This is a genomic window from Streptomyces sp. ISL-87, assembly GCF_018614095.1.
Lineage (GTDB): Bacteria > Actinomycetota > Actinomycetes > Streptomycetales > Streptomycetaceae > Streptomyces.
This window is the reverse complement of record NZ_JAGGOY010000037.1, coordinates 1-57062: the sequence shown is the minus strand read 5'-3', so window position 1 is coordinate 57062 and position 57062 is coordinate 1. Positions and strand designations below refer to the sequence as shown.

At 72.3% G+C, this 57062-nt stretch carries 55 protein-coding genes (1 of these 55 running past the window's edge); 43 read left to right on the top strand and 12 right to left on the bottom strand.

What is annotated here, in order from left to right; all coding sequences use genetic code 11:
- From J7I97_RS14580 to J7I97_RS14570, 3 genes are all read left to right on the top strand, one after another.
- A protein-coding gene (locus J7I97_RS14580; protein WP_214934844.1) for a condensation domain-containing protein crosses the window boundary here: on the top strand, positions 1-1054 show its 3' portion. 506 nt of this gene lie to the left of the window's left edge; the window shows 1054 of its 1560 coding nt (coding positions 507-1560); its start codon lies off the left edge, out of view; its stop codon occupies positions 1052-1054.
- Between the two features lie 35 nt (positions 1055-1089).
- Positions 1090-1230, top strand: coding sequence for a hypothetical protein (locus J7I97_RS14575; RefSeq protein WP_214934842.1), 141 nt, complete (start codon positions 1090-1092; stop codon positions 1228-1230).
- A 175-nt stretch (positions 1231-1405) separates the two neighbouring features.
- Complete coding sequence (locus tag J7I97_RS14570) at positions 1406-1825, top strand: pyridoxamine 5'-phosphate oxidase family protein (RefSeq protein ID WP_214934840.1); 420 nt, start codon at positions 1406-1408, stop codon at positions 1823-1825.
- A 161-nt stretch (positions 1826-1986) separates the two neighbouring features.
- On the opposite strand, the gene J7I97_RS14565 is transcribed toward J7I97_RS14570, so the two are convergent.
- Entirely contained in the window at positions 1987-2469 is a 483-nt protein-coding gene (locus J7I97_RS14565; protein WP_214934838.1) for a nuclear transport factor 2 family protein, read from the bottom strand.
- Positions 2470-2637: 168 nt separating this feature from the next.
- Here J7I97_RS14565 and J7I97_RS14560 point away from each other — a divergent pair, with 168 nt between their 5' ends.
- The 10 genes from J7I97_RS14560 (at position 2638) to J7I97_RS14515 (ending at position 13066) form a co-directional block, all read left to right on the top strand.
- Positions 2638-4110 carry an FAD-dependent monooxygenase gene (locus tag J7I97_RS14560; RefSeq protein WP_214934836.1) on the top strand — a complete coding sequence of 491 codons (1473 nt, stop codon included), beginning with the start codon at positions 2638-2640 and terminating at the stop codon, positions 4108-4110.
- Positions 4111-4158: 48 nt separating this feature from the next.
- The gene (locus J7I97_RS14555) at positions 4159-4854 is read left to right on the top strand and encodes an antibiotic biosynthesis monooxygenase family protein (RefSeq protein WP_214934834.1); all 696 of its coding nucleotides are present in this window, start codon (positions 4159-4161) and stop codon (positions 4852-4854) included.
- A 240-nt stretch (positions 4855-5094) separates the two neighbouring features.
- Positions 5095-5424, top strand: coding sequence for a TcmI family type II polyketide cyclase (locus tag J7I97_RS14550; protein ID WP_214934832.1), 330 nt, complete (start codon positions 5095-5097; stop codon positions 5422-5424).
- A complete protein-coding gene (locus J7I97_RS14545; RefSeq protein WP_214934830.1) occupies positions 5421-6692 on the top strand; it encodes a beta-ketoacyl synthase in 1272 nt (423 codons plus the stop codon). The genes J7I97_RS14550 and J7I97_RS14545 overlap by 4 nt, the downstream gene beginning before the upstream one ends.
- Positions 6689-7903 carry a ketosynthase chain-length factor gene (locus tag J7I97_RS14540; protein ID WP_214934828.1) on the top strand — a complete coding sequence of 405 codons (1215 nt, stop codon included), beginning with the start codon at positions 6689-6691 and terminating at the stop codon, positions 7901-7903. The genes J7I97_RS14545 and J7I97_RS14540 overlap by 4 nt, the downstream gene beginning before the upstream one ends.
- A gap of 46 nt (positions 7904-7949) precedes the next feature.
- Positions 7950-8219 (top strand): acyl carrier protein, encoded by a 270-nt coding sequence (locus J7I97_RS14535; RefSeq protein ID WP_214934826.1) that lies wholly within the window; start codon positions 7950-7952, stop codon positions 8217-8219.
- Between the two features lie 12 nt (positions 8220-8231).
- Positions 8232-9014 (top strand): SDR family NAD(P)-dependent oxidoreductase, encoded by a 783-nt coding sequence (locus J7I97_RS14530; RefSeq protein ID WP_214934824.1) that lies wholly within the window; start codon positions 8232-8234, stop codon positions 9012-9014.
- A gap of 43 nt (positions 9015-9057) precedes the next feature.
- Positions 9058-9999 carry an aromatase/cyclase gene (locus J7I97_RS14525; protein ID WP_214934822.1) on the top strand — a complete coding sequence of 314 codons (942 nt, stop codon included), beginning with the start codon at positions 9058-9060 and terminating at the stop codon, positions 9997-9999.
- Positions 10000-10001: 2 nt separating this feature from the next.
- Positions 10002-11471 carry an FAD-dependent oxidoreductase gene (locus J7I97_RS14520; protein WP_214934820.1) on the top strand — a complete coding sequence of 490 codons (1470 nt, stop codon included), beginning with the start codon at positions 10002-10004 and terminating at the stop codon, positions 11469-11471.
- Between the two features lie 59 nt (positions 11472-11530).
- Positions 11531-13066 carry an FAD-dependent monooxygenase gene (locus tag J7I97_RS14515; protein WP_251058812.1) on the top strand — a complete coding sequence of 512 codons (1536 nt, stop codon included), beginning with the start codon at positions 11531-11533 and terminating at the stop codon, positions 13064-13066.
- A gap of 221 nt (positions 13067-13287) precedes the next feature.
- On the opposite strand, the gene J7I97_RS14510 is transcribed toward J7I97_RS14515, so the two are convergent.
- The gene (locus J7I97_RS14510) at positions 13288-14322 is read right to left on the bottom strand and encodes an acetylserotonin O-methyltransferase (RefSeq protein WP_251058811.1); all 1035 of its coding nucleotides are present in this window, start codon (positions 14320-14322) and stop codon (positions 13288-13290) included.
- A 240-nt stretch (positions 14323-14562) separates the two neighbouring features.
- Between J7I97_RS14510 and J7I97_RS14505 the strand changes: the two genes are divergently transcribed.
- The 16 genes from J7I97_RS14505 (at position 14563) to J7I97_RS14430 (ending at position 32476) form a co-directional block, all read left to right on the top strand.
- Positions 14563-15654: a ScyD/ScyE family protein gene (locus J7I97_RS14505; protein ID WP_214934818.1), complete on the top strand. Its 1092-nt coding sequence runs from the start codon at positions 14563-14565 to the stop codon at positions 15652-15654.
- A 272-nt stretch (positions 15655-15926) separates the two neighbouring features.
- Complete coding sequence (locus J7I97_RS14500) at positions 15927-17057, top strand: inositol-3-phosphate synthase (RefSeq protein ID WP_308363496.1); 1131 nt, start codon at positions 15927-15929, stop codon at positions 17055-17057.
- On the top strand, positions 17054-18250 hold the full coding sequence (locus J7I97_RS14495) for an SCO3242 family prenyltransferase (protein WP_214934814.1): 1197 nt from the start codon (positions 17054-17056) through the stop codon (positions 18248-18250). Before J7I97_RS14500 ends, J7I97_RS14495 begins: the two co-directional genes overlap by 4 nt.
- On the top strand, positions 18247-19098 hold the full coding sequence (locus tag J7I97_RS14490) for a sugar phosphate isomerase/epimerase (RefSeq protein WP_214934812.1): 852 nt from the start codon (positions 18247-18249) through the stop codon (positions 19096-19098). Before J7I97_RS14495 ends, J7I97_RS14490 begins: the two co-directional genes overlap by 4 nt.
- Positions 19095-19691: an EboA domain-containing protein gene (locus J7I97_RS14485; protein WP_214934810.1), complete on the top strand. Its 597-nt coding sequence runs from the start codon at positions 19095-19097 to the stop codon at positions 19689-19691. The genes J7I97_RS14490 and J7I97_RS14485 overlap by 4 nt, the downstream gene beginning before the upstream one ends.
- 5 nt (positions 19692-19696) lie before the next feature.
- Complete coding sequence (locus J7I97_RS14480) at positions 19697-20647, top strand: TatD family hydrolase (RefSeq protein ID WP_214934808.1); 951 nt, start codon at positions 19697-19699, stop codon at positions 20645-20647.
- Between the two features lie 3 nt (positions 20648-20650).
- Positions 20651-21820: a metabolite traffic protein EboE gene (eboE, locus tag J7I97_RS14475; protein WP_214934806.1), complete on the top strand. Its 1170-nt coding sequence runs from the start codon at positions 20651-20653 to the stop codon at positions 21818-21820.
- Entirely contained in the window at positions 21817-23319 is a 1503-nt protein-coding gene (locus J7I97_RS14470; RefSeq protein WP_214934804.1) for a nucleotide pyrophosphatase/phosphodiesterase family protein, read from the top strand. The genes eboE and J7I97_RS14470 overlap by 4 nt, the downstream gene beginning before the upstream one ends.
- Positions 23320-23377: 58 nt before the next feature.
- Positions 23378-23704 carry a 4Fe-4S dicluster-binding protein gene (locus J7I97_RS14465; protein ID WP_214934802.1) on the top strand — a complete coding sequence of 109 codons (327 nt, stop codon included), beginning with the start codon at positions 23378-23380 and terminating at the stop codon, positions 23702-23704.
- On the top strand, positions 23701-25635 hold the full coding sequence (locus J7I97_RS14460; RefSeq protein WP_214934800.1) for a hypothetical protein: 1935 nt from the start codon (positions 23701-23703) through the stop codon (positions 25633-25635). The genes J7I97_RS14465 and J7I97_RS14460 overlap by 4 nt, the downstream gene beginning before the upstream one ends.
- A gap of 72 nt (positions 25636-25707) precedes the next feature.
- Positions 25708-27108: an amidase gene (locus J7I97_RS14455; RefSeq protein WP_214934798.1), complete on the top strand. Its 1401-nt coding sequence runs from the start codon at positions 25708-25710 to the stop codon at positions 27106-27108.
- Positions 27109-27128: 20 nt separating this feature from the next.
- Positions 27129-28646: a glutamine synthetase family protein gene (locus J7I97_RS14450; RefSeq protein ID WP_214934796.1), complete on the top strand. Its 1518-nt coding sequence runs from the start codon at positions 27129-27131 to the stop codon at positions 28644-28646.
- A complete protein-coding gene (purB, locus tag J7I97_RS14445; RefSeq protein WP_308378349.1) occupies positions 28613-30052 on the top strand; it encodes an adenylosuccinate lyase in 1440 nt (479 codons plus the stop codon). Before J7I97_RS14450 ends, purB begins: the two co-directional genes overlap by 34 nt.
- A complete protein-coding gene (locus tag J7I97_RS14440) occupies positions 30036-30440 on the top strand; it encodes a GNAT family N-acetyltransferase (protein ID WP_214934794.1) in 405 nt (134 codons plus the stop codon). Before purB ends, J7I97_RS14440 begins: the two co-directional genes overlap by 17 nt.
- Positions 30441-30540: 100 nt before the next feature.
- Positions 30541-31314 (top strand): response regulator transcription factor, encoded by a 774-nt coding sequence (locus J7I97_RS14435; protein WP_214934792.1) that lies wholly within the window; start codon positions 30541-30543, stop codon positions 31312-31314.
- 427 nt (positions 31315-31741) lie between these two features.
- Positions 31742-32476, top strand: coding sequence for an NUDIX domain-containing protein (locus J7I97_RS14430; protein WP_214934892.1), 735 nt, complete (start codon positions 31742-31744; stop codon positions 32474-32476).
- Between the two features lies 1 nt (position 32477).
- Here J7I97_RS14430 and J7I97_RS14425 read toward each other — a convergent pair whose 3' ends face one another.
- Positions 32478-32786: a hypothetical protein gene (locus tag J7I97_RS14425; RefSeq protein ID WP_251049643.1), complete on the bottom strand. Its 309-nt coding sequence runs from the start codon at positions 32784-32786 to the stop codon at positions 32478-32480.
- Between J7I97_RS14425 and J7I97_RS40295 the strand changes: the two genes are divergently transcribed.
- The gene (locus J7I97_RS40295; RefSeq protein WP_374103573.1) at positions 32786-33397 is read left to right on the top strand and encodes a site-specific integrase; all 612 of its coding nucleotides are present in this window, start codon (positions 32786-32788) and stop codon (positions 33395-33397) included. The two genes, J7I97_RS14425 and J7I97_RS40295, sit on opposite strands and share 1 nt — an antisense overlap.
- Here J7I97_RS40295 and J7I97_RS14420 read toward each other — a convergent pair.
- The gene (locus J7I97_RS14420; protein WP_214934790.1) at positions 33292-34374 is read right to left on the bottom strand and encodes a ParB N-terminal domain-containing protein; all 1083 of its coding nucleotides are present in this window, start codon (positions 34372-34374) and stop codon (positions 33292-33294) included. The two genes, J7I97_RS40295 and J7I97_RS14420, sit on opposite strands and share 106 nt — an antisense overlap.
- A 320-nt stretch (positions 34375-34694) precedes the next feature.
- Between J7I97_RS14420 and J7I97_RS14415 the strand changes: the two genes are divergently transcribed.
- The 7 genes from J7I97_RS14415 to J7I97_RS14385 all read left to right on the top strand — a co-directional run bounded on the left by J7I97_RS14415 (position 34695) and on the right by J7I97_RS14385 (position 43320).
- Positions 34695-36242 (top strand): MDR family MFS transporter, encoded by a 1548-nt coding sequence (locus J7I97_RS14415; protein WP_374103574.1) that lies wholly within the window; start codon positions 34695-34697, stop codon positions 36240-36242.
- 254 nt (positions 36243-36496) lie between these two features.
- Positions 36497-36907: an enediyne antibiotic chromoprotein gene (locus J7I97_RS14410; RefSeq protein ID WP_251058815.1), complete on the top strand. Its 411-nt coding sequence runs from the start codon at positions 36497-36499 to the stop codon at positions 36905-36907.
- Between the two features lie 496 nt (positions 36908-37403).
- Positions 37404-37604, top strand: a complete 201-nt coding sequence (locus J7I97_RS14405) for a hypothetical protein (protein ID WP_214934786.1) — start codon at positions 37404-37406, stop codon at positions 37602-37604.
- Positions 37601-39634 carry an FAD/NAD(P)-binding domain-containing protein gene (locus J7I97_RS14400; RefSeq protein ID WP_214934784.1) on the top strand — a complete coding sequence of 678 codons (2034 nt, stop codon included), beginning with the start codon at positions 37601-37603 and terminating at the stop codon, positions 39632-39634. The genes J7I97_RS14405 and J7I97_RS14400 overlap by 4 nt, the downstream gene beginning before the upstream one ends.
- Positions 39631-41055, top strand: coding sequence for a 3-carboxy-cis,cis-muconate cycloisomerase (pcaB, locus tag J7I97_RS14395; protein ID WP_214934782.1), 1425 nt, complete (start codon positions 39631-39633; stop codon positions 41053-41055). The genes J7I97_RS14400 and pcaB overlap by 4 nt, the downstream gene beginning before the upstream one ends.
- Before the next feature lie 17 nt (positions 41056-41072).
- Complete coding sequence (locus J7I97_RS14390; protein ID WP_214934780.1) at positions 41073-42590, top strand: FAD-dependent monooxygenase; 1518 nt, start codon at positions 41073-41075, stop codon at positions 42588-42590.
- Between the two features lies 1 nt (position 42591).
- Entirely contained in the window at positions 42592-43320 is a 729-nt protein-coding gene (locus tag J7I97_RS14385; protein WP_214934778.1) for an SDR family oxidoreductase, read from the top strand.
- Positions 43321-43529: 209 nt separating this feature from the next.
- Here J7I97_RS14385 and J7I97_RS14380 read toward each other — a convergent pair whose 3' ends face one another.
- Complete coding sequence (locus tag J7I97_RS14380) at positions 43530-44306, bottom strand: alpha/beta fold hydrolase (RefSeq protein WP_214934776.1); 777 nt, start codon at positions 44304-44306, stop codon at positions 43530-43532.
- Between the two features lie 298 nt (positions 44307-44604).
- On the opposite strand from J7I97_RS14380, the gene J7I97_RS14375 reads away from it, so the two are divergent.
- From J7I97_RS14375 to J7I97_RS14365, 3 genes are all read left to right on the top strand, one after another.
- Positions 44605-45780 (top strand): FAD-dependent monooxygenase, encoded by a 1176-nt coding sequence (locus J7I97_RS14375; protein WP_214934774.1) that lies wholly within the window; start codon positions 44605-44607, stop codon positions 45778-45780.
- A 209-nt stretch (positions 45781-45989) separates the two neighbouring features.
- Complete coding sequence (locus J7I97_RS14370) at positions 45990-47483, top strand: FAD-dependent monooxygenase (protein WP_214934772.1); 1494 nt, start codon at positions 45990-45992, stop codon at positions 47481-47483.
- A 65-nt stretch (positions 47484-47548) separates the two neighbouring features.
- Entirely contained in the window at positions 47549-48310 is a 762-nt protein-coding gene (locus J7I97_RS14365) for an SDR family oxidoreductase (RefSeq protein WP_214934770.1), read from the top strand.
- Between the two features lie 115 nt (positions 48311-48425).
- On the opposite strand, the gene J7I97_RS14360 is transcribed toward J7I97_RS14365, so the two are convergent.
- Positions 48426-48671, bottom strand: a complete 246-nt coding sequence (locus tag J7I97_RS14360; protein ID WP_308363584.1) for a DUF6059 family protein — start codon at positions 48669-48671, stop codon at positions 48426-48428.
- 201 nt (positions 48672-48872) lie between these two features.
- Here J7I97_RS14360 and J7I97_RS14355 point away from each other — a divergent pair, with 201 nt between their 5' ends.
- A complete protein-coding gene (locus J7I97_RS14355) occupies positions 48873-49475 on the top strand; it encodes a cupin domain-containing protein (protein WP_214934768.1) in 603 nt (200 codons plus the stop codon).
- Between the two features lie 82 nt (positions 49476-49557).
- On the opposite strand, the gene J7I97_RS14350 is transcribed toward J7I97_RS14355, so the two are convergent.
- Positions 49558-50874, bottom strand: coding sequence for an LCP family protein (locus J7I97_RS14350; RefSeq protein WP_214934766.1), 1317 nt, complete (start codon positions 50872-50874; stop codon positions 49558-49560).
- A gap of 73 nt (positions 50875-50947) precedes the next feature.
- Entirely contained in the window at positions 50948-52486 is a 1539-nt protein-coding gene (locus tag J7I97_RS14345) for a N,N-dimethylformamidase beta subunit family domain-containing protein (protein WP_308369134.1), read from the bottom strand.
- 283 nt (positions 52487-52769) lie between these two features.
- On the opposite strand from J7I97_RS14345, the gene J7I97_RS14340 reads away from it, so the two are divergent.
- Positions 52770-53174, top strand: a complete 405-nt coding sequence (locus J7I97_RS14340; RefSeq protein ID WP_214934764.1) for a hypothetical protein — start codon at positions 52770-52772, stop codon at positions 53172-53174.
- A gap of 75 nt (positions 53175-53249) precedes the next feature.
- Here J7I97_RS14340 and J7I97_RS14335 read toward each other — a convergent pair whose 3' ends face one another.
- Positions 53250-53450, bottom strand: a complete 201-nt coding sequence (locus J7I97_RS14335; RefSeq protein ID WP_214934762.1) for a hypothetical protein — start codon at positions 53448-53450, stop codon at positions 53250-53252.
- Between the two features lie 42 nt (positions 53451-53492).
- Complete coding sequence (locus tag J7I97_RS14330; protein WP_214934760.1) at positions 53493-53936, bottom strand: MarR family winged helix-turn-helix transcriptional regulator; 444 nt, start codon at positions 53934-53936, stop codon at positions 53493-53495.
- Positions 53937-54025: 89 nt separating this feature from the next.
- Between J7I97_RS14330 and J7I97_RS14325 the strand changes: the two genes are divergently transcribed.
- Entirely contained in the window at positions 54026-54949 is a 924-nt protein-coding gene (locus J7I97_RS14325) for a zinc-binding dehydrogenase (RefSeq protein WP_214934758.1), read from the top strand.
- A 302-nt stretch (positions 54950-55251) separates the two neighbouring features.
- Here J7I97_RS14325 and J7I97_RS14320 read toward each other — a convergent pair whose 3' ends face one another.
- A complete protein-coding gene (locus J7I97_RS14320; RefSeq protein WP_214934756.1) occupies positions 55252-55698 on the bottom strand; it encodes a winged helix DNA-binding protein in 447 nt (148 codons plus the stop codon).
- Complete coding sequence (locus J7I97_RS14315) at positions 55695-56177, bottom strand: MarR family winged helix-turn-helix transcriptional regulator (protein WP_214934754.1); 483 nt, start codon at positions 56175-56177, stop codon at positions 55695-55697. Before J7I97_RS14315 ends, J7I97_RS14320 begins: the two co-directional genes overlap by 4 nt.
- Positions 56178-57062: the final 885 nt, after the last annotated feature.

Below are 57062 nucleotides of genomic sequence, written 5' to 3'. Positions count from 1 at the left end.
GCTGCTCACCTTCCACCACGGACTCCTCGACGCCTGGAGCGTGTTCGTGCTCCTGGAGGAGTTCTGCCGGGCCTACCTCGCCGACGGCGTACTGCCCGGCGGCGAGCGCAGGCCCGACATCCGCGACTGGGCGCGCTGGCTGGAGCGCCAGGACGCCGCCCCGGCACGGGACTTCTGGACCCGGGCCGTGCCCGAGGGCGCGCCCGCCCTGCTGCCCGCCCAGCCCGGCCCCGACACCCGGGAGAGCGGGTGCGGCCGTGCCGAGGCATGGCTGAGCGGCGCCGAGGCCAACCGGCTGCACCGCTGGGCCGCCGCCAGGGCCCTGCCCGACTCCAGCGCGCTCCAGGCCGTCTGGGCGCTGCTGCTGTACCGCGCGGCCGGGGTGGACGGGCCCGCGCCGGTGGGCTTCGGCGTGACCGTCTCGGGCCGCGGCATCGCCCTGGACGCCGTCGAGCGGCTGCTGGGTCCGATGCGCAACTGCCTGCCGATGGCCGTCCTGGTCGACCCCGCGCACCGGATGGGCCGCCTGCTGACGGAACTGCGGGACCGGGCGCTGGACATGGCCGCCTACGAATGGGTCTCCACCGGGCAGATCCACGAGTGGACCGGCCGCGCGACGGGCGGGAAGCTGCTGGACAGCATGGTCGCCGTGGAGAGCACCCCGCGCCCGCCGGTGGACCTGCGGACCGATCTCGCCGGCACCGGTGTCCGCTTCGACGCCGTGCACGCGAGCGGCGCGCACACCGTGTTCCCCGTCGCCCTGCTCGCCCACCGCGGCGCCGACGGCTCGCTGACGCTGGCCGCCGTCCACGACCGGGCCCGGATCTCCGACGCCGACGCGGAGCTGCTGGTCGGCCAGTGCGCCCGGCTGCTGCGCCACCTGCCCGCCACCGGGGAGACCACGAGCGTGGCCGACGTACTGGCCGCCCTGGACGGGGACGAGCCGCCGCGCGTCGCGAAGCGGCGGTGCACCGCGGACGAGAACGCCTCCCGGCGCCGCCCGCATTCGATCGGCGGGCGACCCGTCGTCGACCGGGGCACGAGCGAATATTGACACCTTGGGGCGACCGACCACGAAGGAGGCGCCCCATGGACCACGGCAGGGAAGAGTTCCGGGAAATCGAAGCGGCCGTGTTCGGAATGGTTCCCGTGGGGGCCGCGCCGCCGCTGCGGCTGGCCGGTGCGGACGAGGACGACGCCGAATTCACCATCGTCCGCAGCATCGACTGAATCCGGCGGTGACCGGCGGTGACCGGCGGCCCGATGGGGCTCGACCGGTCGCCGAGTGCTTTTCCAGTGAGGGTCGAGCGCACTTTGCCACGCTGCGTGCCCCGGGCCCGGACAGTTTTTCCCTGGTCCCGGCGAAAGCCCCATGGCACCCAGCGGAAGTAAGGACTCACACACGATGTCGCTGTCGAAGCAGCGTCCGGCCGCCTTGACGGTGTCCCCCTCGGTCGAGGCGTTCCTGAACGACGCGCAGTACGTCGCCGCGTTCACCACGATCAGGCCCGACGGCACGCTCCACGTGGCGCCCGTACGGTTCACCTGGGACGTCGCGGCCGGCCTCGCCCGGGTCATGACGGTCGCCTCCTCGCGCAAGGCGAGGAACCTGCTGGCCGCCCCGGGCAGCCGGGTGGCGCTCTGCCAGGTGCAGGACTTCACCTGGGTCACGCTCGAAGGCACCGCCACGGTCGTGGAGGATCCCGCGCGGATCGTCCTGGGGGCGAAGCTGTACGCCAAGCGCTACTGGTCCGCTCCGCCCAACCCGCCCGGCCGGGTGGTCATCGAGATCGCCGTGGACAAGGTGCTCAGCCTCAACACCTGAGACAGCGAACCGTGAGCCACGAACCGTGAGCCACGAGCCACGAGCCACGAGCCACGAACCGTGAGCCACGAGCCACGAGCCACGACAACCGCGGACACGCGTGCGGCGGCGCCGGGAACCCCTCGGCGCCGCCGCACGCGTTGGTCTCCGGTATCGGGCGCTCACGCCGCCGGTGCCGGGCTGCCGTCCGCCCACAGCAGCCGGAAGGACAGCAGCGTCAGCCGCCACCCCCGCTCGGTGCGGCGGGCCTCGCCGTTGACGAACGTACCCGTGGCGAAGATCGGCGGCAGGTCCCCCTGGGGGCGCGCATGCCGTGCGTGGTGCACGTGCGTGGAGATCAGGTTGGCGCGCAGCGAGGCCCGGTCGCCGTCCAGCACGACCACGGCCGAGGAGCCGAGGTGCTGGGTGGCCGCGAACGCCGAGAGCGCCGTGCTGTGGTACTCGGGCATGCCCGCGATGCCCTCGTGCTGGTTCATCGGGAACGCGACGACCGCGTCCTTCGTGAACAGCTCTTCCGCCCAGGCGGCGTCGAGCTCCTCGTCGTCGAGCGAGAGGAGGTAGCGGTCGAGCAGGGCCGCGACCTGAGCGCGGGATTCCGCCGCAGATTCGGTCGCGGATTCATCGGAGATTTGGTTGAAGGTCATACCTGTGAGAATGCAGTCTCCGGCACCTCCCGCGGCAAGCCCGATTGTCAAAGATCTGACGTACCCGACGTTTTTCTGGCATTTATTGTCCAAGGCCTGCACTGATGCCTATTTACGGCCGTCGAGCGCCCTCGCAATACTGGCCGAACACCAGTGGGAAGAGGGCAAATGAACTCCTTTGATGTGGACGTCGTCGTAGTGGGGGCCGGTCCCACCGGACTTATGCTCGCGGGTGAATTGAGGCTCAATGGAGTCTCGGTGACCGTGCTTGACAAGCTCGCCGAGCCGATGCAGCAGTCGCGGGCCCTCGGATTCTCCGCACGGACCATCGAGGAATTCGACCAGCGCGGCCTCATCGCCCGTTTCGGCGAAGTGGGTGTCATCCCCTTCGGCCACTTCGGCGGCGTGCCCCTCGACTACCAGGTGCTCGAAGGCGGTTCGTACGGAGCCCGCGGCATCCCGCAGGCCCGCACCGAGGGCATCCTCGGCGGCTGGGCCCAGCAGCTGGGCGCCGAGGTGCGCCGCGGCGTCGAGGTCACCGGCCTGGAGTCCGACGACGAGGGTGTGACGGTCCTCGCCGAGGGCGCCGACGGCCCCGTCCGGCTGCGGGCCCGCCACGTCGTGGGCTGCGACGGAGCCCGCAGCATCGTGCGCAAGCTCGCCGGGATCGACTTCCCGGGCACCGAGCCGACGCTGGAGCTGCGCTTCGCGGACGTCGCCGGCATCCAGCTGCGCCCCCGCTTCAGCGGCGAGCGCGTGCCCGGCGGCATGGTCATGGTCATCCCGATGGGCCCGGACCGCAGCCGCATCATCTACTTCGACCGCGACGAGCCGCTGCGCACCAGCCCGGACCCGATCACCTTCGAGGAGGTCGCCGAGGCCTTCCAGCGGCTGTCGGGCGAGGACATCAGCGGCGCGACGCCGCTGTGGGTCAGCTCGACCACCGACGTCAGCCGCCAGGCCGCCGCGTACCGCAACGGCCGGATCTTCCTCGCCGGCGACGCCGCGCACATCCACCTGCCCATCGGCGCGCAGGGCATGAGCGCGGGCGTCCAGGACGCCGTCAACCTCGGCTGGAAGCTGGCGCTGGACATCAAGGGCCAGGCGCCCCAGGGCCTGCTCGACACGTACCACGCCGAGCGGCACCCGGTCGGCGCCCGCATCCTGACCAACACCCTCGCCCAGCGGATCCTCTACCTCGGCGGTGACGAGATCACCCCGATGCGCGAGGTCTTCGGCGAGCTGGTGGAGAACTACGACTCCGTCAAGCGCCACCTCGTCGGCATGGTCACCGGCCTGGACATCCGCCACGACCTCGGCGGCGTGGACCACCCGCTGGTCGGCCGGCGCCTGCCGGACCGCGACCTGGTCGTCGACGGCGAGAAGACCTCCGCCTTCACGCTGCTGAACGCCGGCCGCGCCGTGCTCCTGGAGCTCGGCGGCGACCACGGCCTGCGCGAGGCGGCCGCCGGCTGGGCCGACCGCGTCGACGTGGTCGCCGCCGACCAGATCGACTGCGACGCCCCCGTGGACGGCATCCTCGTGCGCCCCGACGGCTACGTCGCCTGGGTCGCGCCCTCCGGCGCCGGCTCCGAAGCCCTCACCGACACCCTCAACCGCTGGTTCGGTCCCGCGAACTGACGCGCGCTCCGTCCCGCACACCTGTCACCTCAAAGGAAGCGAAGGATCATGCCCACCATCTCCATCGAGGACAAGCACCTCACCGTTCTCAACCTCTTCACCACCGACGCGCCTGAGAAGCAGGACAGCCTGATCCAGGAGATGACGAAGATCGTCGACGCGGCGACCTACGAGGGCTGGATGTCCAGCACCGTTCACGCGGGCGTCGACAGCCCGGGCACCGCCAACTTCATCCAGTGGCGCAGCGGCGAGGACCTCGAGAAGCGCTACGCCGGCGAGGAGTTCAAGCACCGCACGCTCCCCGTCTTCGGCGAGATCACCACCTCGATCCGCCTGCTCCAGAACGAGGTCGCGCACGTCCTGACCCAGCCCTCGCAGGGCGGCGTCGTCGAGATCGGCCCGGACGTGGACGCCCACACGGCCATCGCGGTCTTCAGCGTCGCCGAGGAGAACCAGGCCGAGCTGATCGACGCCCTCGGCAACGGCCAGGCCGGCATCGTGGACGCCCCCGGCTTCCGCTCGCTCGTCATCCTCAAGGGCCTGCGCGCCCGCGGCCTCGAGGGCTCCTTCGTCGTCTCCTACTCGCAGTGGGACAGCAAGGAGGCGTACGACGCCCACCGCAACCTGCCCGAGGAGAAGCTGCCGGAGGGCCGCAAGAAGGCCGAGGCGCGCGTGAACGCCGTCGCCACCTCCGTGGACGGCAACACCTACCGGGTCGTGCACACCCGCTCCGCCGCGGCCTAGTAAGACCCCTGCCGCCGCCACGCGGCGCGCACGGCTCGCAACGCCACCGGGACGCCCGGCCCCCGAGCGGGGCCGGGCGTCCCGGGGCAAAGGCGCGGCTCCGGCGGGACTCCGGCAGCCCCCGTGCGGGGCGCTATCGCCGGGCCGCACCGTCGAGGGCGATGGCTCGTTTCAGGCCGCCGCGCAGACCCTGCCTGCTGCCCGACCCCTCCCACGCAACCGCTGAGGAGCTCAAACCGTATGCACAGCACGCTGATTGTCGCCCGGATGGCAGCAGCCTCGACTAACGACGTGGCCAAGCTGTTCTCCGCTTTCGACGAGACGGACATGCCCCACAGCATGGGAACGCGGCGCCGCCAGCTGTTCTCGTACCGGGGCCTCTACTTCCACCTCCAGGACTTCGACGAGGACAACGGCGGTGAGCTCATCGAGACCGCCAAGGCCGACCCGCGCTTCATCCAGATCAGCCAGGACCTGAAGCCGTTCATCGAGGCGTACGACCCGAAGACCTGGCGCTCGCCGGCCGACGCGATGGCCACGCGCTTCTACAACTGGGAGGCGTCCGCGTGACCCGGCGACGCGTTGTCATCACCGGAATCGAGGTGATCGCCCCCGGTGGTGTCGGCAAGGAGAACTTCTGGAACCTGCTGAGCGAAGGCCGCACGGCGACGCGCGGGATCACCTTCTTCGACCCCACGCAGTTCCGCTCGCGGGTCGCCGCCGAGGTCGACTTCGACCCGTACGCGCACGGCCTGACCCCCCAGGAGGTCCGCCGCCTGGACCGGGCCGCGCAGTTCGCCGTCGTCGCCTCGCGCGGCGCCGTCGCCGACAGCGGCATCGAGCTGGGCGGGATCGACCCCACCCGCATCGGCGTCACCGTCGGCAGCGCGGTCGGCGCGACCATGGGCCTCGACGAGGAGTACCGGGTCGTCAGCAACGGCGGCCGGCTGGACCTGGTCGACCACACCTACGCGGCCCCGCACCTCTACAACCACATGGTGCCCAGCTCCTTCGCGACCGAGGTCGCCTGGGCCGTCGGCGCCGAGGGCCCCAGCACCGTGGTCTCCACCGGCTGCACCTCCGGCATCGACTCGGTCGGCTACGCCGTCGAGCTGGTCCGCGAGGGCTCGGCGGACGTGGTGATCGCCGGCTCCTCGGACGCCCCGATCTCCCCGATCACCATGGCCTGCTTCGACGCCATCAAGGCCACCACCCCGCGCTACGACGACCCGGAGCACGCCTCGCGCCCGTTCGACGGCACGCGCAACGGCTTCGTGCTCGGCGAGGGCACCGCCTTCTTCGTCCTGGAGGAGCTGGAGAGCGCGAAGAAGCGCGGCGCGCACATCTACGCCGAGATCGCCGGCTACGCCACCCGCAGCAACGCGTACCACATGACGGGTCTGCGCCCCGACGGCCTGGAGATGGCCGAGGCGATCAACCTCGCCCTCGGCGAGGCCCGCCTGAACCCCGAGGCGATCGACTACATCAACGCGCACGGCTCGGGCACCAAGCAGAACGACCGGCACGAGACCGCCGCCTTCAAGCGCAGCCTCGGCGACCACGCGTACCGCACCCCGGTCAGCTCCATCAAGTCGATGGTCGGGCACTCGCTCGGCGCCATCGGCTCCATCGAGATCGCCGCGTCCGCACTGGCCATGGAGTACGACGTCGTACCCCCGACGGCCAACCTGCACACGCCGGACCCGGAGTGCGACCTCGACTACGTCCCCGTGACCGCCCGCGACCAGCTGGTCGACGCGGTCCTCACGGTCGGCAGCGGATTCGGCGGCTTCCAGAGCGCCATGGTGCTGGCCAGCCCCGAAAGGAGCCTCGTATGACCGCGTCGGTGGTGGTCACCGGCCTGGGCATCGCAGCCCCCAACGGGCTCGGTGCCGAGGACTACTGGGCGGCGACCCGCAGTGGGAAGAACGGCATCGGCCGCATCACCCACTTCGACCCGTCCAGCTACCCGGCCCGGCTGGCCGGCGAGGTTCCCGGCTTCCAGGCCGAGGAATACCTCCCCAGCCGCCTGCTGCCGCAGACCGACCGGGTCACCCGGCTCGCGCTCGTGGCGACCGACTGGGCCCTCGCCGACGCGGGCGTCCAGCCGGGCGAGCTGCCCGAGTTCGACATGGGCGTCATCACGGCGTCCGCCGCGGGCGGCTTCGAGTTCGGCCAGGGCGAGCTGCAGAACCTGTGGAGCCGGGGCAGCCAGTACGTCTCGGCGTACCAGTCCTTCGCCTGGTTCTACGCCGTCAACAGCGGCCAGATCTCGATCCGCAACGGCATGAAGGGCCCCGCCGGCGTCGTCGTCAGCGAGGGGGCCGGCGGCCTCGACGCCGTCGCCCACGCCCGGCGCCAGATCCGCAAGGGCACCTCGCTGATCGTCACCGGCGGCGTCGACGCCTCCATCTGCCCCTGGGGCTGGGTGGCGCAGCTGTCCACCGGCAAGCTGAGCACCAGCGACGAGCCGGCCCGGGCCTACCTGCCCTTCGACCGCGACGCGCGGGGCTTCGTACCCGGCGAGGGCGGCGCGATCCTCATCACCGAGGACGCCGAGGCGGCCCGCGCCCGCGGAGCCCACATCTACGGCGAGATCGCCGGCTACGGCTCGACGATCGACCCGAAGCCCGGCAGCGGACGCGAGCCGGGCCTGCGCAAGGCGATCCAGATCGCCCTCGCGGACGCCCAGGCCGTCCCCGCCGACATCGACGTGGTCTTCGCCGACGGCGCGGGCGACCCGGCCGGCGACCTCATCGAGGCCCAGGCGATCAGCTCCGTCTTCGGGGACCGCGCCGTACCGGTGACCGTGCCCAAGACGATGACCGGACGCCTCTACTCGGGCGCCGCGTCGCTGGACCTCGCGGCCGCGTTCCTCTCGATCCGCGACGGCGTCATCCCGCCCACCGTGCACGTCGAGCCGTGCCGGGACTACCCGATCGACCTGGTCCTCGGCCAGCCCCGGCAGGCCGAGGTGCGCACCGCGCTGGTCCTGGCCCGCGGCACCGGCGGCTTCAACTCCGCGATGGTCGTGCGCGCCGCCTCGTAGCGCCGTACGACGCCCCACCACACCACCGAAGAAAAGGACTCTCACCATGGCCAGCAAGGCGTTCACCCTCGACGAGCTCAAGCGCACCCTGCGGGAGGCCGCCGGCGTCGCCGAGGGCGTCGACCTGGACAGCGACATCCTCGACACCGAGTTCGACGTGCTCGGCTACGAGTCGCTCGCGCTGCTGGAGGCCGGCAGCCTCATCGAGCGCGAGTACGGCATCTCCCTCGACGAGGAGGCCGTCAACGACGCCACCACGCCGCGCGCCTTCATCGACGTCGTCAACGCGCAGCTCGCGCCCGCCACGGCTGCCTGAAGGGAAACGGACATGACGCAGACCCCCAAGGTCGCCGTGGTCACCGGCGCCACCAGCGGAATCGGCCTCGCCTCGGCCCGCCTGCTGGCCCAGAACAACCACCAGGTCTTCATCGGCGCGCGTAACGCCGACAACATCGCCGAAACCGTCAAGGAGCTCCAGGCCGAGGGCCTGGACGTGGACGGCGCAGTCGTCGACGTCCGCGACACCGCCTCGGTCACCGCCTGGGTCCAGTCCGCCGTCGACCGGTTCGGCACCGTCGACGTCGTGGTCAACAACGCGGGCCGCTCCGGCGGCGGCGTGACCGCCGACATCGCCGAGGAGCTGTGGGACGACGTCATCGACACGAACCTCAACAGCGTCTTCCGCGTGACCCACGCCGCCCTCAACACCGGTGGCCTGCGCCACAAGAGCCGCGGCCGCGTCATCAACATCGCCTCCACCGCGGGCAAGCAGGGCGTCGTCCTCGGCGCCCCGTACTCGGCCTCCAAGCACGGCGTCGTCGGCTTCACCAAGGCCCTCGGCAACGAGCTGGCCCCGACCGGCATCACCGTCAACGCGGTCTGCCCCGGCTACGTCGAGACCCCGATGGCCCAGCGCGTGCGCCAGGGCTACGCGGCGGCCTACGACACCTCCGAGGACGCCATCCTCGAAAAGTTCCAGTCGAAGATCCCGCTCGGCCGCTACTCCACGCCCGAGGAGGTCGCCGGCCTCGTCGGTTACCTGGCCTCGGACACGGCCGCCTCCATCACCGCCCAGGCGCTCAACGTCTGCGGTGGCCTGGGCAACTTCTAAGACGCCCCCACGCACAGCGACAACACCGAGGAGAAAGCCCGTCATGACGACGCGTGAGGTCGAGCACGAGATCACCATCGGCGCCCCCACGGCAGCGGTCTACCAGCTGCTCGCGGACGTGACCAACTGGCCGCGGATCTTCCCGCCCACCATCCACGTGGACCGGATCGAGGCCGAGGGCAACGAGGAGAAGATCCGGATCTGGGCCACCGCCAACGGCCAGCCGAAGAACTGGACCTCGCGCCGCACCCTGGACCCCGAGGGCCTGCGCATCACCTTCCGCCAGGAGGTCCCGGCCCCGCCCGTCAAGGCCATGGGCGGCACCTGGATCATCGAGCCGCTGGGCGAGAGCCAGTCGCGGGTCAGGCTGCTGCACGACTACAGCGCCATCGACGACGACCCGCACGACCTGCTGTGGATCCAGCGGGCCGTGGACAAGAACAGCACTTCGGAACTGGCCGCGCTCAAGACGAACGTCGAGCTCGCGCACGCCGCCGAGACCGAGGAGCTGACCTTCTCGTTCGTCGACACCGTCCAGATCGCCGGCAGCGCGAAGGACGCGTTCGACTTCATCAACGAGGCGAACCTGTGGGCCGAGCGGCTCCCCCACGTCGCCGTGGTCCGCCTGGCCGAGGACACCCCGGGTCTCCAGGAGCTGGAGATGGACACCCGCGCCAAGGACGGCTCGGTGCACACCACCAAGTCGTACCGGGTCGTCTTCCCCCACCACAAGATCGCCTACAAGCAGGTCACGCTGCCCGCGCTGATGACCCTGCACACCGGCGAGTGGACCTTCGAGGAGAACGACGAGGGCCACGCCGCCTCCTCGCAGCACACCGTCACCATCAACACGGACAACATCGCGCGGATCCTCGGCCCGGAGGCCACCGTGGCCGACGCCCGGGCCTACGTGCACACCGCGCTGTCCACCAACAGCAGCGCCACGCTGGCCCACGCCAAGGCCTACGCCGAGCAGAAGGCCTGACCATGGCGTCGGACCGTCTGGAGGCGGATGTCGTCGTCGTCGGGGCCGGTCCCGTCGGGCTCATGCTCGCCGGTGAACTGGCCCGCGGCGGCGCCGACGTGGTCGTGCTGGAGAAGCGGCGCGCCCCCAGCACGGAGTCGAGGGCCTCCACGCTGCACGCCCGCACCATGGAGATCCTCGACAGCCGCGGGCTGCTGCCCGACATCGGCACCCCGCCGAACGAGCCGCGCGGCCACTTCGGCGGCATCCCCCTCGACCTCACCCTGCCCAGCCCCCACCCGGGCCAGTGGAAGGTGCCGCAGACCAAGACCGAAGCGGTCCTGGAGGAGTGGGCGATCTCGCTGGGCGCCGACATCCGGTGCGGCCACGAACTGACCGCCCTGCGAGAGACCGGGGAGCACGCCCTGGCCGAGGCCGAGGGCCGCGACGGGCAGCTGGCCCTGCGCGCCCGCTACCTGGTGGCCTGCGACGGAGAGGACAGCGCCGTACGGGCCCTGACCGGCGCCGACTTCCCCGGCGAGAACGCCGGCCGCGAACTGATCCGCGCCGACGTCGACGGCATCGAGGTCCCGAACCGGCGCTTCCAGCGCCTGGAGCATGGACTGGCCATCGCGGCGCGCCGCAACGACGGCGTCACGCGGGTGATGGTGCACGAGTTCGGCTCGGCCGCGAAGCCGCGTACCGGCGACGCGCGGTTCGAGGAGATCGCCGACGTCTGGAAGCGGGTCACCGGCGAGGACATCAGCGGCGGCACGCCGCTGTGGGTCAACTCCTTCGGTGACGCCTCCCGCCAGCTCACCCGGTACCGGCACGGCCGGATCCTGTTCGCCGGCGATGCCGCCCACCGGCAGATGCCGATCGGCGGGCAGGCCCTCAACCTCGGTCTGCAGGACGCGTTCAACCTCGGCTGGAAGCTCGCGCTGCACGTGCGCGGAGCCGCCCCCGCCGAACTGCTCGACACCTACCACGCCGAGCGGCACGCGGTCGGCCGGCGGGTCCTGTCCAACATCAGGGCCCAGGCCATGATGCTGCTCGGCGGCCCCGAGGTGGAGCCGCTGCGCACCGTACTGGGCGAGCTGATCGCCCTGGAGGACGTACGGGCCCACCTCGCCGGCATGATCAGCGGCCTGGACGTGCGCTACGACGTCGGCGGGCCCGCACACGAGCTGCTCGGGCTCCGGCTGCCGGACACCGTGCTGCTGGCCGGCGAAGGCACCGTCACCACCACGCGGTTGCTGCGCGAACACCACGGCCTGCTGCTCGACCTGCGCGGCGGCGCGGGCGACCCGCTGCCCGACACCGGCGGCTGGGCGGACCGCGTCACCGTGGTCGCCGCCCTCCCCGAGCAGGGCGGCGCCCTGGAGGGCGTCGACCGTGTGCTGGTCCGCCCGGACGGCCACGTCGCCTGGGCGGGGTCCGGCGGGGCCGGGCTGCGGGAGGCACTCGAGCGCTGGTTCGGCCCGGGCCGCTGAGCCGCGCCGCTCCGGGGGCTCGCGCCCTCGGACTCCCCACACCACCGGTGGAACGCCAAATGACGTATCTCGAGGAAGGGAACACCATGGAAGGGACAGCGGTGGACACCGATGTCATCATCGTCGGAGCCGGTCCGACCGGCCTGATGCTCGCCGGGGAACTGCGCCTGGGCGGGGCACGCGTCATCGTCACGGAGCGGCTGACCGACCCCACCATGCAGTCGCGGGGCCTGGGCTTCACCGCCCGCACCATGGAGTCGTTCGACCAGCGCGGACTGCTGCCCCGGTGGGGACAGCTCGAGACGATGCCGATGGGCCACTTCGGCGGCGTCCAGTTCGACTACACGGCGCTGGAGGACGCCCACTTCGGCGCCCGCGGCGTACTGCAGTGGCGGACCGAGGAGGCCCTGGAGACGTGGGCCACCGAGCTCGGCGCGGACATCCGGCGCGGCTGGGAGTTCACGGAGCTGGCGGAGGGCTTCCTGGACGGCGACGCCGTCGAGATCACCGTCAACACCCCGGACGGGGAGCAGCGGCTGCGCGCCTCCTACCTGGTGGCCTGCGACGGCTCGCGCAGCACCATCCGCCGGGCGGCCGGCTTCGACTTCCCCGGCATCCCGGCCAGCCGGAAGATGTACGTCGCCGACGTGGTCGGCTGCGACCTGCGCCCGCGCTACCTCGGCGAGCAGCTGCCGAACGGCATGGTGATGGTCGGCCCGCTGGGTGACGGCGTGGACCGCATCATCGCCTGCCCGCACGGCACCCCGGCCAGCGACCGCGACGCGAGCGTCCCCTTCGAGGAGGTCGCCGACGCCTGGGAGCACATCACCGGCGAGGACATCCACGGCGGCGGCGCCAAGTGGGTCAGCTCCTTCACCGACGCCACCCGCCAGACCTCCGAGTACCGGCGCGGCCGGGTCCTGGTGGCCGGCGACGCCGCGCACATCCACCTCCCGGCCGGCGGCCAGGGTCTGAGCACCGGTGTGCAGGACGCGGTCAACCTCGGCTGGAAGCTGGCCTCCGTGGCACGCGGCACGGCGCCGGACTCCCTGCTCGACACGTACCACTCCGAGCGGCATCCCGTCGGCAAGCGGCTGCTGATGAACACCCGCGCCCAGGGCACGGTGTTCCTCGGCGGCGAGCAGGCGCAGCCGCTGCGCGAGCTGTTCCAGGAGCTCGTCCAGTACGACGAGGTCAAGCGGCACCTGGCCGGCATCGTCAGCCACCTCGACATCCGCTACGACCTCGGCGACGCTCCGGTCGGCGACGCGGACCACGCGCTGCTGGGCCGCCGGATGCCGCCGCGGCTGCTGGTCGGCGCGGACGGCGAGACCCGCATCACCGAGCTGCTGCACCCCGGGCACGGTGTGCTGCTCGACCTGGCCGACGACGACGGGGTGCGCCGTACGGCGGCTGCCTGGCAGGGCCGGGTGGACGTGGCGACCGTGCACGCCAAGCCCACCGACGGACCCGACCCGCTGGCCGGCACCACGGCCCTGCTGGTCCGCCCCGACGGCTACGTGGCCTGGGCCGGATCCTCCGCGGAGCAGGGCCTCACGGCCGCGCTCGAGCGCTGGTTCGGACCGGCCGACTGAACCCCTCCCCCAGGGGACGCGCCCCTGCCCCACCGGTACGCCGGTGGGGCAGGGGCGCTTCTTCGTGCGTTGGCACGAGGGGACGCGGGCGCGACGGGCGGGTGCGCGGGGCATGCGGGTACGGGGTTCCGCGCGGGCACGAAGAAACCCCGGCTCCGCGTCGGGGGATCGCGGAGCCGGGGTCGATGAGCGGGCCTGATGGGGGATCAGACCTGAGGGGATCAGACCGGAATGGCCTCGACGATCGAGACCGGGGAGCCCGTCTCCACCACGCGCTCCAGCTTGAAGCCGGCCCGGGCGACCAGGTCGGCGTACTGCGTGGCCGTGCGCTCCTTGCCGCCCACCAGCAGCATCAGCCACATGTCGACGAGCTTGCCCGAGTGCGGGGCGTTGAGCTCGCCCTCCGGGATCACCATCTCGACCAGCAGCAGCTTGCCGCCGGGCTTGATGGCAGCGCGGACGTTCTTGAGGATCTCCAGCACCTGGTGCTCGGGCCAGTCGTGCACGATGTGCTTGAGGACGTACGCGTCGCCGCCCTCCACGACCGCGTCGAAGAGCCCGCCGGCGTGGGTGGTGGCGCGGTCCGCGACACCCTGCTCGGCGAGGAACTCGGCGGCTCCGTTGCCCTCGACCCGGGGGTCGGAGAGGATGCCGCGCGTGTCCGGGGCGCTCTCCAGGATGCCCGCGAGCAGTCCGCCGCGGCCGCCGCAGAAGTCGACGACCGTGCCGAACTGCGAGAAATCGTACGAGGCGACCACGGGCACGGTCTCGGTGTCGGACATGTTGCCCATGCCCTTGATGAACACCTCGCCGTACTCGGCGTTCTGCTCCAGGTATTCGAAGGCGCCCATGCCGCGCAGCTTCGGCAGGCTCGGCTCGCCGGTCCTGACGGAGTCCAGCAGGTGGCTCCAGTCCTCCCAGTGGATCGGGTGGCCCATCAGCACGGCGATGTCGCGCATGGTCAGCGGGTGGTCCGCGCGCAGCGCGTCACCCATCGGGGTCAGCGCGTACGTGCCGTCCGCCTGGCCCTCGAAGATGTGGTAGCTGGCCAGCAGGCGCAGCAGCCGGTCCACGGCCTCCGCGTTTGCGCCGACCCGCTCGGCGATCTCCTGGGGACCCAGCGGACCGTCCTGCAGCGCCTCGGCGACGCGCAGTTCGGCGGCGACGTGAATCGCCTGCGTGACCATGGAGCCCATGGTCAGCTCCAGCAGGGCGAACGGAGCGAATTGAGCGGGCGGGGGCGGCAATGCGGGCATGCGATTCCTCCATGGCAGCAGCGTGAATTCTGTCCCAACCGCCGGAAGGGACCCGTTACTACCACGATAGGCAAACGACTCGACGCGCCCTGGAGTCGTACTCGAATTCCCCTGGCGTGCGCGTTCCTTCTGTTCAACCGCGGAAATTCTGCAGTTATACACAGACTATTTCTCGCCTATCTTGGCGCAGGTTTCACAACCGCTCCCGGACATACGGGGGAGCGCCGACTAGGGAGAGACATGTCGAGTTCACGCAAGTCCTGGAAGAAGGCCCTCCTGGCGGCGGGCGCGGCCGGCATCGTCGTCGCGCCGCTGCTGTCCGGCCCGGCTCAGGCCACCACGGACGACGCGGTTCTGGAAGTCATCGCCACCGGGCTGAAGAACCCCCGCGGCGTCACCGCGCTGTACGACGGCACCGTGCTCGTGGCGGAGGCCGGCGAGGGCCTGGTGGGCTGCGCCGCCGGCGTCCAGTGCGCGGGCGCCACCGGCGCCATCTACAAGGTCAAGGGCAGCACCAAGGGCCGTGTCGTGACGGGCCTCTCCTCCGTCGCCGCGGGCGCGGCGACCGGCGCCCCGGTCATCGCCAGCGGCCCCGTCGAGGTCGTGCCCGACCCGAACGGCGGCTACACCTACCTCAGTAACTTCGGCGGCAACCGCACCACCGCCGACCGCACCGCGCTCGGCGCGAACGCGAAGACGCTGGGCACGCTCGCCCGTACCCGCGACGGCAAGATCCTCGCCGACCTCGTCGACCACGAGACCCGCCTGAACCCGGACGGCGGCGACATCAACGCCAACGCGATGGGCTTCGTCCGCAGCGGCTCCGGCTGGCTGATCACCGACGCCGCCGCCAACGACGTGGTCCGCGGCGCCAGCGACGCCACCACCTCCACCGCGTACGTCCTGCCCAAGAACCAGCTGGCAAACGGCACCGCCGCCGAGTCGGTGCCGACCGGCATCGTCAAGGACTGGGACGGCACCCTCTACATCGCCGACATGAGCGGCGGCAACGTGGGCGCCTCGCGCATCTGGAAGGTCGAGCCGGGCAAGCAGCCCGAGGTCTTCGTGACCGGCCTGACCAACGTGATCGACCTGGAGTTCGACTGGAAGGGCGACCTGCTCGCCCTGACGTACAGCAAGTCCACCCTGATGGGCCCGCCGTCGGCGGGCGCGCTGACCGAGATCAACACGCTCACCAAGGCGGTCCACGAGATCCCGACCGGTGACAAGCTGCTCCAGCCGACCGGCCTCGCGGTCGACGCGTACGGCGACGTGTACGTCACCAACAAGACCGTCGGCACCAGCGGCGAACTGGTGAAGGTGCACTACTGACGGCTGCGCGCACCGCGCACGCTCCCTCGACGGCCCCCGCCGGTCCCTGGACCGGCGGGGGCCGTCGGCCGTGGGGGCCGTCGGCTGTGCGTGGCCGGGCGGGCGTGCTCGCCGCTCGTGGCCTGCGGCGGCCGGGGCCGCGACGCGGCGGGGCCCCGATGGGAAGCGGCTCGGACGCCGCTCGACAGCCGCTGGAGAAGGGCGTCTTGGAGCCGGGCGGCTCGGCATCCTGGCCGGGCATCGACTTGCGCCGACGTCCATGGAGGCTGCCCGTGTCCCTTCACACCGAGACCCCTCACGCCGCAGGCCTGACCGGCGTGTGGCTGGTCGGGGCCCGCGGGTCGGTCGCCACCACGGCGGTCGCGGGCTGCGCGGCACTGGCGGCCGGGCTCCAGCCGCCCACCGGACTGGTCACCGAGACCCCCGCCTTCGCCGGCAGCGGCCTGCCGGCGCTGTCGTCACTGGTCTTCGGCGGACACGACACGAGCGTCGCCCCCCTGCCCAAGCGGGCGGAGGAACTGGCCGCCCAGGGCGTGCTGCCGCACTGGCTGCCCGCCGCCGTGCGGGCCGAACTGGCCGCCGCCGACGAGCGCATCCGCCCGGGCGGGCCGCAGCCGGGCGACGAGCGCGGCCCCGAGGAACTGATCGCCGCCTTCGCCGCGGACATGGCGGAGTTCGTCCGCGCCACCGGCGCCGCCCGCGCGGTCGTCGTGAACGTCGCCTCCACCGAGCCGGTCCCGGCCGCCGGCGCGCTGCCGGCCAGCTCCCTGTACGCGGCGGCGGCCCTGAAGGCCGGCTGCGCCTACGTCAATTTCACGCCATCGGCCGGGCTGAACCACCCGGAACTCGTCGCGCCGGCCGCGGCGTCGGGCCTCCCGTACGCGGGCCGCGACGGCAAGACCGGGCAGACGCTGCTGCGCGCCGTACTCGCGCCGATGTTCCACCAGCGGGCGCTGGAGGTACGGGCCTGGTCGGGCACGAACCTGCTGGGCGGCGGCGACGGGGCCGCGTTGGCCGACCCGGCGGCCGCGGCGGCGAAGAACGCCGGCAAGGAGCGGGTGCTCGCCGACAACCTGGGCTCGGTACCCGAGGGCGAGGTGCACATCGACGACGTGCCGGCGCTCGGGGACTGGAAGACGGCCTGGGACCACGTCGCGTTCGACGGGTTCCTCGGCACGCGGATGGTGCTCCAGACGATCTGGCAGGGCTGCGACTCGGCGCTCGCCGCGCCGCTGGTCCTGGACCTGGCCCGGCTGGTGAGCCGCGCCCACGAGCGCGGCCTGTCCGGGCCGCGCCCCGAACTCGGCTTCTACTTCAAGGACCCCGACGGCGGCAGCTCGGCCCTGCCGGAGCAGTACGAGGCGCTGCTGGCCTTCGGCGAGCTGCTGGGGGAGTCCCGATGACCGCCCCCGCGCACCTTCCCCCGGTGCGGATGTGGGCGCAGCGCCTGGGCTTCACGGCCGGCGAGGCACCGCGCACGCGCCCCGCCCCGCAGGCCCGTCCCAAGGCCACGCCGGCGCCCCTCTCGCTGCCCGCCGTCCCGTGCCCCACGGCCGGGGAGCGGCTCCGGGCCTGGGCGGAACTGCTCAGGATTCCGGCCGTTTTCACGGTGCCGGGCGACGCCCTCGCGGGGGCCGCGGCCGTCGGGGCGGCCCCCCGGGGGCGCACCGCCCTGGCGGTGGGTGCCTCGCTGTGCCTGTACGAGGCGGGGATGGCGCTCAACGACTGGGCGGACCGGGACACGGACGCGCTGGAGCGCCCGCACCGGCCGCTGCCCTCGGGCCGCATCCGTCCGGAGGCCGCCCTCGCGGCGGCCGGCGTACTCACGGCTGCGGGCCTCGCCCTGGCGGCGCGGGCGGGCCGCGGCGCGTTCGCGGTCGCCGTGCCGCTGGCCGCCACGGTCTGGGCGTACGACCTGAAGCTCAAGCACACCAAGGCGGGCCCGGTGGCGATGGCGGCCGCCCGCTCTCTGGACCTCCTGCTGGGCGCGGCCGCGGTGTCCGGATCCGTACGCCCGGCCCTCGCCCCGGCAGCCGTCCTGGGCGCCCACACCTGCGCCGTCACCGTGGTCTCCCGCCGCGAAGCCGAAGGCGGCTCTACCACCGCCCCCCTCGCGGCCCTCGCCGCGACAGCCGTCCTCTCCACCGCCCTGGCCCGCCGCCCCGCGGCCGCCACCGGGGACGACTCGGGCTGGCGTGCCCGTCGCGGTGGGGTTGCCGCCGACGACGCCTCGGATCGGCGTGCCCGTCGCGGTGGGGCTGCGGCCGGCGACGCCTCGGGCCGGCGTGCCCGGCGCGGCGGGGTTGCCGCCGGGGACGAGTCGGGCTGGCGTGCCCGGGCCGCCGGGGTCGCGCCGGACGTCGTCCGGGTGGCGATGGCCGCCGGGTACGGGCTGACCTTCGCGCGCCCGCTCTTCCACGCCGCCCTCAATCCGTCACCCGCGCTCACCCAGCGGGCGGTCGGCGGGGGGATCCGCGCCATGATGCCGCTGCAAGGCGGGCTCATGGCCCGGTCCGGCGCGCCCGGGGCGGCGATCCTGACCGTCGCCTTCGCGCCCCTCGCCGCCCGCGTGGCGCGGAAGGTGAGCTGCACATGAGCCGGCTCCGCCTGGGATACGGCACCAACGGGCTGACCGACCTGCGGCTGGAGGACGCCCTCGCGCTGCTGGCCGACCTCGGCTACGACGGGGTCGGGCTGACGCTCGACCACATGCACCTGGACCCCTTCGCCCCCGACCTCGCCGCCCGCACCGCCCGCACCGCCCGGCGGCTCGCCGAGCTCGGGCTCGGGGTGACGGTGGAGACCGGCGCACGCTACGTCCTCGACCCGCGCCGCAAGCACGGGCCCACCCTGCTCGACGCGGACGCGGACGCCCGTGGGGCCCGCGTCCGGCTGCTGGTCCGGGCCGTGCGGATCGCCGCCGAGCTCGGTGCGCACGCCGTGCACTGCTTCAGCGGGATCCTGCCCGACGGCGTCGACGAGGACACCGCCTGGAAGCGCCTGGGCGAGGCCCTCGGGCCGGTCCTGGACGCCGCCGAGGCCAGCGGCGTACCGCTCGCCATCGAACCGGAGCCCGGCCACCTGCTGGGCACCCTCGCCGACTTCCACCGGCTGCGCGCAGACCTCGGCGACCCCGACCCCGCCCTCCTCGGCCTGACCCTCGACATCGGGCACTGCCAGTGCCTGGAGCCGCAATCCCCGGCCGACTGCGTGCGCGAGGCGGCGCCCTGGCTGCGGCACGTGCAGATCGAGGACATGCGCCGCGGGGTCCACGAGCACCTGCCCTTCGGCGACGGCGAGATCGACTTCCCGCCCGTGCTCGACGCCCTGGCGGCCACCGGCTACCAGGGGCTGACCGTCGTCGAACTGCCCCGCCACTCCCACGCCGGGCCCGAACTCGCCGCGCAGTCCCTGCGGTTCTTGCGAAATGGAGGGACGAGATGACCGCCGCCCCGTACACCGGCCACCCCGACACCGAGCTGTACCAGGAGCTCGACGACGACGCCCGCCACTGGCTGGACGCGGCCCGCGCCGAGGCCGCCGCCCACGCCCCCGCCTGGGAGCTGCGCTTCGCCGAGGCCGGCCGCAGGTGCGGCGGCGGAGACCCCGACGCGGCACGCGTACTGCTCCTGCTCGCCGCCCGCCCCGGCCCCGCCGATACCACCCGGCTCTACCGGCAGGGCACGGCCGCCGAACGCCGCGCCGTCCTGCTCGCCCTGCCGAGCCTGGACCTCGGCCCCGCCGACGGCGTGCCGCTGGTCGAGGACGCGCTCCGCGCCAACGACACCAGCCTGGTCGCCGCCGCCGTCGGCCCGTACGCGGCCCGGCACTTGTCGCCGCACGCCTGGCGGCACGCCGTACTCAAATGCCTGTTCACCGGCGTGCCCCTGGCCGTCGTCGCCGGTCTCGGCGACCGCGCCCGCGGCGACGGCGAACTCGCCCGGATGCTCACCGCCTACGCCGCCGAGCGCACCGCCGCCGGCCGTGAGGTCCCCGAGGACCTGCGCCACCTGCTCGCCCTGACCGAGGAGCTCTAAGAGACATGCGAATCTTCGACCCGCACATCCACATGACGTCGCGGACCACCGACGACTACGAGGCGATGTACGCGGCGGGCGTCCGCGCGGTCGTGGAGCCGTCCTTCTGGCTGGGCCAGCCCCGCACCTCCCCGGCGTCGTTCTTCGACTACTTCGACACGCTGCTCGGCTGGGAGCCCTTCCGCGCCGCCCAGTACGGGATCTCCCACCACTGCACCATCGCGCTCAACCCCAAGGAGGCGAACGACCCGCGCTGCACCCCGGTGCTGGACGAACTGCCCCGCTACCTGGCCAAGGACCAGGTCGTCGCCGTCGGCGAGATCGGCTACGACTCGATGACGCCGGCCGAGGACATCGCCATGGAGCTCCAGCTCCAGCTCGCCGCCGACCACGGCCTGCCCGCCCTCGTGCACACCCCGCACCGGGACAAGCTGGAGGGCCTGCGCCGCACCATCGACGTGGTCCGCGCCTCCGCCCTCGGCATCGAACGCTCCCTCCTGGACCACCTCAACGAGTCCACGGTCAAGGACGCCAAGGACAGCGGCGCCTGGCTCGGCTTCTCCGTCTACCCGGACACCAAGATGGACGAGGAGCGCATGGTCGCCGTCCTCAAGGAGTTCGGGCCCGAGAAGGTGCTGGTCAACTCCGCCGCCGACTGGGGCAAGAGCGACCCGCTCAAGACCCGCAAGGTAGGCGAGGCCATGCTCGCGGCCGGGTTCACCGAGGACGACGTGGACCTGGTGCTGTGGCGCAACCCCGTCGCCTTCTACTCCCTCAGCGGCCGCCTGCGCCTGGAGGCGCCCGCCGCCGGGGCCACCCACGAGGGCAACTCGATCCTGCGCGGGGCCCCCAAGACCACCGGGGCCCCCAAGCCGCCCGCGACCTCCGCGACCTCCACGACCTCCGCGACCTCCGCGACCTCCGCGACCGCCCGGCCCGTCCCCGCCGGGGCGTGACCGGTGCGCTTCCGCCACCCCGACGGCTCGGTCGTCCACCTCGCGTACTGCACCAACGTGCACCCCGCCGAGACCCTGGACGGCGTCCTCGCCCAGCTGGGCGCGTACGCCGAGCCGGTGCGCCACCGCCTGGGGCTCGACCGCCTCGGCATCGGGCTGTGGCTGGCCGAGGACGCCGCCCGCACCCTGGACACCGACCCGCACGCCCTGCGGGCCCTGCGCGCCGAACTGACCCGGCGCGGCCTCGAGGTCGTCACCCTCAACGGCTTCCCCTACCGGGGCTTCGGCGCCGAGGAGGTCAAGTACCGGGTCTACCGGCCCGACTGGGCCGACCCCGAGCGGCTCCACTACACCCTGGCGCTCGCCCGGATCCTGACCGCGCTGCTGCCCGAGGACGCCGCCGAGGGCACCATCTCCACCCTGCCCCTGGCATGGCGCACCGCCTACGACGGCCCCCGCGCGGCCCGCGCCGGCGCGGCCCTCGCCGAGCTCGCCGGACGCCTCGACGACCTGGCCGAGGCGAGCGGCCGCTCCGTCCGCGTCGCCCTGGAGCCCGAGCCCGGCTGCGCGGTGGAGACCACCGCCGACGCCATCGGCCCGCTCACCGGCCTCGGCCACCACCGCGTCGGCATCTGCGTCGACACCTGCCACCTGGCCACCTCCTTCGAGGAGCCGCACACCGCGCTCGCCGCCCTGGACGCCGCCGGGGTGCCCGTGGTCAAGGCCCAGCTGTCCGCGGCCCTGCACGCCGAGCACCCCGGCCGGCCCGAGGTGCGCGCCGCGCTGTCCGCCTTCGACGAACCGCGTTTCCTGCACCAGACCCGCGCCCGCGGCGAGTGCGGCCTGCTCGGCACCGACGACCTCGGGCCCGCCCTGGCCGGCGGGACGCTGCCCGACACGACGCCGTGGCGCGCCCACTTCCACGTACCCCTGCACACGCCGCCCGAGGCGCCCCTGACGTCCACCCTCCCCGTGCTCAAGGAGTCCCTCGCCGCCCTCGTGGGCGCCGAGCGGCCGCTGACCCGGCATCTGGAAGTGGAGACGTACACCTGGCAGGCGCTGCCGCCCGCGCTGCGCCCCCGCGACGCGGACCAGCTCGCCGACGGCATCGCCGCCGAACTCTCCCTCGCCCGCGACCTGCTGACGGACCACGGCCTGAAGGAACTCCGTTGACGCTCCCCGACACCCCGACCGCCACCGCCACCGCCACCGCCACCGCCACCGGCCCCGAGCCGCTGCTCGTGCTGGACGTCGTGGGCCTCACCCCGCGGCTGCTCGCCCACATGCCCCGTCTCGCCGCCCTCGGCCGGCAGGGCTCCCAGGCGGCCCTGGAGACGGTGCTGCCCGCGGTCACCTGCTCGGTGCAGGCCACCTTCCTGACCGGCGCCACCCCCGCCGAGCACGGCATCGTCGGCAACGGCTGGTACTTCCGCGACCTCGGCGAGGTCCTGCTGTGGCGCCAGAGCCACGAACTGATCCAGGGCGAGCGGGTCTGGGACGCGGCCCGCCGCAGCCACCCCGGCTACACCGTCGCCAACGTCTGCTGGTGGTACGCGATGGGCGCCGACACCGACTGGACCGTCACGCCCCGCCCCGTCTACTACGCCGACGGCCGCAAGGAACCCGACTGCTACACCCGGCCCGCCGCCCTGCACGACGAGCTGACCGAGCGGCTGGGCACCTTCCCGCTGTTCACGTACTGGGGTCCCGGCGCGGGGCTGCCCTCCTCCCAGTGGATCATCGACGCCACCCGCCACATCATGGCCACCCGCAGCCCCGACCTGACGCTGGCCTACCTGCCCCACCTCGACTACGACCTCCAGCGCTTCGGCCCCGACGACCCGCGCTCCCACCGGGCCGCCGCCGAACTGGACGCGGCCCTGGCCCCGCTGCTCGACGACGCCCGCGCGCAGGGCCGCACGGTCGTCGCGCTCTCCGAGTACGGCATCACGAGCGTCCGCCGGCCCGTCGACGTCAACCGCGCCCTGCGCCGCGCCGGCCTGCTGGAAGTCCACACCCAGGACGGCATGGAGTACCTCGACCCGGGTGCCTCGCGCGCCTTCGCCGTCGCCGACCACCAGCTCGCGCACGTCTACGTACGCCGCCCCGAGGACCTCGACGCGGCGCGCGCGGCCCTCGAAGGCCTCGAAGGCGTCGACCAGGTCCTGGACGCCGAGGGCAAGAAGCGGCACGGCCTCGACCACGCGCGCTCCGGCGAACTGGTGGCCGTCGCCGAGCAGGACGCCTGGTTCACGTACTACTACTGGCTCGACGACGCCCGCGCCCCCGACTTCGCGCGGCTCGTGGAGATCCACCGCAAGCCCGGCTACGACCCCGCCGAGCTGTTCATGGACCCGGACGACCCGTACGTCCGCGTCAAGGCCGCCCGCGCCCTGGCCCGCAAGAAGCTCGGCATGCGCTACCGGATGGCGGTCGTCCCCCTGGACCCGGCCCCCGTCCGCGGCAGCCACGGCCGGCTACCCGGAGACCCGGACGACGGGCCGGTCCTGCTGTGCTCGGCGCCCGGTGCGGTGGCGGGCCGCGTCGCGGCGACCGGGGTGAAGGCGCTGCTGCTGGAACTCGCCGGGCTCGGCGGACGGCCCGACCAGGCCGCGCACGGGCTCCACCGGCCCACAACCGACGCTCCGGGGCCGGTCGAGAACGTCAGTTGACGATCGGAACCATCCGGTTTCCGGCAGTGGCCGAGAAGACTCAAAGGGGTCCATGCCCGTGGAAAAGATCGCTTCGACGGATGAGCTGTCCGCGCGGGCTCAGCGGATCGCCGACCGCACGCGCACCGATTGGAAGAAGCCGCCGCGCCGCATCGAGAAGTCCGAGTGCATCACGTGCGACACCTGTCTGCGTGCCTGCCCGGCGGAGTTCGGCGCCATCTTCGACCGCGGGCTGGACGTCGTGATCATCCCCGAGCTGTGCTCGGGCTGCCCCCAGTGCGTACTGGAGTGCCCCGTCGACTGCATCTACGTCGACGAGGACTGGACTCCGACCGACGACGCCATGTGGAACCACATCGAGCTCACCGCCGGAGGCACGTCATGACCGGACCCTCCGAGCGCGGCCTGACCCGCCGGGAGATCAACGCCCGCAAGCGGATCAGCCGCCGCCCCAGCCGGCTCGGCACCGCCGCCGGAACCCTCAAGCCGGACCGCGAGGGCGAGCCCGACGCCGGCTTCCCCGGACTGCTCAAGCAGGCCTGGGAGCAGGCCGCCGAAGCCGCCGACCTGCGCTCCGCGGTCGAGGTACTGCTCACGCTCGACGGCCACGTCCCCGCCGACATCCAGCTGCGTGCGCTGAGCACCTCGGAGGAGGCCGCCCTCCACGCGCTGACCGGGCTGACCTGGCGCGCCGGGAACAGCGACGCGACGTACGGCGACACCGAGGACGTTGAAGGAGGCGAGCCCGTCTTCCTCGGCGAGCTCGGCCTCGCCACCAGCGGCCGCATCGTCCTGCGCGTCCCCTCCCAGGGACCGCTCGACCCGCGCGACCTGGTCGGCGGCGTGCTGCGCGTCCCGTGGACGCCCGCCGTCCTGGAGGCCTACCGGCAGGAGACCGGCCGCGCCGCCGCCCGGCTCGCCGAGTCCGTCGCCGACTGCCGCCAGTGGCTCGAAGCGCAGGGCGCCGAGGGCCGCGACGAGCTGCTCGAACAGGCGAAGGAAGCGGCGCTGCGCAACGCGCCCTTCGTGCTCTACCAGGACCAGAAGCAGTACACGAACTTCCGCGGCCAGAACAACCTCACCGGCAAGACCCTGTGGCCGGGCCACCCGGACTGCGCGCTCAGCAGCCTCCAGGGCCTGCCCCTGGACGTCTGGTCGGACAACGACGTCCAGCTGGTCGTCTGCCTCACGCTGCTCATCCGCTCGGCCGGGTTCGGCCGGGTCGAGGAGGCCAACGGCACCCAGCTGACCGTCGACCACGTCGCGTACATGCTGGAGCGGGTGCGCGAGAACTACAACGGCATCCCGGGCGGCGAGCAGGTTCCCCCGGCCGCCTCGCGGCGCGTCGAGGCGCTCAGCGACCTCGCCCTCGCGCTGCGCGAACGCCGCCAGGAGGCCCTGGGGAGCGCCCAGCTCTACCGCGAGATCCACGGCGCCCTGATGCACAAGATCGAGCGCGTGGCCGACGCCCCCGGCGACGCGGCCCGCGCGCGCGAGGACGCCGTCTGCGCGCTGCTGCGCGACCGCCTCCAGCTGACCGGCACCACCCTGGAGGAGCTCGGCCGCGAGGTCGCCGCGTCCCCGCAGTGGCTCGCCCAGCCGCACGGCGACTTCGCCACCGGCCTCGAATCCCTCGTGTACGAGGCCGTGGCCGCGTCCGCCGAGGCCTTCCAGGCCGACTTCGCGATGAGCCGCGGCATGCGCTCGCTGCCCGAGCTCATCAGGGCACTGCGCGAGGAGCGCTGGGCGGAGATCGTCGACTGGGACATCACCCAGTTCTTCTGCTGCGTGGTGCCGCTGCCGCAGGCCCGCCGCCACTTCGCGGACTCCGTCGCCACGCTCGCCGACACCGCCTGGGCGATGTCCTCGCGGATGCAGTACAACTCGTGGCACTTCGTCCCGGGCAACGCGCCGCGGCTGCCCGAGGTGCTCGCCCGCGACCACTTCGTACCGCCCACCATCCCGGACGTCGCGTTCTACTCCGACCAGCACCACCACGGCCACGTCAACAACCTGGTGCGGTTCACCGTCCGCTCCCCGCAGTCCGTCGAGGTCGACGGGCACCGGTTCAACGGCTTCATGGACCTGCGCCTGCTGCGCTGCGACGGCACCCCCTTCGACGAGCAGGACCTGCTCGCCGCCCACCGTGTGTCGGCGTTCATCGCCGGCGCCACGGCCGACGCCGCCGCCCTGGCCGCCGCAGGCGAGCCGGCGGAGATCACCGCCTTCGACGCCGCCTGGCACTGGAAGGCCATCACGGGCACTGAACCCGCGGAGGCCGAAGCCGCCACCCGGCCGGTCCGCCGTGCGTCCTGACACGCCCGGCGGGCCCCGCCCGCGCCCGTTTGCCCTTCGGCCCTGCCGAGAGCGCTCTTGAAGGAGAGCCCGATGACCGCCCGCGGCATCAGCCACACCATGGAGCTCCTGCGCCGCAGAGACATCTCCGCAGCCGAGCACGTCCAGTCCGTCCTGACCGCCGTCCGCGAGCGGGACACCCTGGACGCGTACGTCGCCGTCGCGGGCGACGACGCCCTCCAGGCGGCGGAGCAGGCCGACGCACGCATCCGCGAACTCGGCGCCGACGCCTGGCGGAACATGCCGCTGCTGGGCGTCACCGTCTCGGTCAAGGACCTGCTGCAGACCCGCGACCTGCCCACCACGCGGGGCTCGCTGCTGCCGAACGACCGTCCCCTCCAGGACGCGCCGGCCGTGGCGCGCCTGCGCGCGGCAGGGGCCGTCATCGTGGGCAAGACCACCACCTCCGAGTACGGCTGGAGCGCCTCCACCGTGGGCCGCGTCGCTCCGCCCACGCGCAACCCCTACAACCCGGCGCTGACCGCGGGCGGTTCCAGCGGCGGGGCCGCCGCCGCGGTGGCGGCCGGACTGTGCGACGGCTCGCTGGGCACCGACGGGTCCGGCTCGATCCGGATCCCGGCCGCGTTCTGCGGCGTGGTCGGCTACAAGCCGTCCTTCGGCCGGGTGCCGTACTTCCCCAACGGCGCGGACCGCCTCGCCCACCAGGGCCCCCTCGCGCGGAGCGTCGCCGACGCCGTTCTGCTCGGCCAGGTCATCGCGGGCCCGCACCTCAACGACCCCGACTCCGCGCTCGGTTCGCTCGACGTGCCCCGCGACGGGCGTGCGCTGCGGATCGGCTGGATCGAGTACGACCGTACGGACCCCGAGGTGCGCCGCGTCACCGAGGAGGCCCGGGACGCCCTCGTCGCCCAGGGGCACACGGTCGAGCACATCGAGGTGCGCTGCGACAACATCTACCCCGCGCTCGTCGACATCCTCGCCGCCTCCGAGGCCCTGGGCACCACGCCCGAGGACGAGGAGTGGATCGACGCGGGCCGCCTCGAGGTCGTCCGGCACGGCCGCACCCTCAGCGGAGCCGACGTGATGCGCGCCGAGGAGGTCCGCCAGGGGCTGCGCACCACGCTGCGCTCGGTGATGGACCGCTACGACATGCTCGCCATGGCCACCGTGCCCGTCGAGCCGTTCGCCGCCGAGGCCATCGGCCCCGAGTGGGCGGCCGACCCGCGCGACCTGCTGTGGCTGGACTGGGCGCCCGCCTCGTACCCCTTCAACATGACGGGCCAGCCCGCCGTGTCCCTCCCAGCCGGGCTGACCCGCGCCGGTCTGCCCGTGGGGCTCCAGCTCGTGGGCCCGGTCGGCGCCGACGACCTGGTGCTCACCGTGGCGCGCCGCCTGGAGGCGGAACTCGCGCCGCTGCCGAACCCGCCCGCGGCCGCGCCCGCCCCCGCCCCCGTATCCCTCCAGTCCCTCTAGCGACAAGGACGCTCTGAACCATGTTTGCCAGGTCATGGTCATCCCCCTCCGCCGAGGGCAGTGTCGGATCCCCCTCGTTCGTCGCCGACCACCAGCTGTGGGACGAGGCGCAGCTCGCCGCCGCGGAGCGCATCGAAGCAGGCCTCGACCAGGTCGACTTCGTCCGCCTCGTCTTCGGTGACCCGCACGGCCTGGCCCGCTCCAAGACGCTCACCGCCCAGGCCTTCCGCTCGGTGCTGCGCAACGGCATGAACTTCAGCCCCGGCCCGTTCATCTTCGACACCGGGCACGCCGTCGCCGTCGACTTCCTCGGCGAGCACGGCATCGGCGTCGACGAGATCGCCGGCGCGGGCAACTTCATCCTGGTGCCCGACCCGGCCACCTTCCAGCTGCTGCCCGGCACCGAGCCGCGCACCGCCTGGGTGATCGGCGACGAGTACCTGCGCGACGGCACCCCGCACCCGCTGTCCTCGCGGGCGGTGCTGCGCCGCACCCTCGCCCGGTACGCCGAGCGGGGGCTGTCCCCCGTCCTCGGCCTGGAGGTCGAGTGGTATCTCACCCGCCGCCTCGACGCCGAACCCGGCAACCAGGGCAACGGGTTCGGCCTCCAGGGCGAGGCCCCGCGGGTGGCCGCGGTCAACGCGGGCTACCAGTTCAACCTCGACGCCGCCTACGACTCCGTGGCCCCGGTCACCGACCCGCTGGCGCTGCACCTCCTCCAGCTCGGCCTGCCCGTGCGGTCGATGGAGCACGAGTCCGGCCCCGGCCAGGTCGAGACCACCTTCAGCCCCATGGGCGCGCTGGACACCGCCGACGCGATGCTGCTCTTCCGCACCGTTACCAAGCGCTGGTGCGCCGAGCGCGGCCACCACGCCTCCTTCATGTCCCAGCCGGCGCTCGACGGCGCGGACCCCAGCGGCTGGCACCTGAACCAGTCGGTGGTGGAGAACGCCACGGGCCGCAACCTCTTCAGCGCCGAGGGCCTGTCCAGCGGCATGTCGCCCGACGGCAAGGCCTACGCCGAGGGCCTGCTGTCCTGGGTCCGCGAGCTGTGCCTGCTGTCCGTGCCCACGGTCAACGGCTACCGGCGCCTGAACGTCCAGCACTCGCTCGCCCCCACCCGCATCGGCCTGAGCGTCGAGGACCGCACCGCGCTGCTCCGCGTGGTCGGCAGCGGCGCCGGCGCGCACATCGAGAACCGGGTGGGCGAGCCCTGCGCGAACCCGTACCTCAACATCGCCGCCCAGCTGCACGCCGGGCTCGACGGACTCACCGCGGCCGCCGCCCCGGCGCGGCCCGCCGACGCGGCGGCGCCGGGCGAGGCCGCCCCCGAGACCGTGCCCCAGACCCTGCGCGAGTCCCTCGACGCCTTCCGCTCCGGCCGGGCTGCCCAGCTGCTCGGCGCGCCGCTCGCCGCGACCATGGCCAAGCTCAAGGAGAGCGAGCTGAACCGGTACGAGGCCTGGGCCCTGCACGCCGCCACCGCCCCGGGGCAGGTCACGCAGTGGGAGCAGCGCGAGTACTTCGGCGCGTACTGAGCCGTACCGCTCGTGCCAGCCCGTACAGCCCGTACAGCCCGTACAGCCCGTACAGCACGTACAAGCCGTACGAGACGCACGAGCCCCTCATCACCCACCCTACGGACGAAGGCCGTTTCATGATTTCTCGCTACACGCTGCCCGAGATGGCGGAGCTCTTCTCGGACCAGTCGCGCTACGAGACCTGGGTCCGGGTCGAGATCCTCGCGTCCGAGGCGCAGGTGCGGCTCGGACGCGTCCCGGGGGAGGCCGTCGAGGACATGCGCCGGGCCCCGGTGCCGCTCCCGTCCCGGGTCGCCGAGATCGAGAAGGAACGCGACCACGAAGTGCTCTCCTTCCTCGCCGCGTACTGCGAGGAGATTCCGGAGGCCTCCGCCCGCTGGGTGCACCTCGGCATGACCAGCTACGACCTGGTCGACACCTCGCTCGGCCTCACCCTGGCCCGCGCCACCGACCTGCTGACGGCCGCCGCCCGGCGGCTGCGGCGCGTGCTCGTCGACAAGGCGTTCGAGCACTGGGACACGGTGATGGTCGGCCGCACCCACGGGGTGCACGCGGAGCCCACCACGTTCGGGCACAAGCTCGGCGGCTACGCCTTCGCCGTCGAACGCTCGCTGAAGCGGCTCGCCGCGGCCCGCGAGGCCATCGCCGTCGGCACCATCTCCGGCTCGGTCGGGACGTACGGGCTCATCGACCCCTTCGTCGAGGAGTACGTCTGCGAGGCCCTGGGTCTCGGCGTCGAACCGTCCCCCAGCCAGGTCGTCGCCCGCGACCGGCACGCTCAGCTGCTCCAGGCGGTCGCCGCCCTGGGCGCCTGCGTCGAGCAGATCGCCCTGGAGCTGCGGCTGCTCCAGCGCACCGAGGTCCGCGAGGTCGAGGAGCAGCGCTCGTCCGCCTACCAGGGCTCCAGCGCCATGCCCCACAAGCGCAACCCGACCACCAGCGAGCGGCTGTGCGGCCTCGCCCGGCTGCTGCGCGGCTACGCCAACATGTCCCTCGAGAACGTGGCGCTGTGGCACGAGCGGGACCTCGCCCACCAGTCGGTCGAGCGGGTCATCCTGCCCGACAGCCTGTCCGTGGCGTACTTCCAGGCGACGAAGATGGCCGACCTGCTGGAATCGCTCACCGTCCACCCGGACCGGATGCGCGCGCACATCGACCAGACCGACGGCCTCGTCTACAGCTCGTCGGTCCTCGCCGAACTGCTCAGCGACGGCGTGGAGCGCGAGGAGGCCTACCGCAGCGTGCAGGCCGCCGCGAACCACACCATCGCCACCGGCGACCACTTCGGCGACTCCCTCGCCAAGGGCGGCATAGACCTCGGGGGCCTCAAGCCGGAGCGCTTCCTTGTCAACCACGACGTGATTCGAAACCGATTGGAGAAGCTCCGTGAGCTGGAAGATTGAGCGTGTCGAGGGCGCGGACCTGGACCTGGACGAGGTCCTGGAGGTCTACCGCGCCTCGGGTCTGGGCGAGCGGCGCCCGATCGAGGACCGTGAGCGGTTCGCCGCGATGGTCAAGCACGCCAACCTCGTGCTCGTCGCCCGTGACGAGGAGGGCGCGCTCATCGGCATCGTGCGCGCCGTCTCCGACTTCTCCTACGTCACCTACCTGTCGGACATCGCCGTCTCGCTGGACCAGCAGCGCTCCGGCATCGGCCGCGCCCTGATCAAGGCCACGCAGGCCGAGGCCCCGGGCGTGAAGATCGTGCTGCTGTCCGCCCCGGCGGCGGTGGACTACTACCCGCGCATCGGCTTCACGCAGCACAACTCCGCGTGGGTGCTCAACCCTTAAGGAACTCCATGCGGTCGAGTCCCGCGCTGTACCGGGACTCGACCGCACATCGGTAGGTTCGTTGGCGGCACACGGGCCGTGCAGGACCCTCGGGGGAGGCATGACGCAGATTTCGTCACAGGCGCCGCTGGAGACGCACATCTCCGCCCCGCACCCCATCCGGCTGGTCCAGGACGGCGGACCCGGCAGCGCCGCGCGCGTCGCGCCGGGCACCGCCGGCTGGCGCATCCTCGTCGTGGACGGCGACGCCGACTTCTCCGACTATCTGGTCACCCAGCTGCGCCGGCACGGCCACGAGTCCGTCGACGTCAAACGCGGCAGCGCGGCCCTCCAGGCGTACGAGGACGTCGACCTGGTCCTGCTCGACCTGGAGCTGCCAGACCTGGACGGCCTGGAGGTCTGCCGGGCCATCCGCTCCGTCAGCCGCGTCCCCGTCATCATCGTCACCTCGCGCCAGTCCGAGCTGGACTGCGTCCTCGGCCTCCAGGCGGGCGCCGACGACTACGTGACCAGGCCGTACGGGCTGCGCGAGCTGATGGCCCGCATCGAGGCCGTCATGCGCCGGGCGCAGTGGCAGCCAGCCGCGGTCAAGGAGATCTGCATCGGCCGGCTGCGCATCGACGTGAACTCGCGCGAGGTCACCGTCAGCGGCGTCGAGGTCGCCCTGACCCGCAAGGAGTTCGACCTCCTGTGCCTGCTGGCCTCGCACCCGGACACGGTCATCCCCCGCAAACAGCTGCTCCAGCAGGTGTGGGGCGACTCCTGGTCCCGGCGCACGGTCGACACCCACGTCAGCAGCCTGCGCGGCAAACTCGGCGACAGCGGCTGGATCGTGACGGTCCGCGGCGTCGGCTTCAAACTCGGCACCGCCTAATGGGAGCTACGGAATCCGGGAATGCTAGGTTCCGTAGCCGCCAGCAGGTGAGCACTATCGCCGCCGGAGCCGTTCGAGTTCCGGGGTCAGACCGTGCCTTGCTGGTCGGCCGGGAGGCCAGACCGCTGATGGGGTGGCGTGCCCGCCCGTCAGGGCGTGAGCAAATGCCGACCTGACCCTGACCAGCACGGACGCGCTGGAACTGACCTACGCGGCCACCACCGAGGCCCACGCACGGCTGCTGATCGCGCTGAACGAGCAGATCGCCGCGATGGAAGCGCAGGTGAAGGCGCATTTTCTGGCGCACCCGGACGCTGAGATCTACCTCTCGATGCCCGGCATCGCAGAGATCACCGGCGCCCGGGTGCTCGCCGAGTTCGGAGACGACCCCACCTACGATGAGCCGGTGACCGAGACGCTGCCCCCCATGGGTATTGACCTCTTCGACGTTGAACGGCTTCACCTGGCGGAGGCTGAAGCACCGCCGCTGTCACCCGAGGATGAATCGGCCAGGGACCGTGTGTGGGACATGGCGGTCCAGGCCAACCCGGCCCTCTTCGACGGGCCTGTGGTGGCGTGTGCGGGACTGGGGTGGGCCGGGCCGCGCAACCTGCGCCTGGCCTGGGCGCGGGTGACCTACCGGCACTACGCCCTGCGCCGGGTTCCGGGTGCAACCGCGCTGCCGTCGTTGTTCGTGAACGTTGTCCAGCCGACCGATGGCGGTCGTGTGCTGGCGGCAAGGATGTCGCCTTCAACGGCCGCCCCGGGCCGCTGGCAGCTGCCGGGAGGTTCCGTAGAGCCTCCCCGAGACGGCGAAGTGCTGGATGAGGCGGCACTGGCCGGCCAGGCGGCGCGGGAGCTGGTCGAGGAGTTGGGGATCGACGCAACCCCCGAGGTGTTGCGGCTGTGGGTCATTACCCGCGGTGAGAACAGCAGCATCGGTCTGACCTACCTCGCCCCGGCCCTCCCAGAGGCGGCGCTGCACGAGGGCTTCGCCGCCGCTGCGGCGGCGGAGCAGGCCCAGGGCCGTGAACCCGAACTCGATGAGATCGCGCTGGTGCGCACACCGTACGAGCTGGCGGGCCTGGTTGGTCCTCACGCGGACTACCTGGAGCCGGTCGTCCGTCGTTACACGCGGGCGTCGCTGCGACGCAACACCTGAATCACCCGCTGGCGAGGAAGTCGCGGGCGCGTTCGTCGAGTTCGGCCGCGCACCGTAGGCCGCGGGCCCGGAAGCGGGCGAGGTCGCCCCTCATGCGGCTGACGGCCTTGCGGGTGCGGACGGAGCGGACGCCGTCCATATGGTCGATCGCCCGGTGCCAGGTGGCGCATGCCTGCTCGATGCCGCCGCGCTTGAGGTGCATCTCGGCGCCCGCGACCAGGTCGAGAGCGATGATCCGGGCGTAGGTCCCGGCCGGGCGAGCCGTGGCGGCCAGGGCGTACTGCTCTGCTGCGGCACGGTGATCGCCCAATGTCTCATGGACCTTGGCGGTACGGGAATAGACGGACGCCTCCGGCGGGCCCCACGTCAAGGCCCAGAACTCGACCTCATCGCCGGGGGCCCTGGCTGGCTTCCTCCACGATCCCCAGCATCAATTCCAAGCGGAATTACGCCGACGACCTACGGTTCTGGCACCAGTTTGCCCAAGAGCTGGGGCACGAACGCTTCTTCATCGGCTGCATCACCCGCGGAGACGTGACCACCTGGCGGCTAAGTGAGGAGAAGCGCGAGCGAGCGGGCCGCAGCATTGCGCGCCGTCTCTCCGCGCCGTCGTCCCTGACCGTCTTCGCCGCCGAGGAGTCGCAGACCTACATCCCCAACCCGGTCACCCGCCACAACCGGCCGAAGATCGACCGGCATGACGAGACCACGGCCACCCCCATGTTAGAAGCCGAGGAGTTCGCCGACGCCCTCCAGACCGGTAAGCCCACCGGAGCCCGTCCCCGCGCTACCCGCGGGGGCGGGCTCCGGTGTCGCTACCAGCCGCGCGCCGCACCGGCTCCGGCGCCGGTCACCGTGTTCGACTCCCGCTCCTCGCAGTCGCGCAGCTCCTCCGCGAACATCTGCCACAGATCGGAGTAGCCGCTCATCAGCTCCGCCATCTGGCCGGTGCAGTGCGGCGGCAGGTTGGCGATGATCCGCTGGCGGTCGCGGGCGATCAGCGAGCAGGCGTCCAGCATCCGCAGGATGCTGCGGCCCACCTCGTTCAGGCGCAGCGACGGATCCCGCCGCAGCGCGTCGAAGATCAGGAACAGTTCGCCCGGCGACCTCGCCTCAACGCCCCGTTCCTCGCCCGCGCGTTCCTCGCCGCCGCCCCGCTCCCGCGGGCCGCGTTCGGCCGCCGCGAGCCCCCGCTGGCGCGGTGGCACCGGGTCGTCGCCGCGCAGCAGCCGGTCGCGTACGTCGGCCACAGTCGCCGGCGAGATCCCGGCCTGCCGGGCGATGGTCCGCAGCGAGGCCTTCGGGTCGGCCGTGAGCAGTTGCCCGGCGATCTCGCGCCCCTGCGCGGTGTTCAGCGGCCGTGCCCGCCCGTCCAGGCCCACCCGGCGCTCGCACTGCGGCAGGCCGTCGGCGCGCATCCGTATCTCGCAGACCTTCTTGGCGGACAGCCCCGCGACGACCGCGATCGCCCGGTCCGACCAGTGGGGCCGCGACGCGACGATGCGCTCCGCCGCGGCGACCCGGTCGGCCTGGGACAGCGGGCGCCCCTGGGCCACGTTCATCGCCACGGCCAGCAGGGCCGCGTCCTCCTGGGTGCCGTCGAAGAACCGGGCCTCGATGTGCTCGCGCCCCTTGAGGTGGGCGGCCCGCAGCCGGTGCAGCCCGTCGATGACGGTCAGGCTGGGGTGGTGGACGAGGATCGGCGGCAACTCGGTCTCCAGCTCCGCGAGCGTGAGCGCCCAGTCGTCGTCCACCCCGCCGGCCCGCGGAGTGAAACAGACCGTCAGGTCGGCGAGCCGCACCTGCTCCACCGGAGCCTCGCGCAGCGTGTCCCGCAGCGCGAGCAGGCGGTCCGAGCTGCTGTCGTGGTGCGCGCGCACGCTCTGGTTGGCAATCACCGCAACTCCTCATTGACGCAAGCGGTCGGGCAACCCCGGGGCTCTGGAGGCTCCAGGGGCTGTCGGGCCATGGCGGTCCATCACAGACCTTCGCAATACGGCCTGACGCCGGGCTGATGCGCACCTGATACGCCCGAGCCCGCCCCGCACGGGCGCCGCCGCCAGCCCGAGGGCGCGAGCGAAACCCGAGTTCCCGCTGCTGCACTGCTTCCGTTGCCCGTCCCCTCGGTCCGGGACCGGCCCGGTTCCACAGGCGCACACGCGCCCGAACCATCCACAAAACCAGGCGAGTTGAGTGAGGGGACGCGACAGTGGCCACAATCGGAGAGGTGGCGGCGAGCACACCGCCGACGAGCACACCGCCGACGAGCACACCGCAGGCCGCGCGCCGGTACAGCGTGCGCGTCCTGTTGCTCCCCCTCATGATCGCGATGCTGCTCTCCCAGCTGGACAACATGATCGTGGGCACCGCGATGCCCACGGTCGTCGGTGACCTCGGAGGCCTGGAGCACCTGTCGTGGGTCGTCACCGCCTACACCCTGGCCACCGCCGCCGCCACGCCGATCTGGGGCAAGCTCGGCGACCTGCACGGCCGCAAGGGCATCTTCATCACCGCCATCGTGATCTTTCTGATCGGTTCCGTGCTCAGCGGCATGGCCCAGGACATGGGCCAGCTGATCGGCTTCCGCACGATCCAGGGCCTCGGCGCCGGCGGCCTGATGGCCGGGGTCATCGCCATCGTCGGCGAACTGGTGCCGCCGCGCGAGCAGGGCAAGTACCAGGGCATGATCGCCGGCCTGATGGCGCTCGCCATGATCGGCGGCCCCCTCGTCGGCGGCACCATCACCGACCACCTCGGCTGGCGCTGGGCGTTCTACATCAACCTGCCGATCGGCCTGATCGCCCTCGCCCTGGCCGCCGTACTGCTGGACCTCCCCGCCCGCCGCCCCCAGGCGCGCATCGACTACCTGGGCGCGACCCTGCTGATGGCCGGCATCACCTCGATCGTGCTGCTCACCACCTGGGGCGGCACCGAGTACGCCTGGGGCTCCGGCGTCATCGTGGGGCTGGCCGTGGCCGGCGTCGTCTCCCTGGCCGCCTTCCTCTACTCGCAGACCAAGGCGGCCGAGCCCGTCATGCCGCTGCACATCTTCCGGAGCCGCAACTTCTCGCTGATGGCGGTACTGGGCGCGGTGACCGGCTTCGTGATGTTCGGCGCGGTGCTCTTCCTCCCCCTCTACCAGCAGACCGTTCAGGGCGCCTCGGCGACCAACTCCGGGCTCCTGCTGCTCCCGATGCTGGCGACGATGATCGTGGTCGCGGCCGTGGCCGGCCGGGTCACCAGCGGCAGCGGCCGGTACAAGGTCTTCCCCGTGGCGGGCGGCGCCCTGCTGCTCGCGGGGATGTACCTGCTGTCGCGGATGGACACCTCCACCACCCGGCTGGAGTCGGCCCTCTCCATGGCGCTGCTCGGCGCGGGACTGGGCTGCCTGCTCCAGATCACGACGCTGGTCGCCCAGAACAGCGTGCAGATGAAGGACATCGGCGTCGCGTCCGCCGCGGCGACCCTCTTCCGCATGCTGGGCAGCTCCTTCGGCGTCGCGATCATGGGCGCCCTCTTCAACCAGCGGGTGACGGACGTGATGGCCGAGCGCGTGCCGGGGCGCCCCCTGCTGGAGAACGCCCAGCTGTCCGCGGCGAGCCTGGCCAAGCTGGAGGCTCCGGTCCGCGAGGCCTACCGGTACGCCACCGCCGCCGGAACGCACACCGCGTTCCTGTTCGGCGCGGGGGCCGGGGCGCTCGCCCTCATCGCGGGACTCCTCGTCAAGGAGGTCCCGCTGCGCAAGTCCATGGGCGACGGCAGCTGACCGGAACACCGGAACACCGGAACACCGGAACACCGGAACACCGGAACACCGGAACACCGGAACACCGGAACACCGGAACACCGGAACACCGGAACGCCAGGACACCCGAACGTCCCGACACCACAACACCCTTTGTGACCTGCGGATTTGAGCGGAGCTCAAGCGAATCTCAGTCGCTTTCTCCGAATCTGTTGAGGCGTGATCAACCGCCTCACGCCTTATCCCACCCGCATCACAATGTGGAGTTGACTGACATGCAGATCACCCGTTCGCGTGTGTCCAAGTTCGCCGTCCTGGGCGCCGGCGCCGCCGCCGCGCTCGCCATCGCCGCGGGCCCCGCGTCCGCCGCGGCGACCCTGTCGCTCAGCCAGGCCACCGGCCTGTCCGACGGGCAGTCGGTCACCGTCAGCGGCACCGGCTACGCCGCCGGCGCCGAGGTCGGCGTCGCCCAGTGCGCCGATGGCCTCACCTGTTCCACCGCTGTGGTCGCGACCGCCGACGCCGCCGGCGCGATCCAGCTCTCCTTCCCCGTAGCCAAGACCTTCACGGCCACCGACTGGAGCACCGGCACGACCGTGCCCGTGGACTGCGCCGTGACCCAGTGCCGGATCGTCGCCTGGACCGAGGCCACCGGCCAGGTCGGCTCGAACATCTCCTTCAACTGAGGGACGCAGGCGCCGCCGATGCGGGGCGCCGGCCGGCCGCGCGGTGACCCCGCACGGCGACGGCATCTCTCGTACGGCGGCCGACCGCGTGGGGACCCCCCGGGGACGGAGCCTTCCGTACGGCGGCCCGGCCGCGCGGTGATCCCGCGCGGGATCCGGCACCAGCACTTCCTGTACGGCGGCCCGGCCGCGCGGTGACCCCGCGCGGGTGCCCGCACCAGCACCTCTCGTACGACGGCCCGGCCGCGCGGTGACCCCGCACGGCGACGGAGCCCCCGTACGAAAGGACGGCCGCGCGGCCACCCCGCGCGGGTTTCCCAGCACCGGCACCTCTCGTACGCGAAGCCCTGCGGGCCGTACGGGAGGTGCCGGTGCGTCTGCCGGAGCCGAACACGCGTCACCACCCGTCGGCTCCGGCGGCCGAGGCCGCTCCTCCAGCGGGAACCGAGCTCCGGTTGAGCGCCGCGGCCGACGGTTGCGAAGGTAAGGAGGCGCTGTGAACGGTACGCACGGAGGCGACCGCGATGGTTCGCCGGACCCTCTTCGGCCGCCGATGACGGCGGCCGCTCTGTTCTCCCCGGACCACCGGGAATCCACCCTGACCTTCCGGGACGACGCCCGGCGCACCGCCGTCACCGACGACGCGGCCGCGCCGCGGGCCGGCCGTCCCCGTCCGCTGAGCGGAGTGTCCTTGTGAGCAGCGGACGTATGGAAGTGTGCCTCGTCGGCGCCGGACCGCGCGGGCTGTCCGTGCTGGAACGGCTCTGCGCGCACGAGCGGAAGTCCCCCCGCTGGGACCACCTGATCGTGCACGTGGTCGACCCCGACCCGGCCGGCTCCGGCCGCGTGTGGCGGCCCTCGCAGTCCCGGCACCTGCTGATGAACACCGTCGCCTCCCAGGTCACGGTGTACACCGACGTCAGCGTCACCATCGAAGGGCCGCTGGAGGAGGGCCCGAGCCTCTACCAGTGGGCCAAGGCACTCGGACCGAGCGCCCTCACCCCCGGCTCGGGCATCGCCTACGACGACGAGACGCTCGCCGAGGCACGGGACCTGGGGCCCGACACCTACCCCACCCGCGCCCTCTACGGCCAGTACCTGACCTGGGTCTTCCGCCAGGTCACCGCCAACGCGGCCGCGCACATGACGGTGCAGGTGCACCCCGTGCGGGCCGTCGCCCTGGAGGAATCCGGGGTCGGGCCGGCCGGCGGCCCCGGCGCGGCGCGGGCGCAGAGCGTGGTGCTGGAGGACGGCACCCGGCTGACCGGGCTGTCCGCGGTGGTGCTGGCCCAGGGCCACGTCCCGGCCCACCCCACCGACACCGAGCGGGAGCTGGCCGGCTTCGCCGCCCGGCACGGCCTGACGTACATCGCCCCGGCCAATCCGGCGGACGTGGACCTGTCGGCCGTCGAGCCCGGCGAGAGCGTGCTGCTGCGCGGGATGGGCCTGAACTTCTTCGACTACATGGCGCTGTTCACGCACGCCCGGGGCGGCGTCTTCGAACGCCTCGACGGCCGCCTGGTCTACCGCCCCTCGGGCCGCGAGCCGCGCCTGTACACCGGATCGCGGCGCGGCGTGCCCTACCAGGCGCGCGGCGACAACGAGAAGGGCGCCCACGGCCGCTACTTCCCCCGGCTGCTGACCGCCGAGTACATCGCGGCGCTGCGCGGCCCGGCCGGCCGGCCGGGAACCATCCGCTTCGGCGCCGACCTGTGGCCGCTGATCTCCAAGGAGGTACAGAGCGTCTACTACGAGACGCTGCTGGCCGCCCGCGAAACCCCGGCCGCCGCCGCCGAGTTCACCACCCGCTACCTGCGCGCCGAGCCCGGCGAGGCCGAGGACCGGCTGCTGGACGAGGCCGGCATCGGCGCGGAGGAGCGCTGGGACTGGGAGAAGGTCGCCCGCCCCTACGGCGCGCGCGCCTTCAGCGGCCTGGCCGAGTTCCGCGGCTGGCTGCGCGGGCACCTCGACGAGGACGTCCGGCGCGCCCGCGAGGGCAACGTCAGCGGCCCCTTCAAGGCGGCCCTGGACCTGCTGCGGGACCTGCGCAACGAGTTGCGGCTCGCCATCGACCACGGCGGGCTCGACGCCGCCTCCCACCGCGACGAGCTGGACCGCTGGTACACCCCGCTCAACGCCTTCCTGTCGATTGGCCCGCCCGCCTCCCGCATCGAGGAGATGGCCGCGCTGATGGACGCGGGCATCCTGGAGGTGACCGGCCCCGGCATGCGGGTCGGCGCCGACGCCGAGGGCCCGCACGGCGCCTGCTTCACCGGTACCTCGACCGAGCTCCCGGACGTCCGCGTGCGGGCCACGGTGCTGATCGAGAGCCGGCTGCCCGAGATCGACCTGCGCCGCACCGCGGATCCGCTGATGAGCGGGCTGCTGCGGACCGGGCAGTGCCGCCCCTACCGGATAGCCGGAGCGGGCGGAGCGGGCGGAGCGGGCAGCGAGTCGGCCGAGGAGTACGAGACCGGCGGCCTCGCCGTGTCCGAGCGGCCCTACCACCTGCTGGACGCCCACGGCGTACCGCACCCCCGGCGCTTCGCCTACGGGGTGCCCACCGAATCCGTGCACTGGGTGACCGCCGCCGGCATCAGGCCCGGCGTCGGCTCGGTCACGCTGGAGGACTCCGACGCCATCGCGGCGGCGGTCCTCGCACTGCCCGCACTGCCCCCCGCCGCATTCGGCACCGCCACCAACACCAGTGCGGGGGCGACCGCGTGACGACGACGCACGACCGGTCGCCCGCGACCGGGACCCTCGCCGCCCACCTGGACACGGGGCTGCTCTCCCCGGTCCGGGCGGGCACCCCCGTCGAGGCCGCGGTGGGCGACACCGCCTGGCTGCAGGCGATGCTCGACGCGGAGGCGGCCCTCGCCCGCGCCCAGGCGCGGTGCGGCACCGTCCCCGCCCCGGCCGCCGCGGTGATCACCGCCGCGGCGCGCGCCGAGCACCTGGACGTACGGGAACTGGCGCTGGCCGCGCGGGAGACGGCGAACCCGGTCGTGGGCCTGGTCAAGGCCCTGACGGCGGTGGTGGCCGAACGCTCCCCCGAGGCCGCCGAGTACGTCCACCGCGGCTCCACCAGCCAGGACGTCTTCGACACCGGCGCCATGCTGGTGGCCGCCCGGTCGCTGCGCCTGATCATCGCGGACCTGCGCACCTCGGCCGACGCCCTGGCCGGGCTCGCCGCCGCGCACCGGGACACGGTGATGGCGGGCCGAACGCTCGCACTGCACGCCGTACCCACCACCTTCGGGCTCAAGGCGGCGGGCTGGCGGCAGCTGCTCCTGGAATCGGCCGAGCGCCTGGAACGGATCACGGACGGCGGGCTCCCCGTGTCACTGGGCGGCGCCGCCGGAACCCTCGCGGGATACCTCCAGTACGCCGAACAGGGCGCCGACCCGGCGGCCGTGCTCGACGGCCTCGTCACCGCCTTCGCGGACGAGACGGGCCTGGCCGCCCCCGTCCTGCCCTGGCACGCACTGCGCACCCCGGTCGCCGACCTGGGCGCGGCGCTCGCCCACACCACCGGCGCCCTCGGCAAGATCGCCGCCGATGTGCTGGTCATGACGCGCACCGAGATCGGCGAAGTGGCCGAGCCCGCGGTGGCGGGCCGGGGCGCGTCGTCGGCGATGCCGCACAAGCGCAACCCCGTCCTCGCGACGCTGATCCGCTCCGCCGCGCTCCAGGTCCCCGCGCTGGCCTCGGTCCTGGTGCAGTGCCTGCCCGCCGAGGACGAACGCTCGGCCGGCGTGTGGCACGCCGAATGGCAGCCGCTGCGCGAGTGCCTGCGCCTCGCGGGCGGCGCCGCGCACACCGCCGTCGAACTGGTCCAGGGGCTCACCGTCCACGCCGGGCGGATGCGCGCCAACCTCGACGCGACCGGCGGCCAGATCGTCTCCGAGCGCGTCTCGGCGGTCCTGGCGCCCCGCCTGGGCAAGGCGGCCGCCAAGGAACTGCTGACGGGGGCCTCGCTGCGGGCCGCCGAGACCTCCCGCCCGCTGGCCGACGTACTGGCCGAACTGCCGCAGCTGCACGCCGTGTTCACCCGACACGAGCTGGCCGCGCTGCTCGACCCGGCCGGCTACACGGGCGTGGCCGGGCCGCTGGTCGACCGGGCGCTGGCCCACACTCACCGTTGACATTAGGGGACAAGAAAATGGGCAACACCGATACCGACGTGATCATCGTTGGGGCCGGCCCCGTCGGGCTCATGCTGGCCGGTGAGCTGCGCCTGGCCGGGGTGGACTGCATCGTCCTGGAACGCTCGACCGAGCCGACGGACCAGTCCCGCGCCCTGGGCTTCACGGCGCGCACGATCGAGACGTTCGACCAGCGCGGACTGCTGCCGCGCTTCGGCGGCTTCGACACCATCCCCATCGGGCACTTCGGCGGCGTCCCCCTCGACTACCGCGAGGTCGAGGGAGGCTCCTACGGCGCCAAGGGCGTCCCCCAGTCCCTGACCGTGGCCGTCCTCAACGACTGGGCCGAAGAGCTCGGCGTCGACATCCGCCGCGGCTGGGAGCTCTCGGAGTTCGAGGCCGACGACGACGGCGTCGAGGCCGACGTACTCGCACCCGACGGGCCGGTCCGGCTGCGAGCCAAGTACCTGGTTGGCTGCGACGGCGGCCGCAGCACCGTCCGCAAGAAGTCGGGCATCGGCTTCCCCGGCCACGACGCGCGGATCGAGATGTGCTTCGCCGAGGTCGTCGGCGTCCAGGTGCGCCCCCGCCCCAACGGCGAGCGCGTGCCGGGCGGCATGGTCCTCGCCTTCCAGCAGGGCCCGGACATCTTCCGCGTCACGTACTACGAGAAGGGCGCCGTCCCCCGCGAGGGCGACGAGATGCCCAGCTTCACCGAGGTCGCCGACGCCTGGGAGCGCCTCACCGGCGAGAACATCCGCGGCGGGACGCCCCGGTGGATCGGCCGGTTCACCGACGCGAGCCGCCAGGCGAGCGAGTACCGGCGCGGCCGGGTCCTCCTCGCCGGCGACGCGGCGCACATCCACCTGCCCATCGGCGGCCAGGGCATGAGCGCCGGCGTGCAGGACGCCGTGAACCTCGGCTGGAAGCTGGCCGCCGAGATCCACGGCCACGCCCCGGCGGGTCTGCTCGACAGCTACCACAGCGAGCGGCACCCGGTCGGCGCCCGCGTGCTGATCAACACCCTCACCCAGCGCGCCCTGTACATCAGCGGCGAGGAAATGCAGCCCATGCGCGAGCTCTTCGCCGAGCTCACCGCCTCCGAGGACGTCCGCAGGCACCTCATCGGCATGGTCACCGGCCTGGACATCGTCTACGAGGTCGGGCCCGGGGACCACCCGCTGCTGGGCCGGCGCCTGCCGGACCGCGAGCTCATCGGCCTCTTTGACGAATCCAAGACCACCGCGTTCGAGCTCCTGCACCAGGCCCGCGGCGTCCTCCTCGACCTCACCGGCGACGCCGCTCTGCGCGCCGCCGCCGCCCCGTGGGCCGACCGCGTCGACACGGTCGGCGCCCGCCCGCACGAGGCCCGCGCGGACGACCCGTTCGACGGCGCCGACGCGATCCTGGTCCGCCCGGACGGATACGTGGCCTGGACCGGCGGCGGCGCCGGAGCGGGGCCGCAGGGCCTCGCCGAATCCCTCACCCGCTGGTTCGGCGAGCCGGCGGCCGCCGCGCCCGGAACGGAGGCCTGACATGCCCGACGAGAAGATCGTCCTGATCACCGGGGCCAACAAGGGCCTCGGGCTCGAAATAGCCCGCCAGCTCGGCGAGCAGGGGGCCGTGGTCCTCCTCGGCGCCCGCGACGAGACGCGGGGCAAGGAGGCGGCCGACGCCCTCTCCTCCAGCGGCCTGGCCGCCGAGGCGGTGCGGATCGACGTGACCGACAGCGCCTCCGTCGCCGGCGCGGCCCGGGAGATCGAGCAGCGGTACGGCCGCCTCGACGTCCTCGTCAACAACGCGGGCATCACCGGCAGCTTCTTCGGCCCGCCCAGCGAGGCGACCGCCGAGCAGCTGCGGGAGGTCTACGACACCAATGTCTTCGGCGTCGTGACGGTGACCAACGCGATGCTGCCGCTGCTGCGCCGCTCGCCGGCCGGCCGCATCGTCAACATGTCCAGCAACGTGGGCTCGCTCGCCCTGAACGCCGACCCGGACGGCGAGTTCTGGCAGTACAACATGGTGACCTACCAGTCCTCGAAGACGGCCCTGAACGCGGTCACCCTCGCGTACGCCAAGGAACTCCACGGGACGAACATCAAGGTCAACGCCGCCAACCCCGGTTTCACCGCGACCGACATGAACAACCACCGCGGCCACCAGAGCGTCGAGCAGGGCGCCGCCATCGCCGTCCGCCTGGCCACCCTCGGCCCCGACGGCCCCAGCGGGACCTCCCTCGACGAGAACGGCACCGTCCCCTGGTAGCCGTCCCCCCGGCGGCCACCCGGCCGGCCGGTGTCCAACCGCGGACCCGCCGTGGTTGAACACCGGCCGGCTGTGCTGTGCCGGGCTCGGCCCGCAGCACAGCACAGGAAGCCCCCTGCGGGAGGTGGCAGGCCTCGACCTGCCACTCCCCGCAAGGGGCTTCGCCGTAGTACGCCCTCGCTGCCGGCCGCTGCCGCCGGCCGTTGACCTCAGCCGTTGGCGAACTCGATCAGGGCCGGGCCGAGCACCTCCGGCAGCACCCGGTGCCACACCCCGGGCAGCTCCAGCCGGCGGCCGTTCGGCAGCGCGGCCGCCGTCGCCGCCGTCGCCGTCAGGAGCCAGTCGCTGGTGGCGTTGCTGTTGATGAGCAGCGTCTCCACCTCCGTCTTCGCCAGCCGCTCGACCGGGATACGCCCGTCGCCCATCACGGCCGTGTCGTACGGGAGGGTGTGCGCCAGCGCCTCGTTGCCCGGCCAGATCGGGCTGGCCTGCCACTCCGCGATCCACTCGGGCGGGAAGCCCACGTGCTCGGCCAGGAAGTACACGACGGCCTCGCCGCGCTTCTCCTCGTCCAGCAGCGCCTGGAGCTTCTGCGCGAAGTCGTCCTCCGGCTTGCGGAATCCCTCCACCCGGTAGGGCGGTTCCAGCAGCGCCAGCTTCCGCATGGGGACACCGGCCATGGCCGCTTCGAGCGCGAGGATCGCGCCGCTGGACCCGCCGAACACCACCGCGTCGCCGCCGGTCGCCTCGATCACCGCGGCCAGGTCCTCGATCTCGCGCTCGACCGCGTACGCGGGGGAGTCCCCGCTGTCGCCGCGCCCGCGCCGGTCGTAGGCGTAGACGGTGAAGTGCGAGGTCAGCTCCGGGAACATGGGGGTGAAGGCCGTGTGGTCGCGGAACCCGCCGCCGAGCAGCACGATCGGGGGGCCTTCGCCGGCCTTCTCGTAGGCGATCGTCGTGCCGTCCCGCGATACGACCTTGTGCATCACACTCTCCTGTCGAATTGATGTGGAATGACAAGGCGGAGGCAATTCTCCCCAGCTTTCCATGTCCGCCCGGGAAAGTACCCAGGCATTTCCCCGGGTGTCAACAGCCGCTGTCGCACGGCCGCTGTTCGGATTGACAGGTTGTCGGCATGGGGACGCTGGCCTAGTCTCACTGGAAATCTCGATATGGCCAGGTCACGGAAACCGATTCGGCGAATTCGCTTGTCGAGACAGAGTCGGCTTGACCTGTTCCGGACCGAACCCCGACGGCTGGTCCTCAACCGACAAGGCAGAATTTATGACCTCCCAGACCCGCACAGCCCTGGTCATCGGCGGCGGCATCGCCGGCTCGATCATCGCGATGGCCCTGCGCAAGGCCGGGATCGAGGCCACCATCCACGAGGCGTACCGCACCACGGCCGACGGGATCGGCGGCGGCCTCAGCCTCGCCCCCAACGGAGTCAACGCCCTCGACGCGATCGACGTCGGCGACGTCGTGCGCCGCGTCGGCATCCCCATGCGCGGAACCGTCCTGCACAGCGGGGACGGCGCCGTGCTCGGCGAGCTCTCCTTCCCGGCCGAGCTGCCCCCGTCCCGGTTCATCTGGCGCGGCGACCTGTACCGGACGCTGTACGACGAGGCCACCAGCCGGGGCATCCGCACCCTCCACGACAAGCGGCTGGTCAGCGCCGAGGAGACCGCCGACGGCGTCACCGCGCACTTTGACGACGGGACGACGGCCCACGCCGACATCCTGATCGGCACCGACGGCATCCGCTCCACGGTCCGCAGCCTCATCGACCCGGCCGCGCCGCAGCCCCAGTACGCCGGCCTGCTCGGCTTCGCCGCCCAGCTCGGCGACACCGGCCTCGCCTCCACCGAGGGCAAGCTGCACGTCAGCTACGGCAGGCGCGCCTCCTTCGGCCACCTGGTGCACGACGACTCCTCCGGCGGCTGGTTCGTGAACCTGCCGCACCCCGAGCCGATGACGCTCGCCGAGGCCCGCGCGGTGGGCAACGAGGAGTGGCTGTCCGTGCTGCGTGAGGCGTTCACCGACGACGAGCACTCCCCGGCCCGGGGCATGCTGCGCCGGACCGACCCGGCCGACCTGCTGATCACCGGCCCGCTGGAGACCATGCCGACCGTGCCCACCTGGAGCCGGGGCCGGACGGTGCTGGTCGGCGATGCCGTGCACGCGGCCTCCCCGAGCTCCGGCCAGGGCGCCTCGCAGGCCATCGAGAGCTCCGTACAGCTGGCCCGCTGCCTGCGCGACCTGCCCTACGAGGAGGCGTTCGCGGCCTACGAGCAGCTGCGCCGGGCACGCGTCGAGCGGATCATCGAGAACGCCACCCGGACCAACGCCAGCAAGGCCGGCTCCCGCGGGGGAAGCGACCTCAAGCCGGTCAACATGGACTGGCAGTTCACCTACCGCATCGACTGGGACGCCCCCGTCACCGCCGTCGCCCACGCCTAGCCGGGCCGAAAACAATTGGCCGATATCAGAGCCGATAAAGCAGACTCGATTATCCCTCGGAATCCACTTGAGCAGCAGTGGAGTATCGGTCGTAATTTACCCTCCTGCCCGCTGACATCGGCTATTAAAGAAGTTGTACTGTGGCATGATGACGGTACATCGGCGCTCGATGTCGTAGGCAGTTTTGTCTTCACACAGGAGAGCGGAAAGTGAAAACTCGCGTAATTGTTGTCGGTGCCGGTCCGGTCGGATTGATGCTTGCGGGTGAACTCAAGCTCGGCGGCGCCGACGCCGTCGTCTACGACAAACTTCCTGCGCCGTCGGGCGAATCGCGCGCCCTCGGCTTCACCAAGCGCGTGGGCGAGGTATTCGACCAGCGCGGACTCCTCACCCGCCTCGGCCAGCTCCGGCGCGGCCAGCGCGGCCACTTCGGCGGCGTGGGCATCGACCTCGACATCCTGGACGACGACCACCACGGCGTGCTCGGACTGCCGCAGGCGCGGACCGAGGAGATGCTGACGGGCTGGCTGACCGAGCTCGGCGTGCCGATCCTGCGCGGATACGAGGCGGTCGGGTTCAGCGAGGGCGCCGACGGCGTCACCGTCGTCTTCGACGGCCCGGACGGCCGCCACGAGGACACCGCCGCGTACCTCGTCGGCTGCGACGGCGGACAGAGCACCATCCGCTCGCTGGCCGGCATCGAAGCCCCCGGCTGGGAGTCCACGCGCGGGATGTACATGGCCGACGTCACCGGCGTCGAGCTGCCCCAGCGGCCCACCGGCGCACACGTGCCGGGCGGCAACATGATCCTGTCGGTCAGCCTGGGAGACGGCTACTACCGCGTACTCATCCACGACAAGAGCCTGCCGGCCCACCCGGACTCCGCCACCCTCACGTTCACCGATGTCGCCGACGCGTGGCAGCGGATGACGGGCGAGTCCATCCACCACGGCGAGGCGCGCTGGATGGCCGCCTTCAGCAACGGCGCCGGACTGGCCGTCGAGTACCGCCGCGGCCGGGTCCTCCTCGCCGGCGACGCCGCGCACGAGACCCCGCCGCTCGCGGGCTGGGGCCTCAGCACCGGCATCCAGGACGCGGTCAACCTCGGCTGGAAGCTGGCCGCGGTGGTCACCGGCACGGCCCCCGAAGGCCTGCTCGACACCTACCAGGCCGAGCGCCACCCCCTCGGACAGCAGCTGCTGCGCAACACCCACGCCGCCTCGATGCTGTACCTCAGCGGGGAGGAGATGGACCCGCTGCGCGAGGTCATCCGCGAGCTGGTGGCCGGCAAGGACGGCGCCGGCCACTTCGCCGGGATGGTCAGCGGGCTGACCGTCCGCTACGACATGGGCCCCGGCGAACACCCGGAGCTGGGCCTGCGCCTGTCGCCCGACCACGTACTGGAACTGCCCGACGGCACCCGCAAGCGCGTCGCCGAGCTGCTCCACTCCGGGCGCGGACTGCTCATCTCCGCCGGCACCTGCGGCAAGGCGGCCTCCATCGCCGCCGACTGGTCGGACCGTATCGACATCGTCTACGGCAACTGGGTCCCGGAGGAGGACGGCGGCCACCCGCACACCGGCCCGGCGGTCGTACTGGTCCGGCCCGACGGCTACATCGCCTGGGTCGCGCCCAACGGCGGAGACCTGCCCGCGGCACTGGAGCGCTGGTTCGGCTCCGCCCGGGTCACCGTCAACGCCTAGGCGAACACCGTGATTTCACCCCACGTAGAACACCAACGAACAATGGAGAAGGAGACAAGGGAGCGATGACCTCACCCATCCTGGTCACCGGTGGCACGGGCAAGCTGGGGGCGCACGTCGTCCCCCTGCTGCGGGCGGCCGGCCACAACGTACGGGTTCTGAGCCGGAGCACGCGTCCGGCGACCGAGGGTATCGAGTACGTCGCCGTCGACCTGATGAAGGGCGAGGGCATCGACGAGGCGCTCGTCGGCGTCGAGACCGTCCTGCACCTGGCGGGCGGCACCAAGGGCGACGACAAGGTGACGGGCAACCTGGTGGCGGCCGCGAAGCGCGCGGACGTCAAGCACATCGTGTACATCTCGGTCATCGGCGCGGACACCATGCCGCTGGGCTGGTTCAAGACCCAGCTCGACGCCGAGAACGCCGTCACCCAGTCGGGCATCCCGTGGACGATGCTCCGCGCCGCCCAGTTCCACGACATCGTGCTGATGATGGCCGAGAAGATGGTCAAGATGCCGATCATCCCCGTCCCGGGCGGCCTGACCTTCCAGCCGGTGGACTCCCGCGAGGTGGCGGCCCGCCTGGTCGAGCTGACCCTGGGCGCCCCGGCCGGCAAGGTCCGCGACCTGGCCGGACCCAAGGTCTACCCGCTCGGCGACCTGCTGCGCGACTACATGCAGGCCCGCGGCAAGAAGCGCCCGCTGATGCCGATGCGCATGCCCGGAAAGGCCGGCAAGGCCTACCGCGCGGGCGACAACCTCGTGCTCAAGGGCAACGACGTCGGCCGGCGCACCTGGGAGGCCTTCCTCAAGGAGCGCGTCAGCTAAGGCGCACACCCACCGGAACACCAAGCTGCCGGGGCCCGCACCAGCGGGCCCCGGCAGCCGTGTTCCGTATGGCCTCAGCTCGGCTCAGCCTGGCTCAGCTTGCTTCAGTTCAGCCTCAGCCGGACTTCAGCTCGCGCAGCAGCGCGCGTTCCATCGGCGTGAGCGGAACGTCCGGCCGCACCCGCTCCGGATGCGCCGCGCCGGGCCCGGTCAGCACGCGCGGCGGCACGGGCGGCGGGGGCGGCGGCCCGGGGAGAACCCCGCCCGCGCCTTTGGGTTCCCCGCCGGTGTAGAGGGAGCCGTACGCCACCAGGCTGCCGTAGATCGAGCGCAGCAGGCGGCGGGGAAGGGACAGTCTCACGTCTGACCTCACTCCAGTCGTCGCAGTGACGGGGCATCTGTGCACACCATCGGGCGGCGCGGCGGAGACGGAGCTGAGGACCGCTGGAGCATCGCCGGAGTTCTGCCCATTCGCGTTCAACTGCGAAAAGTGCCCGCAGTTGGACGGGGGCCGGCCTGGGTTAGATCGGGACATTGCCATGTCGAGGTGAGAGAGGGCTCCATGACGTACATCGTCCACCCCGGGGACCGGCCCGAAGGCCGCCGCGGGTTCGAGATCGTGCTGTCGAGCAAGATGACCGACGGTGCGGCGTCGCTGGTGGAGACCCGCCAGGGGCCGGCCTGGTCGGGTCCGCCGCTGCACACCCACGCGGAGTCCACGGAAACCTACTTCGTCGTCTCCGGAAAGCTCATCGTCCAGGTGGACGACGAGGTCGTCGAGCTGGGCCCCAGCAGCATGGCGCACATCACCAGCGGCACCCGGCACACCTGGGCGACCCCGCCCGGCGAGGGCGCCCACTTCCTCACGCTGCACATGCCCGGCGGCTACGAGGACTACCACCCCACCGCGCTCCAGGCCGAGAAGGACAACGGCGGCCCGCTGACGCAGGAGGACCTGTTCAAGATCGCCGCCAAGTTCGACTGGCGCCCGGTCGGCGACAAGCCGCAGCGCCTGACCCCGGACGGCCGCCTGATGCCGGCCGGCGAGGTCGACGACGAGGCGGCCCGGCTCCGCGAGGAGTGGCTGAAGGCCAACGGCCAGGAAGCGCACGTGGAGCGCATCCACGACGACGGCTTCTACGACAAGGCCGCCGAGGAGGCGTAGCCGCCCGCCCTCTTGCCGTACCCGTGCGGCCCGGACCCTCCCGCGGAGTCCGGGCACCCACGAAGGACGAGGCGCCTGCCCGTCACCCTCCCGTACCACCGCCGGCGCAGCTGAGCCGGTCGGCGGTCACCGGGGCGCCCTCGGCGACGTTGCGGTCGTAGGTCACCTTCTCGACCCTGACGGGCTGAGTTCCGACGGCGACGTCGAAGTGCGTGTCGTGCCCCGGCACGACGCGCAGCCGGGATCCGGGAAGGGCGGCCGCGAGGGTGGCCGCGTCCTCCTCCTTGCCGGCGGCGTAGCTGATGACCACGGGGCCCTCGGGACGCACCGACGGCGCGGACTGCGAGGTGTCGGTGACGACGAAGCCGTTGGCGCGCAGGGCCGCGGCGACAGCGGCGTCGTCCACGCGGACCGCGATGCCGGCGGGGTTGGTACGGGCCGGTGTCTTCGGGGCGGGCTGGATACGGGTGTCGCCGGTGATCGGGCGGTCATTGCCCAGGGCGTCCCACAACGCCTCGGAACGGGACTTGTGCCACACCAGCGTGGATCCCACGCCGGGCACGCGGTGGTCGAAGATGTCGATCGGGACGGTGGCGAACTCGGTCCGGTCGGCGGACAGCCGGCCCAGTGCCCAGCCGATGCGGACCAGATCGTCCAGGCCCGTGCGTTCGTCGGTGCGTACGGACTTCAGCAGGGTGCGGACCGTGCGGGCCGTGCTCACCGGGCCGGACAGCGCGCCCTCCGCCTTGAGCCGCACCAACAAATCGGTCACCAGGCGCTGTTGGCGCCGGACGCGGCCGAGGTCCCCCGGCCGGTTGATGTGCCGGGCCCGGGCGTAACGCAGTGCCCCGTTCCCGCCGATGTGGTGGGTGCCCGCGGTGATGTCGAGGCCGGAGTTCTCGTCCTTGAGCGGCTTGTCCGTGCACACGGTGGCGCCCCCGAGATCGTCGACCGCCTGCTCGAAGCCGGTGAAACCGGTCTCCAGGTAATGGTCGATGCGCAGGCCGGTGGCCTTCTCTACGGTGCGCACGGTCAGCGGACCACCGCCGATCGCGTACGCCCCGTTGACCTTGCCGAGGCGAGCGGGGTCGATGTCGGCGTACTCGACGTACGAGTCACGCGGGATGGAGACGACGCTCGCGCGCCGCTCGTCCTGGGACAGGTGCACGAGCATCATCACGTCGGTGCAGTTGCACCCCTTGCCGCCCACATGCAGCCGGTTCTTCTCGGCGGCCGAGAGCCCGGCGCGGCTGTCGACGCCGACGACCAGGATGTTGGTGCCGCGGCCGTGTCCGCCGCGCGGCGGACCGTCCGCCGCCGGGAAGGCCTGCGCCGCGGCCACGCAGGAGCCGGAGACGAGGGTTGCCAGCAGGGAGAGAACAGCGGTGGAACGGCGCATCAAACAACCCCCGCACATAAGGACAAATCGGGTCAGGAGGAGAAGGTACTGGGTCGGTGCGCACAAAGCGCGGCTACGCGCCCGGAATCGTGGCCCGCGGCCCGTAGTAGGCGGCCAGATTGTCCCGGGCGGGCCTGGCGCGGCCGGCCGGCCCGCGCGCGAACGCCCGTAGGACGTTCGCCGTGACCGTGCGCGTGAACCGCGCGGCCCGTGCGTCCAGGCCGTGATGCGCCTTGCCCCCGCCGGGCCCGCTCGCGTCGAGGGATTCGACCCAGCGCATCGTGCCCGTGGAGAACACCCCGGCCCCGCCCGCCAGAGAGAAGTACACCGTATCGGCGTGCGAGGGACGGCCCTTGCGTACCACCGGCGAGTGCGCCAGGACCTCGATCGGCCGAGGCGTGGGGTGCGCGGTGTTCACCCTGTCGTACTCGACGCCCACCAGATGGGGGAAGGAATCGCCGAGCCGCGCACCGGTACCCGTCAGCAGCCAGTGATCCGGGTTCGACACCACGTACGGCGCGTCCACCGGATAGCCGTCGTAGATCACGCCGAGCAGGGAACTCTCGGGATCGGGCAACGGCGCCCTGCGGTAGTCGTTCGTCGGAGGACCGCCGCGCCGGAAGCCGGGATCCTCGGCGTAGTCGTCCTTGTAACAGACCACGATCCGGTCCGCCCCCACGGCAGACGGTTCGAAACGGATGCGCCGGTAGCAGCAGTTGGCGCCGAGCACCGCCAGGTTCATCCCCGCGTCGCGCGCCGCGGTGACGTGGCGCCGCTGCTCGGGGCTCCAGTACTCGTCGTGCCCCAGCGAGACCATGGCCGCGGCCCCGCGCAGGAGCTCCGGCTCACGGGCCACGTCCACCCCCGTCGCGTAGGCCAGCGGGAGCCCCAGCCGTTCGGCCAGTGCGATCAGCGGGGCCTCGTAGACGAGGAACTGACCGGCGCCGTGCCCGCTGCCGTACGGGCGGTCGAAGCTGACCTGGAGGGACCGTGAGGCCTTCTTCCCCGAAGCGCCCTTGTACAAGTCGGCGCCACCCCACCGGTTGTACGCCTGCCAGGTGGCGACCGCGTTCACCACGACCGTCCGGCCGACAGCGGACGCACTGCGGACGGTGACGGGCACGAACCGCTGCCCCGCCTGCCCGTCCAGGGCATCAAGACGCAGCAGATAACTCCCCTCCGGCCAGCCGGACGTGTCCACTTCCGCCGTCTGCCGCCACCGCGTACCCACCATCCGCGTGCCGGGTTCGAGCCGCGCCGGTGCCTGACGCAGACCCGGCAGGGCCCTGGAGCGCCAGACGAGACGTGCCCTGGCTCCGCCGTACCAGCCCATCCTGTACGCCGAGACGGTGTAGGAGGCGGAGGCCGTCGACACGCGCAGGGCGAGCACCTCACCGGAACACACGCTGGCCCGGTCGGCGAACCCCTCGATGGCACGCGCCGGACCGGCCCGGGTGATCCGCCAGTCGGGCGACCCCGCACGGGCGTTCTCGGCGGCCACATCCAGCCCGCCGCCTCCGGCCTCCACCGCGAGGCCCTTGGCCTGCGTCGCCGCCGCGCCCGTACCCAGCCACGCCTGCGACGTCACGACACCGGCGGCGATCCCCAGCACCCGCCTGCGCCCCGGCCCACCCCGGCCCCCCGCGCCCTCACCGGGATCTCCCTCTGCCCTGTCATGCGCCATCACGTCACCCTCAGCGGTACCGGCTCCATGACCCCCCGTTCTAACCCATCACCGCCCACCACCCCCGCAGCCCACCCCACCCGGCGCGCCCACCAAAAACAAAATCTTGCGTCCGGCATCTGTCGTGGCCGGTCTGTGGGTGTCCGGCTACTCAGGGGAGGTGAGTACGTGCGCTCTGCCCGGTGCCGGAGCCGGCCGGGACGCTTGGGCCATGCGCCAGAAGCCACTGAATCCCACCCCCTTCCTGTTGCTGTTTCTCGTTCCGGTTGCGGCATGGGCCGCCTGGCTGGGCTGGGACCAGCGTCGTGACGTGCACCCCGACGGTTCGGTGACGGGCCCGTACGAGGCGTGGCAGGTGATCGGGCTGGTGCTGACCCTGCTGGCACCGGTGTACTGGGCGGCTTCCCGGCGCCACGTCACGGGCGCCGTGCTCGGCACCACGGCCGGTCTGGCCGCCGCCACCTACTACGACTGGTCGGATGACTCCAGCGGCCTCTTCGTGATCGGCGTGGGCATGGTCATGACGGCAAGCCTCGTGGTGACCTTCGCCCTCTCCGCCCTGATCGCCTCCGTGACACGGGACGGCCGTCGTGGAGGATCTGCTCGGAAAGCGTGAAGCATGACGCGGACGGTGCAGCCTCTCCTTGCGCGGCTCCGGCCACGCCCTGGCCACGGACGATGAGCCCGTGGTTCATGCGGTCTCGGTGGTGCGCTCGTAGTCGGGCAGCCGGATCGGTTCGGCGCGCGTGTGTTCAGGGGTGTTGGCGGCGAGCACGTCGAGGATTTCCTGGGTCGGGGCGGGCATGAAGAACCGTTCGGCGCCCTCGCGGCCCAGCGCTCGGTGCTCGGCGGTGTACGGCCGCATCCGCCTCTCGTACGCGGCGAATGCCATGGCGTGGTCTCCGGCGGCCGCGACTAGGCCCTTTCTTTCGGATCAGGCCGGGTTCTCCGCTGCTTCGTGAAGTCGGGTCAGCAGGGCCATCAGCTGCTTCTGCTCGTCCGGGGTGAGGGGTGCCAGCAGCTCGGCATTGGCGGCCTTGGCCAGAGCTGCGCAGCGGGTGAGGGCGGCCGTGCCCTCCGGGGTGACGGTGACGGCGTTCTTGCGGCGGTCGGAGGGGTCGGGGGCGCGTAGGACGAGGCCTTGCTTCTGGAGGTGGTTGAGTGCGCCGACCATGTCCTTGGGGTCGACGGCCAATCGGCGGCCTAGGTCGGCCTGGGTGATGGGCCCGTATTCGGCGGTCGCGGCCAGCACCGCGTGGTGCATGAGCTTCAGCCCCTCCACGGCGATCGCGTCGGCGACCATACCCCGGCCACGCGCCGCGAGACGGCCGACGAGCCAGGTCGGCAGGGACTGGATGCGCTGCAGGTCCGAGGCCATGTGCTCAGCCTATCCAAAATTCATTGGACTTCCCAATGACTTTCCTCATATCGTTGGGGCATCCAATGAAACCGGACAGGGGAGGTCCTGTGCTGCGCATTCGTCATGAGGTCAACGGTGGACCCGAGGTGTTGTTCGCCGAGGAGGTCGGCCGGCCCGAGGCGGGAGCCGGGGAGCTGTTGATCCGGGTCGAGGCGGTGGGGGTGACCCTGCCCACTGTGCGCAAGGTGCGGGAGGGCAGCGAGCCGATCTCGTTCGGAGGCGAGGTCGCCGGGGAGATCGTCGCCTCAGGTGCGGGAGTCACCGCCTTCGGCGTCGGAGACCGCGTCACCGGGCTGTGCTTCGCCGACGCCTACGCCGAGTTCGCGGTCCTGAACACCGCCATGACTTCCCGGATCCCGGACGGCGCAACCGCCGTGGAGGCGGTCGCGCTGGTCCGCAGCGGGCTGGTGGCTCGCGGTGCCTACGAAGCCGCGCGCATGGAGCCCGGCGAGTCGGTCCTGGTCACGGCGGCGGCCAGCGCAGTGGGCACGCTCGCCCTCCAGTACGCCAAGGCCGGTGGGGCAGCACGTGTCGTCGCCGCCGTCAGCAGCGCCGACAAGGCTGACTTCGTCCGAGGGCTGGGCGCCGACGAGGTCCTCCTATACGAGGACGTCGACTGGGGCACACCGTACGACGTGATTCTCGACGGCGTCGGCGGTGACCTTCTCGGCCCCGCCGTTCGGGCCCTGGCCACAGGCGGCCGACTTGTGGCCTTCAGCTCCGGCGGCGGCACGGTAGAGGCGTACGAACTCCTGGTCCGCGGCGCCTCGATGATCGGCTTCCAGATGCGGGCCATCGCCGTTGGCAAGCCTGAACTCTACGACCGCTGGCTGCGCGAGCTCTGGCAGATGCGCGACGCCGGCACCCTGCGCACAGCCGTACACGAGGAGATCCCCCTCCGCGAAGCTGCCCGAGCCCACACCCTCATCGAGCAGCGCCGCAACCTCGGCAAGGTCGTCCTTGTCCCCTAAATGGTCTCCTTCGAATGGTCTCCTTCGAATCATCGAGCGGACCAGAGGAAGACACCCGCGACGTGGAGTCCGGCCAGATAGACGGTGGCGGTCTTCTCGTAGCGGGTGGCGATGCCCCGCCGCTGTTTCACGCGGTTGATGCGGGAGGCCCTCGCCGACGCTGAATGGCGGACTGCACCCAGTTCGCGCCGGTCATGGACAAGATCCGCGTGCCTATGACAAGCGGGGATACGTCTTCCTGGGCACCGTCACCGCCGCCGCACTCATGATCTGGCCCCGGTCGTGATGGGTGAGACAGAACCTCAGGCGCCGGCCAACTCGGCGTTCGCGCGCTCCGTGATCAGTGCCAGCACGCGGCCCGCGATCGCAAGGTCCTCGGACGGAATACCGGCGTACAGCCGGGCGGCGATCTCGGCGGTCTCAGCGGCGGTGCTCTCGTAGAGCTCCCGTCCGGCGTCCGTGAGCCGCATCCGGGACGCCTGTGCCGGGTCCGCTTCCAGCAGCTTCGCGGCCGTCAGCTCCTCGATTACGCCGCGCACGAACGACTCGTCGGTCTTCAGCGAGCCGGTGACGTCGGCGACGAGCTCGTCGCGGCCGATGGACCCGCCCGCGACCACGACGACCCGGAGCGTCACATTCTGGTGGAACGTGGCGCCGTGGCGGGCCACCACGCCTTCCGCGAGGGCACGCCCGGCATAGTGCGCCAGGGCGATGACACGGGCATTGACTGTGGGTGCGGTGGTGGTCATGACTGCTCCTTCTCGTTTTCGGCGTGTGGATCAAGAGGTACGTCGAGCAGGGTCGCCAGCTCGCGGGTCAACTGCCGTGCGCGCGGGCTGTCCTGTCCCCCGAGCGGCTCCAGCAACTGGTCCAGTAGCCCCTGGACCACCTTGATCGCGCGGCGTGTGATGTCGTGCCCTTGCTCGGTGAGCGACAGCTGCATGGCGCGCGGGTCGTCCGGGTCCCGGGTGCGGGCGACGAGTCCGGCGGCCTCCAGGGCGCGGGCGAGTTTGGAAACGTAAAGCGGTTCGAGCCCTGTGTGGTCGGCGAGCCGACGCTGGCTGGGCTGCAGTCCGGAGCGCTGCATGCCGTACAGCGACGCCATCAACGCGTACTGGGCATGGGTCAGGCCCAGCGGCGCGACCGCCCGGTCGACGGCTACCCGCCACTTCATCGACAAGCGCCAGACCAGGAATCCCGCCGTGGCGCTCTCAGCTGCTGAACTCATGCGAAATACAATACATGGCTACTATGTACATGGCTCCTATTTTCACGCGGGCACCCGAACGCGCTGCCGGGCCCGGCGTTCGAAGAATCCGTATCAGGGAGTGCCGGTTTGCCGATGCCGTGCAGCAGGGTGTCGACGACGCGCGTGGCGAGTGCGTCCACGGCGGCGTCGGTGGCCGGTGCCTTAGCCGCTGCCTCATCGATGAGGGCGTAGTAGACGCGCCGCGCCCAGTGCGCGACCCTCGGCATGAGCGACCAGCAGGTACGGCTGTGCGTCAAACGCCTCGTGGCCGAGGGCCGGTTCACCCACGAAGGCGCCCGCCGACCGCGAGCACGCCACCCAAGGCCGAAGGACTCGGCCCTGGCAATGCTGCGGACGGCGGCTGGCCCGCACACTGTGCGCACCTCCAGGCGAGCAAGCAGGACGGTGGCAGCCTGGTCCAGGAACGCCGGCCAGGTTCTGTTGAGCGCCCGCGGGTCCACGTCCGTCAGGGTGTGAGCCACAGGCCGGCGTGTGACTGCAGGATCTGCTCGGTCGTGCGGAAGTCCATAACGGTCCCGCAGGCGAAGCCACCGTCGTCCGGGTGGGTCTCGGTGCCGGTCCACCCTGGGAGGGCGCCCTCGGTGTGCGCGGGGCACAGGAGCACAAGCCAGGCCGGGGAGGCCTCGGACTCCGCGGGCGGTCACCTGATTTCTCCCAGGATGCCCCGGCCTTCAGGCCGGGGAGGAATGGGTCCTTGGGGCGGAGCCGCGTAGCGGCGGAGTTCTCTGCGCATCTGCTGTGACCTGCACTTTCATTCGTTGTCAGTGGGGTCGGATAGTTTCATCATCATGACGACGACAGCGATAGCCGAGGGGGCCGGGCATGCCCGGTACACCTACCGGC

Bases quoted from the DNA above. Each gene is read 5' to 3' on its own strand.
- J7I97_RS14575 (WP_214934842.1), top strand. From the start codon at position 1,090: ATGGACCACGGCAGGGAAGAGTTCCGGGAAATCGAAGCGGCCGTGTTC.
- J7I97_RS14570 (WP_214934840.1), top strand. From the start codon at position 1,406: ATGTCGCTGTCGAAGCAGCGTCCGGCCGCCTTGACGGTGTCCCCCTCG.
- J7I97_RS14565 (WP_214934838.1), bottom strand. From the start codon at position 2,469: ATGACCTTCAACCAAATCTCCGATGAATCCGCGACCGAATCTGCGGCG.
- J7I97_RS14560 (WP_214934836.1), top strand. From the start codon at position 2,638: ATGAACTCCTTTGATGTGGACGTCGTCGTAGTGGGGGCCGGTCCCACC.
- J7I97_RS14555 (WP_214934834.1), top strand. From the start codon at position 4,159: ATGCCCACCATCTCCATCGAGGACAAGCACCTCACCGTTCTCAACCTC.
- J7I97_RS14550 (WP_214934832.1), top strand. From the start codon at position 5,095: ATGCACAGCACGCTGATTGTCGCCCGGATGGCAGCAGCCTCGACTAAC.
- J7I97_RS14540 (WP_214934828.1), top strand. From the start codon at position 6,689: ATGACCGCGTCGGTGGTGGTCACCGGCCTGGGCATCGCAGCCCCCAAC.
- J7I97_RS14535 (WP_214934826.1), top strand. From the start codon at position 7,950: ATGGCCAGCAAGGCGTTCACCCTCGACGAGCTCAAGCGCACCCTGCGG.
- J7I97_RS14530 (WP_214934824.1), top strand. From the start codon at position 8,232: ATGACGCAGACCCCCAAGGTCGCCGTGGTCACCGGCGCCACCAGCGGA.
- J7I97_RS14525 (WP_214934822.1), top strand. From the start codon at position 9,058: ATGACGACGCGTGAGGTCGAGCACGAGATCACCATCGGCGCCCCCACG.
- J7I97_RS14520 (WP_214934820.1), top strand. From the start codon at position 10,002: ATGGCGTCGGACCGTCTGGAGGCGGATGTCGTCGTCGTCGGGGCCGGT.
- J7I97_RS14515 (WP_251058812.1), top strand. From the start codon at position 11,531: ATGACGTATCTCGAGGAAGGGAACACCATGGAAGGGACAGCGGTGGAC.
- J7I97_RS14510 (WP_251058811.1), bottom strand. From the start codon at position 14,322: ATGCCCGCATTGCCGCCCCCGCCCGCTCAATTCGCTCCGTTCGCCCTG.
- J7I97_RS14505 (WP_214934818.1), top strand. From the start codon at position 14,563: ATGTCGAGTTCACGCAAGTCCTGGAAGAAGGCCCTCCTGGCGGCGGGC.
- J7I97_RS14495 (WP_214934814.1), top strand. From the start codon at position 17,054: ATGACCGCCCCCGCGCACCTTCCCCCGGTGCGGATGTGGGCGCAGCGC.
- J7I97_RS14490 (WP_214934812.1), top strand. From the start codon at position 18,247: ATGAGCCGGCTCCGCCTGGGATACGGCACCAACGGGCTGACCGACCTG.
- J7I97_RS14485 (WP_214934810.1), top strand. From the start codon at position 19,095: ATGACCGCCGCCCCGTACACCGGCCACCCCGACACCGAGCTGTACCAG.
- J7I97_RS14480 (WP_214934808.1), top strand. From the start codon at position 19,697: ATGCGAATCTTCGACCCGCACATCCACATGACGTCGCGGACCACCGAC.
- J7I97_RS14460 (WP_214934800.1), top strand. From the start codon at position 23,701: ATGACCGGACCCTCCGAGCGCGGCCTGACCCGCCGGGAGATCAACGCC.
- J7I97_RS14455 (WP_214934798.1), top strand. From the start codon at position 25,708: ATGACCGCCCGCGGCATCAGCCACACCATGGAGCTCCTGCGCCGCAGA.
- J7I97_RS14450 (WP_214934796.1), top strand. From the start codon at position 27,129: ATGTTTGCCAGGTCATGGTCATCCCCCTCCGCCGAGGGCAGTGTCGGA.
- J7I97_RS14435 (WP_214934792.1), top strand. From the start codon at position 30,541: ATGACGCAGATTTCGTCACAGGCGCCGCTGGAGACGCACATCTCCGCC.
- J7I97_RS14430 (WP_214934892.1), top strand. From the start codon at position 31,742: ATGGGTATTGACCTCTTCGACGTTGAACGGCTTCACCTGGCGGAGGCT.
- J7I97_RS40295 (WP_374103573.1), top strand. From the start codon at position 32,786: ATGTCTCATGGACCTTGGCGGTACGGGAATAGACGGACGCCTCCGGCG.
- J7I97_RS14410 (WP_251058815.1), top strand. From the start codon at position 36,497: ATGCAGATCACCCGTTCGCGTGTGTCCAAGTTCGCCGTCCTGGGCGCC.
- J7I97_RS14390 (WP_214934780.1), top strand. From the start codon at position 41,073: ATGGGCAACACCGATACCGACGTGATCATCGTTGGGGCCGGCCCCGTC.
- J7I97_RS14385 (WP_214934778.1), top strand. From the start codon at position 42,592: ATGCCCGACGAGAAGATCGTCCTGATCACCGGGGCCAACAAGGGCCTC.
- J7I97_RS14380 (WP_214934776.1), bottom strand. From the start codon at position 44,306: ATGCACAAGGTCGTATCGCGGGACGGCACGACGATCGCCTACGAGAAG.
- J7I97_RS14375 (WP_214934774.1), top strand. From the start codon at position 44,605: ATGACCTCCCAGACCCGCACAGCCCTGGTCATCGGCGGCGGCATCGCC.
- J7I97_RS14365 (WP_214934770.1), top strand. From the start codon at position 47,549: ATGACCTCACCCATCCTGGTCACCGGTGGCACGGGCAAGCTGGGGGCG.
- J7I97_RS14355 (WP_214934768.1), top strand. From the start codon at position 48,873: ATGACGTACATCGTCCACCCCGGGGACCGGCCCGAAGGCCGCCGCGGG.
- J7I97_RS14350 (WP_214934766.1), bottom strand. From the start codon at position 50,874: ATGCGCCGTTCCACCGCTGTTCTCTCCCTGCTGGCAACCCTCGTCTCC.
- J7I97_RS14340 (WP_214934764.1), top strand. From the start codon at position 52,770: ATGCGCCAGAAGCCACTGAATCCCACCCCCTTCCTGTTGCTGTTTCTC.
- J7I97_RS14335 (WP_214934762.1), bottom strand. From the start codon at position 53,450: ATGGCATTCGCCGCGTACGAGAGGCGGATGCGGCCGTACACCGCCGAG.
- J7I97_RS14330 (WP_214934760.1), bottom strand. From the start codon at position 53,936: ATGGCCTCGGACCTGCAGCGCATCCAGTCCCTGCCGACCTGGCTCGTC.
- J7I97_RS14320 (WP_214934756.1), bottom strand. From the start codon at position 55,698: ATGACCACCACCGCACCCACAGTCAATGCCCGTGTCATCGCCCTGGCG.
- J7I97_RS14315 (WP_214934754.1), bottom strand. From the start codon at position 56,177: ATGAGTTCAGCAGCTGAGAGCGCCACGGCGGGATTCCTGGTCTGGCGC.